Source organism: Phytobacter cepae (assembly GCF_054165735.1).
This window is the reverse complement of sequence record NZ_CM135107.1, coordinates 3,893,277-3,950,001: the sequence shown is the minus strand read 5'-3', so window position 1 is coordinate 3,950,001 and position 56,725 is coordinate 3,893,277. Positions and strand designations below refer to the sequence as shown.

At 54.4% G+C, this 56,725-nt stretch carries 52 protein-coding genes, 1 other RNA gene and 1 other annotated feature (2 of these 54 only partly in view); of the genes, 25 read left to right on the top strand and 28 right to left on the bottom strand.

Annotation, left to right across the window (positions count from 1 at the left end; all coding sequences use genetic code 11):
* Positions 1 to 343, bottom strand: the beginning of a protein-coding gene (gene tesB, locus ACUY4Q_RS18680) for an acyl-CoA thioesterase II (protein ID WP_458044202.1). 521 nt of this gene lie to the left of the window's left edge; the window shows 343 of its 864 coding nt (coding positions 1-343); the start codon lies at positions 341 to 343; the stop codon falls past the left edge of the window.
* Positions 344 to 557: 214 nt separating this feature from the next.
* Between tesB and ACUY4Q_RS18675 the strand changes: the two genes are divergently transcribed.
* Positions 558 to 1,127, top strand: a complete 570-nt coding sequence (locus ACUY4Q_RS18675) for a YbaY family lipoprotein (RefSeq protein ID WP_458044201.1) — start codon at positions 558 to 560, stop codon at positions 1,125 to 1,127.
* Between the two features lie 39 nt (positions 1,128 to 1,166).
* On the opposite strand, the gene ACUY4Q_RS18670 is transcribed toward ACUY4Q_RS18675, so the two are convergent.
* Positions 1,167 to 1,496, bottom strand: a complete 330-nt coding sequence (locus tag ACUY4Q_RS18670; RefSeq protein ID WP_458044200.1) for an MGMT family protein — start codon at positions 1,494 to 1,496, stop codon at positions 1,167 to 1,169.
* Positions 1,497 to 1,642: 146 nt separating this feature from the next.
* Between ACUY4Q_RS18670 and ffs the strand changes: the two genes are divergently transcribed.
* From ffs to ACUY4Q_RS18645, 5 genes are all read left to right on the top strand, one after another.
* Positions 1,643 to 1,739: signal recognition particle sRNA small type (gene ffs, locus ACUY4Q_RS18665), an RNA gene on the top strand.
* A gap of 390 nt (positions 1,740 to 2,129) precedes the next feature.
* Positions 2,130 to 2,381 carry a hypothetical protein gene (locus ACUY4Q_RS18660; RefSeq protein WP_458044199.1) on the top strand — a complete coding sequence of 84 codons (252 nt, stop codon included), beginning with the start codon at positions 2,130 to 2,132 and terminating at the stop codon, positions 2,379 to 2,381.
* Positions 2,378 to 2,596 (top strand): hypothetical protein, encoded by a 219-nt coding sequence (locus tag ACUY4Q_RS18655; RefSeq protein WP_458044198.1) that lies wholly within the window; start codon positions 2,378 to 2,380, stop codon positions 2,594 to 2,596. Before ACUY4Q_RS18660 ends, ACUY4Q_RS18655 begins: the two co-directional genes overlap by 4 nt.
* A gap of 245 nt (positions 2,597 to 2,841) precedes the next feature.
* Entirely contained in the window at positions 2,842 to 3,927 is a 1,086-nt protein-coding gene (locus ACUY4Q_RS18650; RefSeq protein ID WP_458044197.1) for a LacI family DNA-binding transcriptional regulator, read from the top strand.
* 102 nt (positions 3,928 to 4,029) lie between these two features.
* The gene (locus ACUY4Q_RS18645) at positions 4,030 to 7,104 is read left to right on the top strand and encodes a beta-galactosidase (protein ID WP_458044196.1); all 3,075 of its coding nucleotides are present in this window, start codon (positions 4,030 to 4,032) and stop codon (positions 7,102 to 7,104) included.
* Between the two features lie 41 nt (positions 7,105 to 7,145).
* Here ACUY4Q_RS18645 and pdeB read toward each other — a convergent pair whose 3' ends face one another.
* Positions 7,146 to 8,714 carry a cyclic di-3',5'-guanosine monophosphate phosphodiesterase PdeB gene (gene pdeB, locus ACUY4Q_RS18640; RefSeq protein ID WP_458044195.1) on the bottom strand — a complete coding sequence of 523 codons (1,569 nt, stop codon included), beginning with the start codon at positions 8,712 to 8,714 and terminating at the stop codon, positions 7,146 to 7,148.
* Positions 8,715 to 8,812: 98 nt separating this feature from the next.
* On the opposite strand from pdeB, the gene ACUY4Q_RS18635 reads away from it, so the two are divergent.
* The gene (locus ACUY4Q_RS18635) at positions 8,813 to 9,529 is read left to right on the top strand and encodes a GntR family transcriptional regulator (protein WP_458044194.1); all 717 of its coding nucleotides are present in this window, start codon (positions 8,813 to 8,815) and stop codon (positions 9,527 to 9,529) included.
* A gap of 1 nt (position 9,530) precedes the next feature.
* Here the strand turns inward: ACUY4Q_RS18635 and ACUY4Q_RS18630 are convergent, their stop codons facing one another.
* A complete protein-coding gene (locus tag ACUY4Q_RS18630; RefSeq protein ID WP_458044193.1) occupies positions 9,531 to 10,730 on the bottom strand; it encodes an enolase C-terminal domain-like protein in 1,200 nt (399 codons plus the stop codon).
* A gap of 277 nt (positions 10,731 to 11,007) precedes the next feature.
* Between ACUY4Q_RS18630 and ACUY4Q_RS18625 the strand changes: the two genes are divergently transcribed.
* Positions 11,008 to 12,375 carry a PTS transporter subunit EIIC gene (locus ACUY4Q_RS18625; protein WP_458044192.1) on the top strand — a complete coding sequence of 456 codons (1,368 nt, stop codon included), beginning with the start codon at positions 11,008 to 11,010 and terminating at the stop codon, positions 12,373 to 12,375.
* A 1-nt stretch (position 12,376) separates the two neighbouring features.
* On the opposite strand, the gene ACUY4Q_RS18620 is transcribed toward ACUY4Q_RS18625, so the two are convergent.
* From ACUY4Q_RS18620 to ACUY4Q_RS18605, 4 genes are read right to left on the bottom strand one after another with little or no spacing between them, the layout of a single operon-like run.
* Positions 12,377 to 13,036 (bottom strand): methionine ABC transporter permease, encoded by a 660-nt coding sequence (locus ACUY4Q_RS18620; protein WP_458047387.1) that lies wholly within the window; start codon positions 13,034 to 13,036, stop codon positions 12,377 to 12,379.
* Positions 13,033 to 13,824, bottom strand: coding sequence for a methionine ABC transporter ATP-binding protein (locus ACUY4Q_RS18615; RefSeq protein WP_458044191.1), 792 nt, complete (start codon positions 13,822 to 13,824; stop codon positions 13,033 to 13,035). Before ACUY4Q_RS18615 ends, ACUY4Q_RS18620 begins: the two co-directional genes overlap by 4 nt.
* A complete protein-coding gene (locus tag ACUY4Q_RS18610; protein ID WP_458044190.1) occupies positions 13,821 to 14,627 on the bottom strand; it encodes a MetQ/NlpA family ABC transporter substrate-binding protein in 807 nt (268 codons plus the stop codon). Before ACUY4Q_RS18610 ends, ACUY4Q_RS18615 begins: the two co-directional genes overlap by 4 nt.
* Before the next feature lie 26 nt (positions 14,628 to 14,653).
* A complete protein-coding gene (locus ACUY4Q_RS18605; RefSeq protein ID WP_458044189.1) occupies positions 14,654 to 15,682 on the bottom strand; it encodes an isopenicillin N synthase family dioxygenase in 1,029 nt (342 codons plus the stop codon).
* Between the two features lie 267 nt (positions 15,683 to 15,949).
* On the opposite strand from ACUY4Q_RS18605, the gene ACUY4Q_RS18600 reads away from it, so the two are divergent.
* Positions 15,950 to 16,210, top strand: coding sequence for a type B 50S ribosomal protein L31 (locus ACUY4Q_RS18600; RefSeq protein WP_458044188.1), 261 nt, complete (start codon positions 15,950 to 15,952; stop codon positions 16,208 to 16,210).
* Positions 16,211 to 16,213: 3 nt separating this feature from the next.
* Positions 16,214 to 16,354 (top strand): type B 50S ribosomal protein L36, encoded by a 141-nt coding sequence (ykgO, locus tag ACUY4Q_RS18595; protein WP_023478279.1) that lies wholly within the window; start codon positions 16,214 to 16,216, stop codon positions 16,352 to 16,354.
* On the opposite strand, the gene ACUY4Q_RS18590 is transcribed toward ykgO, so the two are convergent.
* A complete protein-coding gene (locus ACUY4Q_RS18590; RefSeq protein ID WP_458044187.1) occupies positions 16,351 to 17,052 on the bottom strand; it encodes a GNAT family N-acetyltransferase in 702 nt (233 codons plus the stop codon). The genes ykgO and ACUY4Q_RS18590 overlap by 4 nt on opposite strands.
* Positions 17,053 to 17,153: 101 nt before the next feature.
* Between ACUY4Q_RS18590 and pdxR the strand changes: the two genes are divergently transcribed.
* A complete protein-coding gene (gene pdxR, locus ACUY4Q_RS18585) occupies positions 17,154 to 18,605 on the top strand; it encodes a MocR-like pyridoxine biosynthesis transcription factor PdxR (protein ID WP_458044186.1) in 1,452 nt (483 codons plus the stop codon).
* On the opposite strand, the gene ACUY4Q_RS18580 is transcribed toward pdxR, so the two are convergent.
* The 6 genes from ACUY4Q_RS18580 to acrA form a co-directional block, all read right to left on the bottom strand.
* Positions 18,574 to 19,044 (bottom strand): YlaC family protein, encoded by a 471-nt coding sequence (locus ACUY4Q_RS18580; RefSeq protein WP_458044185.1) that lies wholly within the window; start codon positions 19,042 to 19,044, stop codon positions 18,574 to 18,576. The two genes, pdxR and ACUY4Q_RS18580, sit on opposite strands and share 32 nt — an antisense overlap.
* A 99-nt stretch (positions 19,045 to 19,143) precedes the next feature.
* The gene (gene maa, locus ACUY4Q_RS18575) at positions 19,144 to 19,710 is read right to left on the bottom strand and encodes a maltose O-acetyltransferase (protein ID WP_458044184.1); all 567 of its coding nucleotides are present in this window, start codon (positions 19,708 to 19,710) and stop codon (positions 19,144 to 19,146) included.
* A gap of 63 nt (positions 19,711 to 19,773) precedes the next feature.
* The gene (gene hha, locus ACUY4Q_RS18570) at positions 19,774 to 19,992 is read right to left on the bottom strand and encodes a hemolysin expression-modulating protein Hha (RefSeq protein WP_458044183.1); all 219 of its coding nucleotides are present in this window, start codon (positions 19,990 to 19,992) and stop codon (positions 19,774 to 19,776) included.
* A 26-nt stretch (positions 19,993 to 20,018) separates the two neighbouring features.
* Positions 20,019 to 20,393 carry an Hha toxicity modulator TomB gene (gene tomB / locus ACUY4Q_RS18565; protein WP_458047386.1) on the bottom strand — a complete coding sequence of 125 codons (375 nt, stop codon included), beginning with the start codon at positions 20,391 to 20,393 and terminating at the stop codon, positions 20,019 to 20,021.
* A 518-nt stretch (positions 20,394 to 20,911) separates the two neighbouring features.
* Complete coding sequence (gene acrB / locus ACUY4Q_RS18560; protein ID WP_458044182.1) at positions 20,912 to 24,061, bottom strand: multidrug efflux RND transporter permease subunit AcrB; 3,150 nt, start codon at positions 24,059 to 24,061, stop codon at positions 20,912 to 20,914.
* Between the two features lie 22 nt (positions 24,062 to 24,083).
* Positions 24,084 to 25,280 (bottom strand): multidrug efflux RND transporter periplasmic adaptor subunit AcrA, encoded by a 1,197-nt coding sequence (acrA, locus tag ACUY4Q_RS18555; protein ID WP_458044181.1) that lies wholly within the window; start codon positions 25,278 to 25,280, stop codon positions 24,084 to 24,086.
* Between the two features lie 141 nt (positions 25,281 to 25,421).
* Here acrA and acrR point away from each other — a divergent pair, with 141 nt between their 5' ends.
* The gene (gene acrR / locus ACUY4Q_RS18550; protein ID WP_458044180.1) at positions 25,422 to 26,075 is read left to right on the top strand and encodes a multidrug efflux transporter transcriptional repressor AcrR; all 654 of its coding nucleotides are present in this window, start codon (positions 25,422 to 25,424) and stop codon (positions 26,073 to 26,075) included.
* A 173-nt stretch (positions 26,076 to 26,248) separates the two neighbouring features.
* Positions 26,249 to 29,554 (top strand): mechanosensitive channel MscK, encoded by a 3,306-nt coding sequence (gene mscK, locus ACUY4Q_RS18545; RefSeq protein WP_458044179.1) that lies wholly within the window; start codon positions 26,249 to 26,251, stop codon positions 29,552 to 29,554.
* A gap of 457 nt (positions 29,555 to 30,011) precedes the next feature.
* Here the strand turns inward: mscK and rsmS are convergent, their stop codons facing one another.
* Positions 30,012 to 30,185, bottom strand: a complete 174-nt coding sequence (rsmS, locus tag ACUY4Q_RS18540) for a pleiotropic regulatory protein RsmS (protein WP_458044178.1) — start codon at positions 30,183 to 30,185, stop codon at positions 30,012 to 30,014.
* Between the two features lie 13 nt (positions 30,186 to 30,198).
* Positions 30,199 to 30,726 (bottom strand): primosomal replication protein N'', encoded by a 528-nt coding sequence (gene priC, locus ACUY4Q_RS18535; RefSeq protein ID WP_458044177.1) that lies wholly within the window; start codon positions 30,724 to 30,726, stop codon positions 30,199 to 30,201.
* Between the two features lie 67 nt (positions 30,727 to 30,793).
* On the opposite strand from priC, the gene ACUY4Q_RS18530 reads away from it, so the two are divergent.
* The 10 genes from ACUY4Q_RS18530 to ACUY4Q_RS18485 all read left to right on the top strand — a co-directional run bounded on the left by ACUY4Q_RS18530 (position 30,794) and on the right by ACUY4Q_RS18485 (position 40,603).
* Entirely contained in the window at positions 30,794 to 31,171 is a 378-nt protein-coding gene (locus ACUY4Q_RS18530; RefSeq protein ID WP_458044176.1) for a DUF454 family protein, read from the top strand.
* 150 nt (positions 31,172 to 31,321) lie between these two features.
* On the top strand, positions 31,322 to 31,873 hold the full coding sequence (gene apt / locus ACUY4Q_RS18525) for an adenine phosphoribosyltransferase (RefSeq protein WP_458044175.1): 552 nt from the start codon (positions 31,322 to 31,324) through the stop codon (positions 31,871 to 31,873).
* A gap of 213 nt (positions 31,874 to 32,086) precedes the next feature.
* On the top strand, positions 32,087 to 34,027 hold the full coding sequence (gene dnaX / locus ACUY4Q_RS18520; RefSeq protein WP_458044174.1) for a DNA polymerase III subunit gamma/tau: 1,941 nt from the start codon (positions 32,087 to 32,089) through the stop codon (positions 34,025 to 34,027).
* Positions 33,360 to 33,424 (top strand) — a sequence feature (DnaX frameshifting element). It overlaps the preceding gene by 65 nt.
* 53 nt (positions 34,028 to 34,080) lie before the next feature.
* On the top strand, positions 34,081 to 34,413 hold the full coding sequence (locus ACUY4Q_RS18515) for a YbaB/EbfC family nucleoid-associated protein (RefSeq protein ID WP_458044173.1): 333 nt from the start codon (positions 34,081 to 34,083) through the stop codon (positions 34,411 to 34,413).
* Complete coding sequence (gene recR / locus ACUY4Q_RS18510) at positions 34,413 to 35,018, top strand: recombination mediator RecR (protein WP_458044172.1); 606 nt, start codon at positions 34,413 to 34,415, stop codon at positions 35,016 to 35,018. Before ACUY4Q_RS18515 ends, recR begins: the two co-directional genes overlap by 1 nt.
* A gap of 165 nt (positions 35,019 to 35,183) precedes the next feature.
* Positions 35,184 to 37,058 (top strand): molecular chaperone HtpG, encoded by a 1,875-nt coding sequence (gene htpG, locus ACUY4Q_RS18505; protein WP_458044171.1) that lies wholly within the window; start codon positions 35,184 to 35,186, stop codon positions 37,056 to 37,058.
* Positions 37,059 to 37,233: 175 nt separating this feature from the next.
* On the top strand, positions 37,234 to 37,878 hold the full coding sequence (gene adk / locus ACUY4Q_RS18500) for an adenylate kinase (RefSeq protein WP_458044170.1): 645 nt from the start codon (positions 37,234 to 37,236) through the stop codon (positions 37,876 to 37,878).
* A 112-nt stretch (positions 37,879 to 37,990) separates the two neighbouring features.
* Positions 37,991 to 38,953, top strand: coding sequence for a ferrochelatase (gene hemH, locus ACUY4Q_RS18495; protein WP_458044169.1), 963 nt, complete (start codon positions 37,991 to 37,993; stop codon positions 38,951 to 38,953).
* Positions 38,954 to 39,016: 63 nt separating this feature from the next.
* Positions 39,017 to 40,321, top strand: a complete 1,305-nt coding sequence (locus tag ACUY4Q_RS18490; RefSeq protein WP_458044168.1) for an inosine/guanosine kinase — start codon at positions 39,017 to 39,019, stop codon at positions 40,319 to 40,321.
* Positions 40,322 to 40,405: 84 nt separating this feature from the next.
* Complete coding sequence (locus tag ACUY4Q_RS18485; RefSeq protein WP_458044167.1) at positions 40,406 to 40,603, top strand: hypothetical protein; 198 nt, start codon at positions 40,406 to 40,408, stop codon at positions 40,601 to 40,603.
* Positions 40,604 to 40,781: 178 nt separating this feature from the next.
* On the opposite strand, the gene ybaL is transcribed toward ACUY4Q_RS18485, so the two are convergent.
* The gene (gene ybaL, locus ACUY4Q_RS18480) at positions 40,782 to 42,458 is read right to left on the bottom strand and encodes a YbaL family putative K(+) efflux transporter (protein WP_458044166.1); all 1,677 of its coding nucleotides are present in this window, start codon (positions 42,456 to 42,458) and stop codon (positions 40,782 to 40,784) included.
* A gap of 232 nt (positions 42,459 to 42,690) precedes the next feature.
* Positions 42,691 to 43,911 (bottom strand): MFS transporter, encoded by a 1,221-nt coding sequence (locus ACUY4Q_RS18475; protein ID WP_458044165.1) that lies wholly within the window; start codon positions 43,909 to 43,911, stop codon positions 42,691 to 42,693.
* Positions 43,912 to 44,079: 168 nt separating this feature from the next.
* Between ACUY4Q_RS18475 and ushA the strand changes: the two genes are divergently transcribed.
* The gene (ushA, locus tag ACUY4Q_RS18470) at positions 44,080 to 45,732 is read left to right on the top strand and encodes a bifunctional UDP-sugar hydrolase/5'-nucleotidase UshA (RefSeq protein WP_458044164.1); all 1,653 of its coding nucleotides are present in this window, start codon (positions 44,080 to 44,082) and stop codon (positions 45,730 to 45,732) included.
* 460 nt (positions 45,733 to 46,192) lie between these two features.
* Here ushA and ybaK read toward each other — a convergent pair whose 3' ends face one another.
* The 3 genes from ybaK to copA all read right to left on the bottom strand — a co-directional run bounded on the left by ybaK (position 46,193) and on the right by copA (position 50,241).
* Positions 46,193 to 46,672 (bottom strand): Cys-tRNA(Pro)/Cys-tRNA(Cys) deacylase YbaK, encoded by a 480-nt coding sequence (gene ybaK, locus ACUY4Q_RS18465; RefSeq protein ID WP_458044163.1) that lies wholly within the window; start codon positions 46,670 to 46,672, stop codon positions 46,193 to 46,195.
* Between the two features lie 184 nt (positions 46,673 to 46,856).
* On the bottom strand, positions 46,857 to 47,657 hold the full coding sequence (locus tag ACUY4Q_RS18460) for a TraB/GumN family protein (RefSeq protein WP_458047385.1): 801 nt from the start codon (positions 47,655 to 47,657) through the stop codon (positions 46,857 to 46,859).
* Positions 47,658 to 47,739: 82 nt separating this feature from the next.
* Complete coding sequence (gene copA / locus ACUY4Q_RS18455) at positions 47,740 to 50,241, bottom strand: copper-exporting P-type ATPase CopA (protein WP_458044162.1); 2,502 nt, start codon at positions 50,239 to 50,241, stop codon at positions 47,740 to 47,742.
* A gap of 108 nt (positions 50,242 to 50,349) precedes the next feature.
* Here copA and cueR point away from each other — a divergent pair, with 108 nt between their 5' ends.
* Entirely contained in the window at positions 50,350 to 50,760 is a 411-nt protein-coding gene (gene cueR, locus ACUY4Q_RS18450) for a Cu(I)-responsive transcriptional regulator (protein WP_458044161.1), read from the top strand.
* Here cueR and ACUY4Q_RS18445 read toward each other — a convergent pair.
* The 6 genes from ACUY4Q_RS18445 to ACUY4Q_RS18420 all read right to left on the bottom strand — a co-directional run.
* Complete coding sequence (locus ACUY4Q_RS18445) at positions 50,750 to 51,460, bottom strand: DUF3142 domain-containing protein (RefSeq protein WP_458044160.1); 711 nt, start codon at positions 51,458 to 51,460, stop codon at positions 50,750 to 50,752. The two genes, cueR and ACUY4Q_RS18445, sit on opposite strands and share 11 nt — an antisense overlap.
* A complete protein-coding gene (locus tag ACUY4Q_RS18440) occupies positions 51,430 to 53,589 on the bottom strand; it encodes a PA5441 family protein (RefSeq protein WP_458044159.1) in 2,160 nt (719 codons plus the stop codon). Before ACUY4Q_RS18440 ends, ACUY4Q_RS18445 begins: the two co-directional genes overlap by 31 nt.
* A 2-nt stretch (positions 53,590 to 53,591) precedes the next feature.
* A complete protein-coding gene (locus ACUY4Q_RS18435; RefSeq protein ID WP_458044158.1) occupies positions 53,592 to 54,056 on the bottom strand; it encodes an NfeD family protein in 465 nt (154 codons plus the stop codon).
* Positions 54,053 to 54,970 carry an SPFH domain-containing protein gene (locus ACUY4Q_RS18430; protein ID WP_458044157.1) on the bottom strand — a complete coding sequence of 306 codons (918 nt, stop codon included), beginning with the start codon at positions 54,968 to 54,970 and terminating at the stop codon, positions 54,053 to 54,055. The genes ACUY4Q_RS18435 and ACUY4Q_RS18430 overlap by 4 nt, the downstream gene beginning before the upstream one ends.
* 85 nt (positions 54,971 to 55,055) lie before the next feature.
* Positions 55,056 to 55,910 (bottom strand): co-chaperone YbbN, encoded by an 855-nt coding sequence (locus ACUY4Q_RS18425; RefSeq protein WP_458044156.1) that lies wholly within the window; start codon positions 55,908 to 55,910, stop codon positions 55,056 to 55,058.
* A 59-nt stretch (positions 55,911 to 55,969) separates the two neighbouring features.
* Positions 55,970 to 56,725, bottom strand: partial view of an SDR family oxidoreductase gene (locus ACUY4Q_RS18420; protein ID WP_458044155.1) — the 3' portion only. It continues 12 nt past the right edge of the window; the window shows 756 of its 768 coding nt (coding positions 13-768); its start codon lies off the right edge, out of view; the stop codon is at positions 55,970 to 55,972.

Genomic DNA, 56,725 nt, shown 5'->3' with positions numbered 1-56,725 from the left:
AACCCGGCTCCGGGGCCTGGAATGAGGCCGTCATATAAAAGATAGGTTTGCCATTCTGAATGGCGGCGACGCGGCGGGCGCTAAAGCTGTTGCCGTCGCGCAGCACCTCTACATCATAAATAATCGGTTTTTGGCTATCGCCGGGGCGCAAAAAATAGCTGTGAAACGAATGGACGAGACGCTCAGCCGGGACGGTCTCTTTGGCGGCATACAAAGCTTGCCCGACGACCTGCCCACCGAAGACCTGACGCAACCCTAAATCTTCGCTTTGCCCACGAAAAAGGCCCTCTTCAATTTTTTCCAGATTCAATAATGACAGCAGATTGTTAAGCGCCTGACTCATAGGTGTCCTCAATAATATAAACGCCGCCGAAGCGAATGCTCTACAGAGTATAACCTGGAAATTCAAGCGGTCCGATGGGTGCAATAATCTGAATAGCCAGCAGTTTGCAGGCAGAAATCAGTGACCTGTGCCACACTTGAAGACGTTACGAGGATTTAACCACACATTCTGGCAGGACAGCGTCCTGTTGGTGCATAGAAGATAAGGAGAACTCATGAAACTTGTGCACATGTTAAGTGGTTTGGCCGTGGCGGTTGCGCTGGCCGGTTGTGCCAAAAAAGGCGCAGACATTCCCACCCCAACACCGAATCCTAATGCCCCGTCGGCGGTGAATCAGGCGGCGATTACGCAGCCTAACGTCTCAGGGACCGTGTGGATTCGTCAAAAAGTGGCACTTCCCCCTGATGCGGTCTTAACCGTGACGGTGTCTGATGCCACCATGGCCGACGCGCCATCAAAAATTATTGCCCAGAAAGCGGTGCGTACCGAGGGTAAACAGTCGCCCTTTAGCTTCGTATTGCCGTTCAATCCGGCAGACGTGCAGCCTAACGCCCGTATTCTCCTGAGTGCCGCTATCTCCATCAACGATAAAGTGGTCTTTATCACCGATTCCGTCAAACCTATCATCAACCAGGGTGGGACGAAGGCAGAGCTGACGCTGGTACCCGTCCAGCAAACGGCGGTTCCGCTCCAGGAGAGTGGTGGCGCGGTGAACACGGTGCCTTCAACGTCACCGACCCAGGTTAATCCTTCGGCAGCCACCCCGGCACCGACCCAGATGTAAAACCTGTTCTGCTCCTCTCCTGAAACGGGAGAGGAGTTGTCAGTAAATCCAGCGGTAGTGCTGGAGATCAATCTGCCCGCTTCCTGAGACAACCACCCCTTCCTGCATGAGTGCCTGGCGCTGACGTTGTAAATCCGGACCGGTAAGTGAAATGCACCCATGGCGATTCACTACGCGATGCCACGGCAGCGTGCTGCCCTCCGGTAAGCGTCTGAGCACACCACCAACCTGCCTTGCTGCGCGTGGGGAACCCGCCAGTCTGGCAACGTCACCGTAGGTGGTAACAAAGCCTTCCGGGACAGAAGCAACAATTTGCCACACCCGTTGCGGGAAAGAATCGTGATTATCCATATGTCTGTCCTGATGCATGAGCCTTTAGAATATCAGGGTGTTAGCGCCAGTGCAGGCGGAATCGTGCAAGAAAACAGCATCTGTTTGCCGGTCGCTTGCAATTAGGGTAACGGACAGGGATAATGCGCCAGCGCGTTGGGTAACAACGCTCTCAATGGAGGCCCTGTTGGTTCTCCCGCAATGCTACTTTGTTTACCAGGTCAGGTCCGGAAGGAAGCAGCCAAGGCAAAGAACGCGTGTGCCGGGATGTAGCTGGCAGGGCCTCCACCCATTTCTGCCCCCCCATTTTTACTTTCTCTGCTCACCTGATTTGTTCATGACCCATTTTTCACTGCGTTGCCGCGTGATTTGGCCGGTGGCCTTACTCTTCGGGGCCTGTGCAAGCGCTGTTTAAAACGGTAACCGTGTTGTTCTGCCCTCGACGTATTTAGGGCACAGTCTGGTAACGCCAATCATACTGAGGAGATATTTATTCCTTTTTATCAGTATTGTCATTCATTTGAAATATTACCTTCATATAACTGTCATATAAAGGCTGCAAAATAAAGTTGGGAAATTTTCAAACTGTCATCACAGTTAAATATATTTCTGGATCAAGGTATTAACTTCGTGTATTAATATTTTATCTTATTCACACGAGAAGGGATAATCATGGTCACTGCGGTTTTAAACGTCAAAATTGATGAGGCGTTGAAAGAGAAACTTCGTCATTATGCAGAAGTGAATAACGAAAACCTGAGTACAGCAACAGAAAAGCTGCTGCTTCTGGCACTTGAGGCAGATGAAGCAGGCGGCGTTTCAGAAGATGATATCGATAATCAGCATCTGGAAGAAGACAACGCATCCCCGCTGAGTTCCAAAGAAATCAAAGCGCTACGCAAACTCCTGAAGAAGAAAAAATGAACCAACAACTGCTATCTATCGCCAGTAACTACGGTGAAGCTTGCGAGCTGTTACGCTCGGGATTTGTTAAGCAGGTTCGCCTGAACTGGAATATTGGAACGGATGAGTTCTTTCGCATCGCGAGTGACTGGTGTGACGCTGGCGCAAAAATTAAAAAAGAAGGAAACAACTTTATCATTTCCCTGAAAGGGTTTCCTATTCCACGTCAGCAGTAATACTTTAATCATGAAACTGTCATATTAATTGCATGAAGTTTTGTGATGCTATACGCAAAATATAATATGTTAACCATCTCAATTCATCATGGATGATGTTTACGGCGAGCCGGTCCTGGCTCGTCGACGTTTATTCTCCTGCGTTTCCTGGTATCTCGCTTCGCCTTCCAGAGTGCAAACTCGCACATAACAGTCCTGAGCGTAATGGGTTACACTCTGCCAACTCTGTTGTCATGATGAACACCATGAAACCTATCACCCTTTATGATGTTGCCCGCCTTGCCGGGGTCTCTTATCAGACCGTTTCCCGAGTGATCAACCAGGGGGCGCACGTCTCTGTGCGCACGCGGGATAAGGTGATGGCGGCGATGGCGGAACTGCATTACATCCCGAATCGCGGTGCACAGCAGCTCGCTGGAAAACGAACCCGCACGCTGGGGCTTCTCACCGCTGATCTGGCACTTCATGCGCCATCGCAAATCGCAGCAGCGGTAAAATCGAGAGCCGGGCAGGTCGGGGTGAGCGTCATTATTTCGATGCTGGAGCAACATGACGACGCCGCCTGTAGAGTCGCGTTGCAGGAACTGCTGGCTCAGCGCGTGGAAGGGCTGGTGGTCAACGTGCCGCTGGACGATGAGCGCGCCATTATGCTCGCCGAACTGGCCCAGCCGGTGCCGGCACTTTTTCTTGACGTCAGCGAAACGGCCCCCGTCAACAGCCTGATTTTTGACGCCGGGCAGGGCGCGCGTCTGGGCGTCAGCCATTTACTCGCCGAAGGGCATCAGCGTATCGCGCTGCTGGGAGGGCCTGCTTCCTCCGTCTCGGCGCGAGCGCGCCTGTCGGGCTGGAAATCTGCCCTTGAGGCTGCGCACCTTGCACCTTACGGATGCGAACACGGAGACTGGAGTGCGGCATCCGGTTATGAAAAAGGGCATCAGCTTCTTGCCGTCAGCCCGCTACCGCAGGCCATTCTGGTTGCCAACGATCAAATGGCGCTCGGCGTGATCCGTGCCTGTACAGAAAAAGGCGTGAGAGTCCCTGGGGATATTTCCGTCGTAGGGTATGACGATACCGCTGACAGCGCCTGGTATTCTCCCCCGTTGACGACGGTCCGTCAGGCCTTCCGCGATGCCGGAGAGCGCAGCGTTGACTGGCTGTTGGCCCAGCAGGCCGACCCTGCGGAATGTCCATTGCAGATGCGATTACCCGTTACTCTGATTGAACGTAATTCAACGTCACCGGCCACCCGCACCGAGGTCTCCGGGGAAAATCTGGCGAGACAATTGCATGAGCTGGCGCAGCTGGCGGCACAACTCGATCGACGTAATTAGTTTTGTGATCCTTTTCGCTTTCTCTCACGACGCGGCTTTACCCGTGCGTTAAAAACGGGCATGTTATCCAAAATTGTGAGCGCTTCGCAAAAAGAGGTCGATATGTCCATCAACGCTGTGAGCACGCTGTTATCCCGCCGGGACTGGGAAAATCCGGTTATCACCCACTGGCACCGCCTTGCCGCCCATGCTCCCCTGCAAAGCTGGCGCAATCTTGATGCTGCGCGCGATGACAGCAGCGCTACCTCCCGGCGTTTACTCAACGGTGAATGGCAGTTCCGCTTCTTTGGGGCGCCCGAACAGGTGCCGGACAGCTGGACAGAACAAGATTGCGTGGATTCAGTGGCGATGCCGGTGCCCTCCAACTGGCAGATGCAGGGTTTTGACATCCCCATTTACACTAATGTGACCTATCCGATTCCGGTGAATCCGCCGTTCGTACCAAAGGAGAATCCCACCGGTTGTTACTCGCTCACATTTGAGGTGGATACTGACTGGCTGACCAGCGGGCAGACGCGAATTATTTTCGATGGGGTGAATTCCGCCTTCTATCTCTGGTGTAACGGTTACTGGGTTGGGTATTCGCAGGACAGCCGCCTGCCTGCTGAATTCGATCTCAGCGCCGTGTTGCGACCGGGCACGAACCGCCTGGCAGTGATGGTGCTGCGCTGGTGCGACGGCAGCTATCTGGAAGATCAGGATATGTGGCGCATGAGCGGAATTTTCCGTGATGTGTCTCTGCTGCATAAGCCCGAAGCGAGAATAGCGGATTTCCACCATGTGACCCATCTGAATGCAGAATTTGACCACGCTCTGTTGCAGGTCGATGCGCAACTTGCCGGTAACTACACCGATTGTGAGGTGGTATTCACCCTCTGGCAGGGCGAGTGCAAAAAGGCTGAGGCCCGACAGGTTCCGGGCAGCGAGATTATTGATGAGCGTGGCGCCTGGGCGGAGCGGCTGAGCGTCGCGATGCCCGTTGAAAATCCGCTGCTGTGGAGTGCGGAAACCCCCCATCTGTATCGCTTAACGGTTGCGCTTTATAGCAGCGCAGGCCAGTTGCTCGAAGTTGAGGCCTGTGACGTCGGCTTTCGTGAAGTGGAAATCAGCAATGGCCTGCTCAAGCTGAATGGCAAGCCGCTATTGATTCGTGGCACTAACCGGCATGAGCACCACCCGGAAAACGGTCAGGTGGTGGATGAAGCGACGATGCGTCGTGACATTGAACTGATGAAGCAGCACAACTTCAATGCCGTGCGCTGTTCGCATTACCCTAATCATCCCTTGTGGTATCGCCTGTGTGACCAGTACGGGCTGTACGTGGTGGACGAGGCCAATATCGAAACGCACGGTATGGTTCCGATGAGCCGTCTTTCTGACGATCCCCAATGGCTGCCGGCGATGAGCGAGCGTGTCACCCGCATGGTGCAACGCGATCGCAACCATCCCTCCATCATCATCTGGTCTCTGGGCAATGAATCGGGCCACGGTGCCAGTCACGATGCGCTTTACCGTTGGATAAAAACCACCGATCCGACGCGTCCGGTGCAGTACGAAGGCGGCGGAGCGAATACGGCGGCAACCGACATTATTTGCCCGATGTATGCCAGGGTCGACCAGGATCAGCCTTTCCCGGCGGTGCCAAAGTGGTCCATTAAAAAATGGGTCAGCATGCCCGACGAAACCCGTCCGCTGATCCTGTGTGAATATGCGCACGCGATGGGTAACAGCTTTGGTGGGTTCGCAAAGTACTGGGAAGCATTCCGCGCCTGGCCCCGTTTGCAGGGCGGTTTCGTCTGGGACTGGGTCGACCAGGCATTGAGCAAAAAGGATGAAAAGGGGGAGTCCTTCTGGGCTTACGGGGGCGATTTTGGCGATACGCCAAACGATCGCCAGTTCTGCATGAACGGACTGGTTTTCCCGGACAGAACACCGCACCCGGCGCTGTACGAAGCCCAGCGTGCGCAGCAATTTTTCCAGTTTGCGCTGATCGGCACCTCGCCATTGGTGATTGAAGTCACCAGCGAATTTCTGTTCCGCGACACCGATAACGAAAGCCTGCGCTGGTCGATTATGCGCGACGGTCAGACGCTTGCCGAAGGTGACGTTGCGCTGGCCATTGCACCGCAGGGTTCTCAACGTATTACGCTCCCGGCGCCAGCGTTGGAAGCCGCTCCCGGCGAAGTCTGGCTGAATGTCGATATTTATCAACGCGACGCCACCCCGTGGTCGCCGCCGCAGCACCTTTGCGCCTGGGATCAGTGGGCGTTGCCTGCACCGTTGTGCGTGGCACCCAGGTCCGCTTCTGCTGAACGTCCGACGCTGATAACGGATGACGAGATGTTTGTGATTGAACTGGCGAACCAGCGGTGGGCATTCTCACGTCAGAGCGGTCATCTGACCCAGTGGTGGCGTAACGGGCAACCCACGCTGCTGTCGGCGGTTATCGACAACTTTACCCGCGCGCCGCTGGATAACGACATTGGCGTGAGTGAGGCGACCCGCATCGATCCGAATGCGTGGGTGGAGCGCTGGAAAGCGGCAGGAATGTATGAACTGACGCCGCACCTGTTGCAGTGTGAGGCGCAGGAAAATGCCAGCGATGTGACGGTGATGACCCGTCATGGCTGGCAGCACCAGGGTAAAACGTTGTTTATCAGCCAGAAATGGTGGCGGGTTGCGGGCGACGGTGTGTTGCAAGGCGAAGTGGATGTGCTTGTTGCCGCTGACGTTCCCCCGCCGGCGCGTATCGGCCTGCACTGTCAGCTTGCTGGGGTGTACCCACGCGCGACCTGGCTGGGACTGGGTCCCCATGAAAACTACCCGGATCGCAAACTGGCCGCTCGCCAGGGACAGTGGACGCAGGAACTGGCGCAGTTACATACGCCCTATATTTTCCCCAGTGAAAACGGATTACGCTGCGACACCCGTATGTTGCGTTATGGCGCACATCAGTGGAATGGACGATTCCATTTCTCATTAAGTCGCTACAGCCAGCAGCAGTTGAAAGAGACCACGCATCACCATTTACTGCGTGAAGAGGACGGCTGCTGGCTACAGCTTGATGCGTTCCATATGGGGTTGGGCGGCGATGACTCCTGGAGCCCCAGCGTGTCGCCGGAGTTCGTGCTGAGCGAAAATACGGTGCGCTACGCCTTCCTCTGGTCTCAGGACTGACGGTTACCTCTCAGATGCGGCGGGGATGCTCCCGCCGTATGTCACGTTGTATGATCTTCCAGATTTCTCTCTGCCCAGGCGATAAAACGCTCTTTTGGCAATGCCTTACTGTATAACCAGCCTTGTCCGTACTGCACGCCATGCTGATACAGCCAGGCCAGCTGTCCTTCTGTCTCAATCCCTTCCGCCACCATCGCCAGCTTCAGGGCTTTGGCCATCTCGACAATATGGGTGGTCATGTTTTTATAGGCCAGCGCATCCACAAAGGATTTGTCGATTTTGATGATATCGACCTCCATATTTTGCAGGTAGCTGAGGCTGGAATAACCGGTACCAAAATCGTCGATATAGATGGCATGCCCAGCAGCGCGAAGGGCGGAAATCGTCGGCATGCTGGTGGCCGGATCGGCAAAGCCCCGCTCGGTCACTTCCAGGGCTATCTGCGAGGCAGCAAGCTGCCACTGGGTCACCAGAGTGTGTATCTGCGTTGGCACCGTTGAGGTCAATAAATCGGATGGCTCAAGATTAATGGAAATATGCTGATCGGGATGGGCGCTAAGCCAGGGCCCCATGTCTTCAAACACCTTCTCGATAATGAGTTTCGTCAGTTGCGGCATCAGGCCGGTTTGCTCTGCCAGCGGGATAAAGGTATCCGGGAAAAGCAGCCCGCCGTCGCGTTGCCGCCAGCGTACCAGCGCCTCCGCGCCTACAATTTTTCCGTTTCCAAGAGCAACAATCGGCTGATAGAACATCTCGATCTCCCGGGCCCGAATAGCATCCAGCAAACGGTAGCGGGGCGACTGCAAACGGCGAAGAATACGAATCAGGAAGAGCGCGATGCCCAGGCTCAGCAATAAACCCACGGGAAGCCAGATTGCCAGCAGTCGCAACCAGCTTGTCTCCAGCGGGGTCAGTGAGGCCCAGGTAATAATAGCAATCCCCATTTCCGGCACGGGGGTGATATTCCATGCGGCATTACTTGCCTGAAGCTGAACCGAATGCTGCGCATTGACCTGACGTAACACGTCGGCGCCCGGCGCTTGACTGTTACTGGCAATCACGCGCTTCGTATTAAGGCCAATCAGCGCAATGTTTATCGGCCAGGATCCGGATGAGAGCACGTCAATAAACGACTGGGGATCGGTCATAATGATGTGGTGTTCGGTGCCGATCGCAACCATATATTGCGTCAACCCCAGATCGTTATGGCTGGTCAGCCAGGCGCGAAACCCGTCGTTGGTGACTTTTTCCGGTGGTGGAAAGGCGGTCGCTTCGCTGCCACTTTCCAGCGATGAGCATTGAGGGATATTGTGATTGAGATAAATCACTTCCTGCACATAGCGAAAGGTATAGGATGCCCGACGCATCATCAGCAGGTGCGCCGGACTACAGGGTTCTCCCTGGAAACTGTCTAAATGGCGAAGAGCCGTTTTACCCTGAGCGGCCACTTTTTCCGCGCGCATCTTCACCAGTCTGGAAAAGGTATCCAGCTCGTTCATAAATGTCTCTTCCGCCTGGCGATGCGAAAGCCACACGCTCAGCGCCACGGGCAAGAGAACGGCGAAAAGTAACACACCTGTAATCAGGCTCACCAATCGTCGGTTTGTCATGACCAAAAATCCCTGTTTGATACTGATAAACATGCGTATTTGAAATCCACAAATGTTATAACACGCGACAATGATTGATTTCTTTCAGGAATGACGGGATGAAGAAAAAAGAATTCGTAACCCAGGATCTCCTTAGCAAAATTTATCAGTTCAGCGATGCGGGTCCGCGAAAACTCCCCCCTGAAAGACAACTTGCCGAAGAGTACGGCGTCTCTCGTTTTACCGTCCGTCAGGCGATTGAGAAACTGGCCAGTATTGGCGTGGTGCGCATCGTGCAAGGATCGGGCGCATGGATTAACGAGCAGGCGCGAAACAACCCCCTGGTCTACAACTCAATTACTGAAAAGCGCTTCGATCAGATTCGCTTTCGGATGATCAGTCTGCATAAAAAGCGCCCGAACAGGGATGAGCAGCAGATCTTCGGTCTGAGCGACGAAAGCTTTATCTGGCAGTTTTGCCGCCTGCGTTTTGTGGATGAAGAGGCGGTGCAGATTGAAGTGTCTCGTATGCCGGCGGTGGATTTTAGCGACCTGAATCAGCAGGTGATTGAGAGTTCATTGCAGCAGTATGTATTGGGAAAAGGGTATCAGATTTCGCATATGTTAACGACCTACCGGGCGGTCACCGTCAGTCGCGAGCAGGCGGCATTGCTGGGCTGCAAAAAGGGCAGCCCGGCTATGCACATCAGCAATCGCGGTATTCTCGAAGGGGGGCGGGTGTATGAAATCAGTGACATCATCGACATCAATTACACCTGCACTTACGTTATCCCCCATAACCGTCAGAACCTGGCCTTCCGCAAAGGCGAGCAGTGAATTAAGGCGTGTGCATCGTTCCATCCGGTAAGCGGCTTTGCGTCCACTCATGTGGGCGATAAAGCACCGGGTAGCGCAATCCCTCTTCTTCGTTAAAGGTGACGCCAATACCCGGCGTTTGCGGCGGATAAACAAACCCTTCTTTAACCACGGGCGCGCCGGGGAAGACGGCGTCGGTCTCACCAGAGCGCGGAATATATTCCTGAATGGCGGCATTATGCAGGTGAATATTCAAATGCGTATTCACCGCCACCCCAATCGGCGTCATGTCGCCAGGGCCATGCCAGGCAAGGCGGACGCCAAAGGCCTGACAGAGTACCGCGAGTTTAAGTGCGGGCGTAATGCCGCCAATTTGCGAAATATGGCAACGAATAAAATCGATGCGGCGGTTCACAATCAGATCGTGCCACTCTGCCGGATTATTGAACAGCTCCCCCATCGCCAGCGGCACGCTGCTGTTATGGCGAATCTGTTCAAACCAACCGCTTTGCTGAGGGGGCAGAATATCTTCAATAAAATAGGGCTGATAGGGTTCGAGCTGTTTGGCCAGCTGCACCGCCTGTTGCGGGAACAGACGTTCATGCACGTCGTGCAGAATCTGCAGGCCGTAGCCATATTTCTCCCGCAGCGCCTTGAACATCGCCACGGTATTGTTCATGTACTCTTGCTGATCGAAATAAGCCCCTGGGGTCGGATTGTCAGGGGTATGCAGCTGTTCGGGTGTGCCGCCGTAAAAGCCCAGTTGACAGCGAATATGGCGATATCCCTGTTCGCGAAGGCGGTCAACGCTTGCAAACAATGCTTCCAGCGTGTCGCCGCTGGCATGGCTGTAGGCAGGAATGGCGTTGCGTGACTGCCCGCCGAGGAGCTGATAGAGCGGCATGCCCGCCAGTTGGCCTTTGATATCCCAAAGTGCCATATCCACGCCGGAAATGGCGTTGTTCATCACCGGACCATTTCGCCAGTAGGCATTCACGTTCATCATCTGCCACAGGTCTTCAATGTGGTTAGCATCACGGCCGATAAGCAGCGGCTTCAGGTACTCATCCACCATTGTTTTGACCGCCAACGGGCGCTGCTGGAAGGTGGCGCAACCATGGCCGGTGATGCCTTTATCGGTCGTGACGCGCACGGTCACCAGATTGTGCCTGTCCGGACGGGTGATAAAACATTCGATATTTTGAATCAGCGTTGGCGTCACTGGGAACTCCTTTACAACGAGGTGATAAGCCAGAATGGTTATTATCTTCTCCTTAAATTTTGCTCAAGGTAAACCCTTTTTTAATATAAATATTTTGGTCAGTTATTTTATTTATTTTTAATTAAAAACCGTACCAATTTGTTGTTGATCTGGCTTTTTGTAGCTGTTCTATGGTTAATTGTGATGTGCCTCATGTTTTATTGGTTTGTTTTGTTGTTTTTCTTTCTTTACTCTTTAGGGAAAGTATTAAAACGACAATATTCCTGCAGGAGCACGTATGGGGACACAAGAGGCCATCAACAATATTATCCGTTTGGTAGGCGGGAAAGAGAATATCAACAACGTCTGGCATTGCATGACGCGCTTACGCTTTGATCTGATTGACGATAATAAAGTCGATCAGGGGGCGATCAAAGCTCTGCCAGGGGTAATGGGGGCGCAGCTGCAGAGCGACCAGTTCCAGATTGTCATTGGCCCAAAAGTAAACAGTTGGTATGAGCAAATGCTGGCGGCGCTGGGGAATAAACCTGCGGCAAGCACTCCGGGCAAAGGGCGAAAAAGCCTGGTATCGATGTTCATGGATACCGTATCCGGCGTTTTTGGGCCGATAGTGCCTGCCATTGCCGGGGCCGGGATGATCAAAGGTCTGCTGGCCGGACTCATTGCCCTGAAACTGGTATCAGCAAAAAGCGATACGGTGGTGATCATTGATTTGATCGCCAGCGGCGTCTTTTACTTCCTGCCGTTTTTTCTTGCGGTCTCGGCGGCAAAAATCTTCAAAACCAATGAATACCTGGCGGCGGCGGTCGCAGCCTGTTTGATGTATCCGTCGTTAATCGATGCGGCGAAAGCGCTGGCGGCACACCAGGAAGGGGCAGTGAGCGCCCTTTGGCTGCTGAATGCAATCCCGGTGTCGGTGTTTAACTATGCCTCCAGCGTCATTCCGGTGATTTTCTCTATCCTGGCACTGAGTTACATCCATCGCTGGGTCGACAGATTTATGCCGGACGTGCTGAAAACGGTCTTTACCCCAACGCTGACGCTGTTCCTCGGCGCGCTGGCGGCGCTGGTCATTATCGGGCCGATTGGTATTTACCTGGGTAAGGCGCTGGCGTTGTTTATTGAAGGGTTGTTTGGTGTGTCCGCCAGCTTCGCCGGACTGGTGGTCGGGGCGATTCGTCCGGTGGCGATCCTCACCGGGATGCATCACGCCATGACGCCTATAGCGTTGCAGAACTTCAGTGACCGCGGATACGACATGCTGATGCCGATGATGTTTATGGCAAATATGGCGATTGCTGGCTCGACCTTTGCTATCTGGCGGCTCAGTAAAAACCGTCAGGACAAGACGGTGACCCTGTCAGCGGCCATTTCCGCACTGCTGGGCATTACTGAACCAGCCCTGTTTGGGGTACTGACGCGCTATAAAAAGGCCTTTATTGCCGCCACGGTGGCAAGCTCCCTGGCCTCGGCGTTTATCGCCTTTTTTGGTGTCCGGCTCTACGGCTACATTCTGTCGAGTATCTTCAGTCTGCCAGCCTATATCGGTCCGTACTTTGTTTATGCCCTCTCCGGGGTGGTGATGGCGCTGGTGCTCTCTTTTGTGCTGACCACCCTGCTGGTGGGCAAAGAGACCAGCGACTGATTTACCGTCGGTGCGCCAGTCGGCGCACCAGATGGTCTCCGGCCATTTGCACGCCCTGAACCATCACCAACAAAATGACGACCGTGCCCAGCATGACCTGATCGTTAAAGCGTTGGTAGCCATAACGAATCGCCAGATCGCCTAAGCCACCCCCGCCGATTACGCCTGCCATGGATGAGAAACCAATCAGCATCACCACGGTCAGCGTGATGCCCGCCAGCAGGGTAGGCAGTGCTTCCGGCAGCAGCGCTTTGGCAATCACATGCCACGGGCTGCCGCCCATCGAGAGAATGGCTTCAATGCGCCCATAGTCGACCTCGTCCAGCGCGCTTTCCGTTAACCGGGCAAAGAAGGGGAAAGCGCCAATGGTAATCGGCACAATGGCGGCGGTGCTGCCGAGCGTCGTGCCAATCAGTAACCGGGTGAACGGAATAAGGGCAATCAGCAAAACGATAAAGGGCAGGGAGCGACCAAAGTTGATTATCGTACCCAACAGGGCGTTGATTCTCGGCATCGGCACCAGGCCATTTTTACGTGAAATAAACAGAAGAACACCGAGCGGTAATCCAATCAGCACGGTAAAGAGTGATGCCAGCGCCACCATATAGAGGGTATCGAGCGTTCCGTCGACCAGCAACGGCCACAAATCTTCCCAACTCATGCTACCACGCATAAAGGCCTCCCGTTAAAGCCGTGGCGGGCAAGGAAATCGCGCTCGGCCTGCGGATCGTGAAGCAATGCCTGACGCAGTTTTGACCAGGGAGCGACCAGCAGATCGGCGATCTTTCCACTTTCAATTACTTCACCGTTCTCCAGAAGGGCGGCGTGATCGCACAGCGTTTTCACCACGTCCAGCTCATGGGTAATCAGCACAATGGTTAGCTTCAGTTTTTGGTTGATATCAGCCAACAATGACAGCACCGACGCGGTGGTTTCCGGGTCGAGCGCGCTGGTCGCCTCATCGCAAAGCAGCACATCGGGACGAGCCGCCAGTGCCCGTGCGATACCGACGCGCTGCTTCTGCCCGCCGGAAAGCTGTGAGGGAAACGCTTTCGCTTTGTCGCTTAGTCCTACCAGCCAGAGCAGCTCTTCCACACGCTCCTGACGCAGGGCTTTCGGCGTGCCGGCAATCTCCAGCGGAACGGCGACGTTATCTGCCACCGTGCGCGCATGGAGCAGGTTGAAGTGCTGGAAAATCATACCGGTGCGCAGGCGATGCTCGCGCAGTCCGGCTTTGTCGAGTTGCGTAATATCACTGCCGTTGATGAGGATGCGGCCCGTGGTGGGCCGCTCCAGCAGGTTCAGACAGCGGATCAGGGTACTTTTCCCCGCGCCGCTGCGCCCGAGGATGCCATAGATGGCCCCTTTCGGTACGCTCAGCGACACGTTGTTCAGTGCCGGTCGGCCCGTTCCGGCATAGGTCTTACTCAGCCCTGCAATTTCAATCATGACTGCGGGGCGACCGGGATCACGGAACCGTTATAGGTTTTACGAATAAATTCGGCCACCTGCGGTGACGTCAGGTCTTTTGCCAGCTCTTTGATACGCGGATCGTTAGCAAGATTCGGGTTAGTCACCAGAATATTGGCGTACGGGTTATGGTCGGCACTCTCCAGACCCAGGGCATCTTTGGCTGGGGACAGACCGGCTTCAAGCGCATAGTTACCGTTAATCACCGCCAGTGCGACATCATCCAGCGAACGTGGTATCTGCGGTGATTCCACTTCCAGAATCTTCAGATGTTTCGGGTTTTCAACGATATCCTTCGGCGTGGCCAGGGTACTGGCCGGATCGGTGAATTTCGCATCCAGCTTAATTAACCCCTGTTTTTGCAGCAGGAACAGCGCACGGCTGAGGTTGGTCACATTGTTCGGCACTGCGACGGTAGCGCCATCCGGCACGGATTTAAAATCTTTGTATTTGTGTGAATAGATGCCGAGCGGTTCAATGTGCACCGTGGCGGCAACGGCAAAGGTTTTACCCAACGCCTTTTCCTGACTTTTCAGATAAGGCACATGCTGGAAGTAGTTGGCGTCCACATCGCCGCTGGCCAGCAGTTCATTGGCGTTCGCGCCGCTGGTGAGTTCAACAATTTTGATATCCAGCTTCGGATCAATTTTTTTGACGTAATTGAGGATCTCGGCGTGCGGAACCGGATCCGCCGCAATACGCAGTGTTTCAGCCTGAGCGGTACCCCATGCCAGAGAAAGAGACAACGCCACCCCTGCCAGTTTAAATGCGGCATATTTCATGATGTTTTTCCTTATATTGTTATGGTTTATACGATCAATTGTTCACTGCGTTCGCGCAGCACGTCGCGGTAGTAACGCTCGGCTACGTCCGGGTGGGAGCGTAAACGGCCCTTCAGGTAGTTCCAGCCTACGTCCCGTAAAAGGGGGTTATGCGGATCGCTTTCCGGCCCCTGCGCATCACGTGCCAGTGCCTCAGGCAGTGCGTAAACCGGGACGACGGCATCCAGTTGTGCGCCGAGGAAGAAGGCAATCGACAGGCGATCCTGTCCCGCCGGTGGTGAGAGAACGCGGTGCACGGTGGCCCGCAAATAGCCGTTGGTTGCCAGCTCCAGCAATTCACCAATATTGACGACAAAACTGCCCGGCAGCGGCGTGGCATCAATCCAGTTATCCGGCGAGACTTCAACCTGTAGGCCTTTCTGCTCATCCTGTAACAGGAAGCTCAAGAAGCCGGAGTCTTTGTGCGCACCCACTCCCTGATTGCTTTGGCTGCTCTCCTGGCCGGGATAGCGAATCAATTTGATATGCTCGTTGGGTTTGTTGCCATAAAGGGCATCGAACGCATCGGCGGGCAATGCCAGCGCTTCGGCGAAAGCACGCAGCAGGACGATGGCCATTTCGGTCATTGATTTCTGCCATTCAAGAAGCGTGGTTTTCAGGGCGGGTTGCTCTTCTGGCCAAAGATTTGGCCCCTGCAGTCGACGCCAGCGCGGGGCGTTTTCGTCCAGTTGCAGTGCCGGACGCTCGGCGCCAATGTCAAATTGCTCACGCCAGTCCGGCTTGCCGCGGGTCAGCTCCGAGGCAGCACGGTTATAGCCGCGAAAATGGGGAGAGTGAATCATCGCCACCTGCTGTTTTTGCGCATCACTCAATGCAAAAAAGCGGCGGGCTTCTTGTTGAACGGCGAGCTGGAGATCGTCATTCACGCCGTGGTTGGTGAGGTAAAAGAAACCGATATCGCGTGCGGCAGTGCGCAGTTGTTCAAGAAAGGCATCCCGTTCAGCGGGATTGAAGTACCGCGCGAGGTTGAGGATCGGTAAGGTGGTGGCGTTCATTGTGTTCTCCGAATAAAGGTTCGCAGGTGTCAGTTCTTGTTAGAGTCCGGGGTTCGGCACAACAGCAGCGCATCATGATGCTTCCTCATATGGGGTTTAAAAGCAGATTGCCTTAAGCTAAAAAATTCAACCAATAACGTTCTTTTCTAATTTATGTCCGTTGGGGGTTCGTTGCTTTTGCGAAAAACAGATAAAGCATGACGGTTGCGATAGCAGAATAAATCCGATAGACTTTTGTTATGTTATAACAATACATTCGAGGGCAAAATGAAACCCGATATTCACCCGCACTACCGCACCGTGGTGTTTCATGACACCAGTGCGAACCAGTACTTCAAAGTAGGTTCAACGATCAAAACCGATCGTGAGATTGAGCTGGAAGGCGAAACCTACCCCTATGTCACTTTAGATGTCTCTTCGGCGTCACATCCGTATTACACGGGCAAGCAAAAAGTGGTGGGAACGGAAGGGAGCGCTGCACGTTTTCAACAGCGTTATGGCCGCTTTATTGGAACCAAACGGGACTAAATCATGCAGGTGCTCAACTCGTTACGCAGTGCAAAACAACGCCACCCTGACTGCCAGATTGTCCGGCGCAAGGGGCGTATTTATGTGATTTGCAAATCTAACCCGCGCTTTAAGGCCGTGCAGGGGAAAAAGAAAAGGCGTTAATCGCGAAAGTGCTCAAGGGGTTGCCGTTGTTTGCCGTCGGCCGTGAAATTGTCGGCGGCAAGCCACTGGCGAAACGCCCGATCCAGACGCGGCCATTCGCTATCAATCACCGAAAACCAGTCCGTATCCCGGTTGCGGCCCTTGCTCACCAGTGCCTGGCGAAACCGACCTTCATACTGAAAACCCAAGCGCTGTGCGGCTCGTCTTGAGGGCGCGTTCAGGCTGTTACACTTCCACTCATAACGGCGATAACCGAGCGTCTCCATGGCATAGCGCATCAACAGCCACTGCGCCTCTGTTGCGGCGGCGGTGCGAACCAATAGCGGTGAGAAATGCACACTGCCCACTTCCACGACCCCATTACTGGCATCAATCCTCATCAGTGAGAGCGAGCCGACGGGTAACTGCGTGAGCTTATCGATAACCGCAAAATGCAGCGGATCTTTTAACTCGCAGACGCTGGCGACCCATGCCGTAAAGGCGTCGGCGTGCGGATCTGCTTCACGCAGCATCCAGGTCCAACTGCGGGTGTCCCCGGCGAGGCTGTGTGCCGCAAAGAGGGCCGGGGCGTGCTCGGCCCGAAGCGGTTCCAGACGGCAATACTGGCCTTCAAGCGTGACGCGCTGGGGTAAAGGACGAGGCTGCCAGTCAGGCAGGGGCTCCCCCACGGGTTGTCCGTAGTGATTCAGTTGACTCATGATGGCTCCTTTGTACAGTTGCGTTCATCCTGACCGTTATGTGGTTCCCTAAGAAGTACCATCAGGCTATATTTTCATAGGACCACCTATGGAGCATGAAGATGAATATTCCCGATGAAGCGCTTGAGGCTCTTCTGCGCGCGGCGCTGAATAGGCGGGGCAGGCTAACCCGCCAGCGCGCGCTTTACCTGACGCTTCGGGAGGCCATTCTCAGCGGCAGGCTCAAAGCAGATAGCCTGCTCCCGGGGTCGCGAGCACTGGCGAAAGCGTTGACGGTTTCACGTAACACCATCAATGCGGCGCTGGAACAGCTCACTATCGAAGGGTTTGTGGCACGCGAACGCCAGGGGACACGCGTACTGATGCTGGCAAGCAATGCGGAGGAGGTCCAGGCACCCACTGTCGCACTTGCTCAGCGGGTAAACGCCCTGCCGCGGGGGGCAACGCGACATTCGCCCGTTTTCACGTTTACGCCAGGGTTACCTGCGGTGAATTATTTCCCCATGGCGACCTGGCGAAGGCTGACTGAACGCGTCTGGCGTGAAGAAGGAAGTCGGCTGCTGGGCTATGGCGATTCTGCGGGAGAACTGCGACTACGGCGAGCGATTGCCCGCCATCTGGCGCTGGCGCGGGGCATTCATTGTGAAGCCGAACAAATCGTCATTACTGAAGGGGCCCAGGAAGCATTGCTGCTTTGCGTGCATCTGCTTTGCGACCCAGGGGACAGCGCGTGGGTTGAAGAGCCGGGATACAACGGCGCGAAAAGCGCCTTTCTGGCGGCCGGACTGCGCGTGAGTGGTATACCCCTGGATGACGAAGGAATGCTGCTCCCCCCCGATCTCCCCTTACCACGCATCATGTACACCTCACCTTCTCATCAATATCCGTTAGGGTATGTCATGAGTGCGGCCAGGCGGCTACAGCTGCTGGAGGCCGCGAGAAAATCAGGAAGCTGGATTATCGAAGATGATTATGACAGTGAATTTCGCTATCACGGCGATCCGGTTCCTGCCATGCTTGGCATGTTGCCTCATCCTCCGGTGGTCTATCTTGGAACCTTCAGTAAAACGCTCTTTCCGTCGTTGCGCATCGGTTTTATGGTGATGCCGCCTGCCCTGGTACAGGCTGCCGCGCCGGTTATTGGTAGCCTGCTGCGTGGGGGGCATCGCAGCGAACAACTGGCATTAGCGCAGTTTATCGAAGAAGGATATTACGCGCGTCATCTGGCGGCTATGCGCCGTTTATACCGTACACGGCAGGAGATATTGCGTGAGACGCTCATGAATGAGCTGACTGTGCCGTACCATCTGCTGGGGGGCGAAGGGGGTTTACACGTCACGCTGTCTGTAACGGGGATTAACGATCGTGAACTGGTCCGTGAGGCGCAGAAATATCATCTTGCCCCTCACGCCCTCAGTCGATTTTACTTGTCGCCGTCACGGGAATCTCAGGGGCTGGTACTGGGGTTTGGAAATACTTCAGCCAGCCTGTTTCCTTCAGCGGTACGGACACTGAACAACCTTATTGAACGGCACCTGGACGGGAAAGGGTGAAAACATCGTAGAAGGAGAGTTCGCCTTTCCGTGCGATCATTTTCTGCAACTGTGATTTGCTGTCTACGTCCACCGCCGGGGAGCTGAGGATGGCGTTGATCAACTCCGGCGGAACAAAACGGGTGTTGTACCATTCACCGTTGTAGCACACGCGGAAATCGAGCACATCGATATCATCATAGCGATAACGTGGCGAGACATCGAAGAAGAAGAACGCGTTCAGCAGTGCAAAGAGCACCACCAGCAACCAGACCGATCCTTCCAGAGTTTCCGATTGCAACATAACGGCAAGGGTCGCGAAGAAAGCGACGTACATGCCAACAAACAGCCCGGGGTGTTTGCGAATAAAGCTGATGCTAAAGCGCGGACGATTGTCACGTTTTTCGCGATGATTAATGTCGTCAATGGTTTCGTTGAGCAGCCGCTGGATCTCTGTCATCTGACGCCTTCGTATTGAGTTTTATGCAGGGAATAAGATATTTTAGGTTGCCGCATTGTGTGAAAAAAGTAACAGTTTTGCGGCAAAAAAGGATAACAGTTACTCTTTTCCTTCCGGCAACGTTTTTATGATCCGCGCAGGATTACCACCGACGACGGTATTGGCTGCCACATCCTTAACGACCACCGCACCCGATGCGATAACGGCATTGTCGCCGATGGTGACGCCAGGGTTTATCACCGCACGCCCGCCAATCCAGACATTGTTGCCAATTCGAACCGGTTTACCAAATTCAACCCCGCTGTTACGCTCTGCCGCATCTAAGGGATGCGTCGCGGTGTAGATATGCACACCGGGCGCCAACACGCAGTTGTCACCAATGTGGATAGGGCACACATCCAGCATGACACAATCAAAATTGGCGTAGAATTCTTTGCCTAAATAAATATTGTAACCGTAGTCACAACGAAAGCTCGGTTCAATATATGCGTCAGCACCCTGGCCCAATAATTCTGAAAGAATGGCTTTACGCTCGGCTTTGTCATATGGGCTGGAGTGGTTATAACGATGAAGTAACTCTCTGGCATGCATCCGATCGGCGCGCAGCGTTTCATCAGCTGGCTGATAGGGGAGTCCCGAAATCATCTTTTGTTTTTCTTCATTCATGAAGATATCGCACACCTGCTAAAGCATGATAAAAACTGAAGTCATATTTAACGTCGCGGAGGATTAGCGTACAAATTTCCACACGGAAGAAGGGATTTTGTCGTAAAGCTTATTCATGGTGAGTTCAGCCAGACGATGGTCCGCTGCTGAATAAAACACCGTTAGTTCATCGTCAGGAAGTTCGTATTTATTTTTTTCAATAACACGTTCCAGAGTGTCAATTGATTGACAGCGTCTTAAACGCATCAAATAATCAACTTTGGTTAATGGTTTGTCGGACATAAATTTACCTTTACTGGTTGTAATATTTAACAGGAATGGCTAACGGGGTTAGCCTTGCTCACATTCACGAAAGAACGAAACAGGCGATTGCCTGATTTACGCCATTTCTGCAAGTCTAGTGTGTTGATACCATAGCTACTGAACAGCATAAACGTATCATCAAGGTATTCGTCTATCTGTTCAATCAGCTTATTATCTTCATTATACTTAATTTTATAATTAAGTGCGAAGGTTGCGATATGCTCGATCAACTCATTTAACTGCAAATTGATTGCTGACGTAGGGTCGTTAACCCAACCATGATGACTTTCTTCGAGATTGACGAGGCAATCATGGTACAACGTTTCGCAGAGAAATTTAAGCTGTGCAATATCATGCCTTTTTGGCGAGTATTCGTCCATCACGCATCCCCTTCTGAGTCGCTTTTTTTTTACTAATCAAACACTGCTCGGGATGGAAACTTCTGATCTGACCAGCAGCCTGTGCTGCTTTCTGCATTGATTTAACTATAAGCTAGTCTTAAAGAGATTTCATGGCGCTATTACGAAAAATTACAATTATTCCATTTATCTTGCCTTAGTAAGCCAGAGCCTCTCACAAAGGCGGATCATATCGTCTGGCTAGCCACAGCAGAAGGCAAAGAACATTCCTTTAACTTCATCGTGTTAGCGGCGAAAATGGTCATTGAAGGTAATATAAATACCGCACGTTAAGAATAACCAGGAATATTCTTACTTAAAGAGATTGTACCAGTTAATTAAGAATAATACCTGGATATATAAGCCATACCGTAAATGCCATATTAATTCTAAGCCTTATTTATCATTCATAAAATAAACAATCAGACAATAAGTGTATTTAATGTTTTTTCCCCACGCGAAAAAAAAGGCCGCTTGCGCGGCCTTTTCATTTAGCTAACTCAGTGTTGCTCAACCTTATGGCTGTGCTCCACATCTTCGTTTTTGCGACTAAAGCGGCGGCGTACCACCACGAAGAACACAGGGACAAAGAAGATAGCCAGTACGGTTGCGGTGATCATACCGCCCATAACACCGGTACCAACGGCGTTCTGCGCGCCACTACCCGCGCCTGAGCTGATAACCAGCGGCAGAACCCCGAGGATGAACGCCAGTGACGTCATCAGGATCGGACGCAGACGCATACGAACCGCTTCCAGGGTGGATTCAATCAACCCTTTGCCTTCTTTATCCATCAGATCTTTGGCGAATTCCACAATCAGTATTGCGTTCTTCGCCGACAAACCAATGGTTGTCAGCAGGCCCACCTGGAAGTACACGTCGTTCGTCAGCCCGCGGAAGGTTGCCGCCAACAGTGCACCAATAACCCCAAGCGGAACGACCAGCATGACCGAGAAGGGAATTGACCAGCTCTCGTACAGGGCGGCCAGACACAGGAACACGACGATCAGTGAGATGGCATACAGGGCCGGCGCCTGGTTACCGGACAGGCGCTCCTGATAGGACATCCCCGTCCAGTCATAACCGATACCTGTCGGCAATTTACCTGCCAGCTCTTCCATCATCGCCATTGCTTCACCGGTACTTTTACCCGGTGCTGCCTGGCCGAGGATTTCCATCGACGGTAAGCCGTTGTAACGTTCCAGACGCGGTGAACCATACTCCCAATGCGAGGTGGCAAAGGCAGAGAAGGGCACCATTTGTCCGTTAGTTCCGCGTACAAACCAGTTTCCAATATCGTCTGGCAGCATACGGTATTTCGCCTCAGCCATCAGATACACTTTTTTCACGCGACCACGGTCGATAAAGTCATTCACATAGCTACCACCCCATGCTGAACCCAGCGTGGTATTGATGTCGCTAAGAGAAACGCCCAGTGCCTGCGCTTTTTCCTGATCGATATTGATTTTGAACTGCGGGGTATCCTCCAGACCGTTTGGACGAACGCCCACCAGCAGGTCAGGGTGCTTGGCAATTTCACCAAACAATTGGTTACGCGCCTGCATCAGTTTGTCATGACCGAGGTTAGCCTGGTCAATCAACTGGAAGTCAAAGCCGGTCGCCGTACCCAGTTCCACAATCGCGGGCAGGTTAAAGGCGAAGACCATCGCATCTTTAATCTGCGAGAAGTGCGCACTTGCACGGCCTGCAATGGCCGGAACCTTGTTATCTTCGCCCGGACGCTCATCCCAACCTTTCAACGAAACGAACGCAAGACCCGTGTTCTGCCCACGACCCGAGAAGCCGAAGCCGTTAACGGTAAACACTGAGTTTACGTTGGCTTTTTCGTTATCGAGGTAGTATTTGGACACTTCATCCAGCACCTTCTGCGTACGCTCTTGCGTCGCACCCGCCGGAAGCTGTGCCATGGTCAGGAACACGCCCTGGTCTTCATCTGGCAGGAACGAACTTGGCAGACGCACAAACAGCACCGCCATGCCCACCACGATAATGATGTACAGCACCAGGTAACGACCGGTACTGCGCAGGATATTGCCCACGCTGTCGGTGTAGTGGTGCGTACTCTTATCAAATACGCGGTTGAACCAGCCAAAGAAGCCTTTCTTGCCTTCGCCATGATCGCCTTTGGCAATCGGTTTGAGCATGGTCGCACACAGCGCAGGCGTCAGAATCAATGCTACCAACACTGACAGGGCCATTGCCGAAACGATGGTGATAGAGAACTGACGGTAAATTGCACCGGTTGAACCCCCGAAGAAGGCCATCGGGATAAATACTGCCGACAGCACCATCGCAATACCGACCAGTGCGCCCTGAATCTGGCCCATGGATTTACGCGTGGCTTCTTTCGGCGGTAATCCTTCTTCGGACATTACACGCTCGACGTTTTCGACCACTACGATGGCGTCATCCACCAGCAGACCGATCGCCAGCACCATACCAAACATGGTAAGGGTGTTTATCGAGTAACCAAAGATCGAGAGGATAGCAAAAGTCCCCAACAACACGACCGGCACCGCGATGGTAGGAATCAGCGTGGCGCGGAAGTTCTGCAGGAACAGGTACATGACCAGGAATACCAGCACGATCGCTTCAACCAGCGTTTTCACTACTTCGTTAATAGAGATCTTAACGAACGGCGTAGTGTCGTACGGATAAACCACTTTCAGCCCGTGTGGGAAGAACGGTTCAAGTTTGGCAATGGTTGCACGTACCGCATTTGCGGTGTCGAGGGCGTTAGCCCCGGTGGCCAGCTTAATGCCGAGACCGGATGCGGGTTGACCGTTGTAGCGTGCGATAACGTCATAGTTTTCACCGCCCAACTCAATCTTCGCAACATCACGCAGACGAACCTGTGAACCATCCTGATTCACTTTCAGCATAATTTTGCCGAACTCTTCGGTGGATGTCAGACGGGTCTGCGCAATGATGGAGGCGTTCAACTGCTGGCCTTTCACCGGCGGTGTACCGCCCAACTGACCTGCGGCGACCTGGGCGTTCTGCGCTTTGATAGCCGTAATCACATCCACTGGCGTCAGCTGGAAGTTGTTCAGTTTGGTCGGGTCCATCCAGATACGCATGGCGTACTGCGCACCAAACAGCTGTACGTCACCCACGCCGGTCGTACGGCTGACCGGGTCTTTTACCGTCGCGCCGACATAGTCCGCGATATCTTCCTGCGTCATGGAACCATCGGTACTGATCATACCGAGAACCATCAGGAAGCTACTGGAGGACTTCTCAACGCTCACGCCTTGTTGCTGTACTTCCTGCGGTAACAACGGCATGGCCAGTTGCAGTTTGTTCTGCACCTGGACCTGCGCGATGTCTGCGTCAGTACCGGAATCAAAGGTGATTGTTATCTGTACCGTACCAGAGGAATCACTGGTGGAGGACATATAAAGCAGGCCATCGATACCGTTCATATTCTGTTCGATAACCTGCGTCACGGTGTCCTGCACCGTTTTGGCATCAGCACCTGGGTAGGACGCGCTAATCTGAATTGCCGGTGGCGCAATCGTTGGATATTGCGCAACAGGCAGCTTCAGGATCGCAAGACCCCCGGCCAGCATGATGATGATCGCGATCACCCACGCAAATATGGGGCGATCAATAAAGAAATTTGGCATGTCTTAACGGCTCCTGTTTAAGTTAAGACTTAGACGGCTGGGATTGCTCACCTGCCTGGGCTTGCTCTTTGTTATCTGCCGTCACTTCCTGAGCTTTTACCTGCGCACCCGGTCTCACTTTCTGCAAACCGGTGATAATGACGCGATCGCCCGCTTTCAGACCATCCGTTACCAGCCACTTGTCACCAATCGCCTGAGAGGCAGTAAGATTGCGAATTTCAACCTTATCGCCTTCACCCACGACCATCGCTGTCGCTTCGCCACGTGGTGTACGGGTGACACCCTGTTGCGGAACCAACAGGGCATTAGGATTAGTGCCTTCTTCCAGTTTGGCGCGAACAAACAGCCCTGGCAGCAGCGTCATATCCTTGTTAGGAAAAATGGCGCGTAACGTAATTGAGCCGGTTGTTTGATCCACGGTGACGTCAGAAAACTCCAGCGTACCGGTTTGCGGATATTTCACACCGTCGTTCGTGACCAGTTCAACTTTCGCTTTGCCGTTTTCCTGTTTCAGCGTGCCGTTCGCCAGTTCCTGCTTCAAACGCAGGTAATCATTACTGGATTGGGTAACGTCAACATAGATAGGGTCGAGCTGCTGAACGGTCGCCATCGCCGTTGTCTGACCGGTTTGCACCAGCGCGCCTTCGGTAACCGAAGATTTGCCAATACGGCCACTGATTGGCGATGTGACTTTGGTGTAAGCAAGGTTGATACGTGCCGTTTCAACGGCGGCTTTCGCTGCGACGACAGCAGCAGACGCTTGTTGTGCATCAGCACGGGCAGTATCGAAGTCCTGTTGACTGATGTACTTGGTGCCGATCAGCTTCTGATAACGGTTGAGGGTCATTTGCGCGATATTGGCAGCGGCCTGCGCTTTCGCTAAATCACCTTTTGCGCTTTCATAAGAGGCCTGATAGGTCGCCGGATCAATCTGATAAAGTGAGACACCCGCCTCAACGTCACTCCCTTCAGTGAAGTTGCGCTTTAAAATAATACCACTCACCTGCGGACGGACTTCTGCAATACGGAATGCACTGGTCCTGCCCGGAAGCTCTGTTGTGACCTGCAGAGGTTCAGTTTTGAGTGTGACTACACCCACTTCTGGCATCTGCCCCGCACCCTGCTGTTGAGCGGGTTTTTCGTCACATCCTGTAAGCGCTAAGCTGCCTGAAAGCATCAGAACGACCGCCAGAGGCGTGAACCCTCTGTTTTTGTTCATATGTAAACCTCGAGTTTCCGATTTCAAATTGATCAATGGATCACGTATCCCAAACCCATTGCTGCGTTTATATTATCGTCATGCTATGGTACAAACATTCATAAATGTATGTAAATCTGACTCCTGTCAATTCACCAACATATGGCACGAAAAACCAAACAGCAGGCTCTGGAAACGCGTCAACACATCCTTGATGTGGCTATGCGCCTTTTTTCCCAGCAGGGCGTCTCGTCAACCTCCCTTGCAGATATTGCGCAGGCGGCGGGGGTAACACGTGGTGCAATTTATTGGCACTTCAAAAACAAGTCGGAATTATTCAGTGAAATCTGGGAATTGTCAGAGTCCAGCATTAGCGATCTTGAAACTGAGTATCGGGCAAAATTCCCCGGCGATCCACTCTCAGTTTTAAGGGAAATTTTGGTCTATGTCCTTGAAGCTACCGTTATTGAAGAGCGCCGCCGTCTGATGATGGAGATCATTTTTCACAAATGTGAATTTGTCGGCGAAATGGCCATTGTTCAACAGGCACAGCGAAATTTATGCCTCGAAAGTTACGACCGTATTGAGCAAACGCTCAAAGACTGCATGGAAGCAAAATTACTGCCGGCAAATTTGCTAACAAGGCGGGCGGCAATTCTGATGCGAGGCTATATTTCCGGCATCATGGAAAACTGGCTTTTTGCCCCTCAATCCTTTGACTTGAAAACAGAAGCCAGGGACTTTGTGGCAATTCTACTCGAAATGTGCAGCTTTTGCCCAACGCTTCATAATAGCGCGGAAAATCAGACAGCTTAAGTCCATTCGATGCGGAAATTTTGGCGCTGAATCTCAAGGACTAGGTTGTCTTTTCGCGGCGTGGTATTCTTCGGCGGTGGCTAGTTCCGGCCATCTTTCCTGTATACAGATTAATCACGCAAATGATGCTGCATTTCACACGCTCGCGCCGCCCGCTCACAGCTTTAGCTGTCATGCTATTTATTCTCTTTGCCTTCTTCACCGGTAACGCCGTTGGGGCAGTGACAGGCACGGATTTACCGTCCCGCAACGACGTTCAGAGCCAACTTGACGCGCTGAACAAGCAAAAAGATCACACTGCGGTCGACAAACTGGTCATTGAAGATCTGACAGCCACGCTGGATACCCTCGATAAAATCGATCGGGTGAAGCAGGAAACAGCCCTGCTCAAACAAAAAGTGACCCAGGCGCCGGATAAGCTTCGCCAGGCCACGGATGCGCTCAGCAGTTTGAGCGATAAAGATAACGATGATGAGACGCGTAAAACACTTGCGACGTTATCCTTGCGTCAGCTTGAGTCACGCCTCGCCCAGTTGCTTGACGATCTTCAGACATCGCAAAATGATTTATCCAATTACAACAGCCAGTTAGTCTCGTTACAGACGCAGCCGGAACGGGTACAGAATCAAATGTATACTGCCTCGCAGCAGTTGCAGCAGATTCGCAACCGTCTGAATGGCACCGCCGCCGGAGAAGGGGCATTACGTCCGACACAGCAAACCTTGCTGCTGGCCGAGCAGGCGCTGCTGAATGCGCAAATCGAGCAGCAGCGTAAGAGCCTGGAAGGCAACACGACGCTCCAGGATACGCTGCAGAAACAGCGTGATTATGTCACCGCCAACAGTAATCGCCTGGAGCACCAGCTACAGCTTCTCCAGGAAGCAGTAAACAATAAGCGACTCACGCTAACCGAAAAAACGGCGCAGGAAGCGGTCACCCCGGACGAAACTGCGCGTATTCAGTCTGTCCCCCTGGTCAAACAGGAACTGGACGTCAATCATCAGCTTAGCCAGAAGCTCATCACCGCCACTCAAAACGGCAATGCGCTGGTACAGCAGAATATCAAAGTGAAAAACTGGCTCGATCGTGCACTCCAGTCTGAGCGCACGATTAAAGAGCAGATTTCTGTCCTGAAAGGCAGCCTGCTGCTGTCGCGTATTCTTTATCAGCAGCAGCAAACGTTGCCTTCGGCGGACGAGCTTGAGGATATGACCAACCGCATCGCGGACTTGCGCCTTGAGCAGTTTGAAGTGAACCAGCAGCGTGATGCGCTGTTCCAGAGCGATACTTTCGTCGCCAAACTGGAAGAGGGCCATCAGAGTGATGTCAACGATGAGGTCCACGATGCCCTTCTGCAAGTCGTGGACATGCGCCGTGAGCTGCTCGATCAGTTAAACAAGCAGTTGGGTAACCAACTGATGATGGCAATCAATCTGCAGGTCAATCAGCAGCAGCTGATGAGCGTATCCAAAAGCTTACAAGAAATTCTGACCCAGCAAATTTTCTGGGTTAACAGCAACAAACCGATGGACTGGGACTGGATTAAGTCCTTCCCGCAGGCGCTGAAAGACCAGATCAGCAAGATGAAAATCACGGTGAACTGGGAGAAAGCCTGGCCTGCGGTGGCGATCGCCTTTTTGACCGGTTTGCCGTTACTGCTGATTGCCGGGCTTATCCGCTGGCGCCTGAGCTGGCTGCGAAGCTACCAGGCTAAGCTCGCCTTACAGGTGGGGCAGTTGCGTAACGACAGCCAACTGCATACGCCAAAGGCGATCTTTATCGATCTTATTCGCGCGCTGCCGGTGTGCCTGATTATTCTGGCGGCCGGGCTCATTCTCCTGACCATGCAACTGAGCATCAGTGAATTGTTGTGGGCATTCAGTAAAAAACTGGCGGTCTTCTGGCTGGTATTTGGCTTGTGCTGGAAAGTGCTGGAGAGAGACGGGGTGGCGGTGAACCACTTCAATATGCCGGAGCAGCTCACCAGCCACTGGCGTCGGCAAATTGTCCGCATTAGCCTCGCGCTGTTACCTCTGCATTTCTGGTCGGTGGTCTCTGAACTCTCTCCGCTGCATCTGATGGACGATGTGCTCGGGCAGACGGTGATTCTGCTGAACTTACTGGTTATCTCCGGGCTGGTCTGGCCGATGTTCCGCGAAAGCTGGCGCGATAAAGAGTCCCACAGCATTCGTCTGGTGACCATCACCGTTCTGGCTTTTGTACCGGTGGCGTTGATGGTGCTGACGGCAACGGGCTACTTCTACACTACGCTGCGTTTGTCAGGCCGCTGGATCGAAACGGTTTATCTGGTGATTGTCTGGAATCTGCTCTATCAGACAGTGTTACGTGGCTTGAGCGTGGCGGCCAGACGTATTGCTTACCGCCGTGCCCTGGCGCGTCGCCAGAACATGGTCAAAGAGGGCGCTGAAGGGGCTGAGCCGCAGGAAGAGCCCACCATCGCCCTTGAGCAGGTCAACCAGCAGACGCTGCGTATTACCATGCTGGTGATGATCTCTCTGTTCGCCGTAATGTTCTGGGCAATTTGGTCCGATCTGATCACCGTATTCGCCTATCTGGACAGCGTGGTGCTCTGGCATTACAACGGTACCGAAGCCGGCGCTGCGGTGATGAAGAGTGTCACCATGGGCAGTCTGCTCTTTGCGGTTATCGCGTTTGTTATCGCCTGGGCGCTGATTCGAAACCTCCCCGGTTTGCTTGAAGTGCTGGTGCTCTCCCGGCTGAACATGCGCCAGGGGGCGTCGTATGCCATCACCACGATTCTCAATTACGTCATTATTGGGGCCGGGGCGATGACGGTGTTCGGCTCGCTGGGGGTCTCCTGGGATAAACTGCAATGGCTGGCTGCAGCATTGTCAGTCGGCCTCGGTTTTGGCTTGCAGGAAATTTTCGGTAACTTTGTCTCCGGTCTTATTATCCTGTTTGAACGTCCGGTGCGCATTGGTGATACGGTCACTATCGGCACCTTCTCCGGATCGGTCAGTAAGATCCGTATTCGTGCCACGACGATCACCGATTTTGACCGCAAAGAGGTCATTATTCCCAACAAGGCATTTGTGACCGAACGTCTGATTAACTGGTCACTGTCCGACACCATTACCCGTGTGGTCATTCGTCTTGGCGTCGCCTACGGTTCGGATCTGGATAAGGTGAAAGCAATTTTACTGCAGGCGGCGATGGAGCATCCGAAAGTGATGCACGATCCTGAACCGTCGGTCTTCTTCACCACCTTTGGCCCGAGTACGCTGGATCATGAACTGCGTCTGTATGTGCGCGAACTGCGCGACCGCAGTTACACCGTGGATGAGCTAAACCGCACCATCGACAGATTGTGCCGTGAAAACGGCATCAATATCGCCTTCAATCAGCTTGAAGTGCATCTGCGCAATGAAAAGGGTGAAGAGCACCGGGAAGTGAAGCGTGAGATCAAAGGCGATGATCCCACGCCTGCCATTGATTGAGTGACTAACTGACCCCTCTCTCGTCAGGGCTGAGGAATCCCCAGTAATATTCCATTGCAGCGATAACACTGCACAATGAGAATAAAACTGTCACCGCGATGACAGGGTCCGGCTGAAAATCGACGAAGCGTATCCGCAAGGCCGGGGCGACGCGCAGGGATGCGCGGCGAGGGCGACTTTACACGGACGTTTCCTTCGCCCGTCCCCGATAAGCCTGAAGGCATACGCTGAGTGGACCGCCCCAGCGGCGATTTTCCTGGCCGGGAGCCCGGGTCGCCAGGGTGGTGGCGGTGAACCACCCTGGCACGTTCACGGGTTCTGGAGCGATAGAAAAGCAAGGAACATAAGGTGAACGGAATGACCCTCAGAGCCGCATGTTTCCCCTCACCCTAACCCTCTCCCTCAAGGGAGAGGGGACCACTCGTGCACGCATTTTTTCTGGGGATCCCTCAGCTCGTCAGGGAGAGGGGGCGGGCATTGCAGCTGATCGTTGTTCGATTTTTTTCTCAAAATCTCTGCGGACCATCTCCAGCGCCTTCAGTACCGTATCCGGTGCAACCTCATGCTCTTCCAGTAGCATAATCAAATCGACCGCCAGCTTGACCTCGTCCGGGGCGTTTTCCAGTGACATAATTTTTCCTCGTTTAACGTGTCAGGTGGGCCAATACGCGTTCTATTTTATCCAGTGCATGGCGGCAGCGGCGTAACCTTTCATCAAAGGCGATAATTTCTTTATGTAGCTGCTGTTGTTCGGCAAAGGTGGCAACCTGAATGACTTTCTCTTCACGTTCGCGTTTCATATTCATCAATCGTTGTTCAAACGCCTGATGCTGAAGTCGCTTACGTTGCCATTTTGCGATGCCCGGCTTCGCCGCGTCCCATCCTCGCAAAGACCAGGCCGTACTTTCCCGTAACAGGGCCGCAACCTGGGAGGTTAACTGCTCCGCCAGCCAGGCAACCTGGGGTAACTGTTTTGCTTCAACGGCATGGCGCAAAGCGCGTAAATTCTCCCACGCTTCGTCGAGACAGGCGCGTAGCAGGGTACTACGCGTCCGAAAAAGCTGCCGGTCAAAACGTGGGCTCACGGTAGCATGCGTCGACAAGGGGGTAATCACCCGGGTCAGCTCTGCTAATTTTTGTTCCAGCGTCTGTAACAGCAAGGTGCTTTTCACTTCGGACTCCCCTGAAAAACCTGCGACTATGCTACATTAGCCGCTCATCTTGATAACGATTCGCATTATGAAACGAACTATTTTAATCATCATTGGCTGGCTTGCGGTAGTGCTGGGCACGCTGGGTGTGGTTTTGCCGCTGTTGCCGACGACGCCGTTTATCCTGCTCGCGGCATGGTGTTTCGCGCGATCTTCCCCACGTTTTCATAACTGGCTGCTTTACCGTTCCTGGTTTGGTGGGTATTTACGCCACTGGCAACAGTATCGGGCGATGCCGCCTGGCGCTAAGCCGAGGGCGATTGCGGTGATTCTGGTGACGTTCGCCATCTCATTATGGTTCGTTAAGATGATGTGGGTACGGATCCTGCTTCTGGTTATCCTCACCTGCCTGCTTATTTTTATGTGGCGACTGCCGGTGGTTGATGCAAAGCAACAAAAACCGTAAAGGGCAGTAATCGCTGTTGCAATTGTCGCGCTCAGCCAGTAAATTCTGGCGTTTTCGAGCACAGGTACGACTGGTTAAATGTTAACCGTCGGTTACAGCGAAACGTAACCTGTACCGTGAGTAATACCGTTTCTATCAGGCAAAAAATCCATGACAGCGACTGCGCAGCAGCTTGAATTTCTCAAAAACAGCATCAAAAGCATTCAGGATTACCCAAAACCGGGGATTCTGTTCCGTGATGTCACCAGTTTGCTGGAAGACCCGAAAGCATACGCTCTCAGCATTGAACTGCTGGTTGAGCGTTTTAAAGACGCCGGGATCACCAAAGTAGTCGGCACCGAAGCGCGTGGCTTCCTGTTCGGCGCACCTGTTGCGTTGGGACTGGGGGTGGGTTTTGTACCCGTACGCAAACCACGTAAACTGCCGCGCGAAACCATCGCAGAAAGCTATGAGCTGGAGTACGGTACCGACCAGTTAGAGATCCACATTGATGCGATTCAGACTGGCGACAAAGTGCTGGTGGTTGACGATCTGCTGGCGACCGGTGGCACCATCGAAGCCACGGTAAAACTGATCCGCCGTCTGGGTGGCGAAGTGACCGACGCGGCCTTCATCATCAACTTGTTCGATCTCGGCGGTGAACAACGCCTGGAAAAACAGGGCATCACCAGCTATTGCTTAGTGCCTTTCCCGGGTCACTAATCTTCAGACTCTCTTATTTGCCCTTTTGATTCCGGGCAGTGCTCGTCGTCTTCACGTACAGCGTGTACGCGCCGGCGACTGCGCGCTGTCCGCAAGCCAACTGGCTGCAACGATAATCTGATCTTTACCGAAAGACACGACCTCGCTGATTTTGTGAGGTTGTGATAGCATTCCCCTCAATCAATTCACCTTCCAGCGTTTCAGAGCCTGCCAATGAGTTATCAGGTCTTAGCCCGAAAATGGCGACCCCAAACTTTCGCGAGCGTAGTCGGCCAGGAGCATGTACTTACTGCACTGGCGAACGGCTTAACCTCCGGACGCATCCATCATGCCTACCTGTTTTCCGGTACGCGTGGTGTGGGTAAAACCTCTATCGCCCGACTGCTGGCGAAAGGACTGAACTGCGAAACGGGGATTACGGCCACGCCGTGTGGCGTGTGCGACAGCTGCCGTGAAATCGAACAGGGGCGTTTTGTCGATCTGATTGAAATCGACGCCGCCTCGCGAACCAAAGTCGAAGATACCCGCGATCTGCTGGATAACGTACAGTACGCACCGGCCCGTGGTCGATTCAAAGTCTATCTCATCGATGAAGTCCACATGCTGTCGCGTCACAGCTTCAACGCGCTGTTAAAAACGCTTGAAGAGCCGCCTGAGCACGTCAAATTTTTACTGGCAACGACCGATCCGCAAAAGCTGCCGGTAACGATTCTCTCCCGCTGCCTGCAGTTTCATCTTAAGGCGCTGGATGTCGATCAGATTCGCCAGCAGCTTGAGCACATTCTGGATGAAGAGAAGATCGGTCATGAGACTCGCGCCCTGCAGCTTATCGCCCGTGCGGCGGATGGCAGTCTGCGTGATGCATTGAGTCTGACCGATCAGGCCATCGCCAGCGGTGACGGCAACCTGACCGCGCAGGTGGTAAGCACCATGCTTGGCACCCTGAATGACGATCAGGCACTGGCGCTGATTGAAGCCATTGCGGCGGCCGACGGTGAAAGGGCGATGGCGCTGGTCAATGACGCCGCGTCTCGTGGCGTTGAGTGGGAAGCCCTGCTGGTCGAGATGCAAATGCTCATCCACCGCATTGCGATGGTGCAGTTAACGCCCGCCGCACTGGGCAGTGACATGGCGGCTATTGAGCAGCGCATGCGCGAACTGGCGCGGATTATCCCGCCCACCGACGTACAACTTTATTACCAGACCTTGCTGATTGGCCGTAAAGAGCTGCCCTATGCTCCGGACAGGCGCATGGGTATGGAGATGACTCTGCTGCGCGCGCTGGCATTTCACCCGCGTGAGCCGCTGACCGTACCCGATGCCCCGCAGCACGCTTTCGCTCCTGTCGCCCCGAAGGCGGTGTTAAGTACGTCGCAGTTGGCCCCCCAGGCTGAAGCCGCAGCACCCGCGCCGCAACCTCAGCAGGATGCGGCCCTGCCGGAAGCGACCAACCAGGTGTTGGCCGCGCGTCGTCAGTTGCAACGCGCTCAGGGAGCCGACAAAGCAAAAAAGAGTGAACCGGCAGCCGCAACCCGCGTGCGGCCGGTGAATAACAACGCCCTCGAAAGACTGGCGTCAATGACTGAGCGGGTGCAATCCCGCCCGTCAGGTGCAGCAAAGGCCGAGGCGCCGGTTAAGAAAGAGGCCTATCGCTGGAAGGCCACGACGGTGGTTGACGAGGTCAAAGAGACTGTCGCCACTCCCAAGGCGTTAAAAAAGGCGCTGGAACATGAAAAAACACCTGAGCTTGCGAAAAAGCTGGCGGAAGAGTCGCTGGTGCGTGATGCCTGGGCGGCAGAAGTAAGTCAGCTCAGTTTGCCGAAGCTGGTTGAGCAGGTGGCGCTTAATGCCTGGAAAGAGCAGGATGACAACCGCATTACCTTGCATTTGCGTTCGACTCAACGCCATCTGAATTCACCGTCGGCACAGAAAACGCTGGCGGATGCGCTGAGCGGGCTTCACGGCGTGACGGTTGAATTGACTATCATTGAAGATGATAATCCGGCAGTACGCACGCCGCTGGAATGGCGACAGGCCATCTATGAAGAAAAACTCGCGCAGGCGCGTGAGGCGATTATTGCGGATAACAATATCCAGACCCTGCGTCGGTTCTTCGACGCCGATCTGGATGAAGAGAGTATTCGCCCCCTTTGATCGTGAGTCTGACTTACGGTTGTAATCCTTAAACGTGAAAGAGAGATAAGCCTATGTTCGGTGGAAAAGGCGGTCTGGGTGGTCTGATGAAGCAGGCCCAGCAGATGCAAGAAAAAATGCAGCAGATGCAGGAAGAGATCGCGAAGCTGGAAGTGACCGGTGAATCCGGTGCAGGCCTGGTGAAAGTGACCATCAATGGCGCGCACAACTGCCGTCGCGTTGAAATCGACCCCAGCCTGCTGGAAGACGACAAAGAGATGCTCGAAGATCTGGTCGCTGCTGCATTCAACGATGCCGCTCGCCGCATTGAAGAAACTCAGAAAGAAAAAATGGCCTCTGTTTCCTCCGGAATGCAGCTGCCGCCAGGCTTTAAGATGCCGTTCTGATGCAAACCAGTCCGCTGTTAACGCAGCTAATGGAAGCGCTGCGCTGCCTGCCGGGTGTTGGCCCGAAGTCGGCGCAACGTATGGCGTTTACGCTTTTGCAGCGCGATCGCAGCGGCGGAATGCGCCTCGCGCAGGCTTTGACCCGCGCGATGTCAGAAATTGGCCACTGTGCGGATTGCCGTACCTTTACCGAGCAGGAGGTCTGCAATATCTGCAGTAATCCTCGTCGGCAGGAAAACGGTCAAATCTGTATCGTGGAAAGCCCGGCAGACATCTACGCCATTGAGCAGACCGGGCAGTTTTCCGGTCGCTACTTTGTGCTGATGGGCCACCTTTCACCGCTGGATGGCATCGGGCCTGACGACATTGGTCTGGACCGGCTGGAGCAACGTCTGGAGGCGGAAACGCTGTCAGAAGTTATCCTTGCGACCAATCCCACGGTAGAAGGTGAGGCCACTGCCAACTATATTGCCGAGCTTTGCGGGCAGTATGGCGTAGAGGCCAGCCGTATCGCCCATGGCGTGCCGGTTGGCGGCGAACTGGAAATGGTCGATGGCACCACGCTGTCCCACTCTCTGGCAGGTCGCCACAAGATTAAATTCTGACCAAACGGAGGCTGCTCTTTTGGCCTCCGCTTGAAAAATCCCTTCCATATCCCCATCTCCCCTTCATCATTTCAATAGCCTGGCGCATTGTGTGGTAGACCACGTGTCTGCGGCATGAAGAAGCATGGCTTAATCCATTAAATGGCATTGTTGAGGTCGAGATAGATGAAAGGACAAGAAACCCGCGGTTTCCAGTCAGAAGTGAAACAACTTCTGCACCTGATGATCCATTCCCTGTATTCCAATAAAGAAATTTTCCTGCGCGAGCTGATTTCTAACGCGTCGGATGCGGCGGATAAACTGCGTTTTCGCGCACTGTCAAAACCGGATCTGTATGAAGGTGATGGCGACCTGCGTGTCCGCGTCTCATTCAATAAAGAGAACCGCACCCTGACCATCGCCGATAACGGTATCGGGATGAGCCGCGATGAAGTCATCGAAAACCTCGGCACCATTGCGAAGTCCGGCACCAAATCTTTCCTTGAATCTATGGGTTCCGACCAGGCAAAAGACAGTCAGTTGATTGGTCAGTTTGGTGTTGGTTTTTACTCCGCATTTATCGTTGCTGATAAAGTGTCCGTGCGCGCCCGTGCTGCCGGTGAGAGCGCGGAAAATGGCGTGTTCTGGGAGTCTCAGGGCGAAGGCGAATACACCGTTGCCGACATCACTAAAGAAGACCGCGGTACCGAAATTACGCTGCACCTGCGTGAAGGCGAAGATGATTTCCTCGACGACTGGCGTGTGCGTTCGGTGATCGGCAAATATTCCGACCACATTGCGCTGCCGGTAGAAATTGAAAAGCAGGAAGAGGTCGACGGCGAGACCGTGGTCTCCTGGGAAAAAATCAACAAAGCGCAGGCGCTGTGGACCCGTAACAAGGCGGAAATTAAAGAGGACGAGTACAAAGCGTTCTACAAACACATCGCCCACGACTTTACCGACCCACTGGCATGGAGCCACAACCGCGTGGAAGGTAAGCAGGAGTACACCAGCCTGCTGTTTATCCCGTCCCAGGCGCCGTGGGACATGTGGAACCGTGACCATAAACATGGGCTGAAACTCTATGTCCAGCGCGTGTTTATCATGGATGAAGCTGAGCAGTTCATGCCGAACTATCTGCGCTTCGTACGCGGTCTGATAGATTCCAACGACCTGCCGCTGAACGTCTCCCGTGAAATTCTGCAGGACAGCACCGTGACCCGCAATCTGCGTAATGCGCTGACCAAGCGCGCGCTGCAGATGCTGGAAAAACTGGCAAAAGATGATGCGGAAAAATACCTGGGCTTCTGGAAACAGTTTGGCCTGGCGCTGAAAGAAGGTCCGGCTGAAGATAATGCCAACCAGCAGGCCATTGCCAAACTGTTGCGTTTTGCCTCCACGCACAACGACTCTTCTGAGCAGACCGTATCGCTGGATGAATACGTCTCCCGCATGAAAGAAGGCCAGGAGAAAATCTATTTCATCACCGCCGACAGCTATGCCGCAGCGAAAAGCAGCCCGCACCTGGAACTGCTGCGCAAAAAAGGCATTGAGGTTCTGCTGCTTTCCGATCGTATCGACGAATGGATGATGAGCTACCTGACCGAGTTTGACGGTAAAGCCTTCCAGTCTGTGTCCAAAGCGGATGAGTCACTGGATAAACTGGCTGATGAAGTGGACGATACCGTGAAAGAGGCGGAAAAAGCCCTTGAGCCGTTCGTTGAGCGTGTGAAAAACCTGCTGGGCGATCGTGTGAAAGAGGTACGTCTGACTCACCGTCTGACCGACACGCCGGCTATCGTCACGACCGATAACGACGAGATGAGCACCCAGATGGCGAAATTGTTTGCCGCTGCGGGCCAGAGCGTGCCGGAAGTGAAATATCTCTTTGAGCTGAACCCGGATCACCCGTTAGTAAAACGCACGGCAGACACGCAAGATGAAGCGCAGTTTGCGCAATGGGTTGAACTGCTGATGGATCAGGCGCTGCTCGCCGAGCGCGGTACGCTGGAAGATCCGAACCAGTTCATCAAGCGCGTGAATGCGCTGCTGCTGAGCTAAGTTCTTCAAACGCCTCATCACACCCTCTCCTCTATGGGAGAGGGTGTGCACCCCCTAATAAAATCCCCTCATTAACCGTTTCAGCCCTTTCGCCTTCCTTGAGCCATACTCATTCTGGTGGTATCGTTTAGCGCTTTTTTGAAAATTTGAATCGACATTTGAGGGGATTTCCGCAATGCGTATTATTCTGCTTGGCGCTCCAGGCGCGGGTAAAGGAACTCAGGCACAGTTCATTATGGAGAAATACGGTATTCCGCAAATCTCCACGGGCGATATGCTCCGTGCTGCTGTTAAATCTGGCAGTGAGCTGGGCAAGCAAGCAAAAGACATCATGGATGCCGGTAAGCTGGTCACCGATGAACTGGTTATTGCGCTGGTAAAAGAGCGAATCACCCAGGAAGATTGCCGTAACGGTTTCCTGCTCGACGGCTTCCCGCGTACTATCCCGCAGGCTGATGCCATGAAAGAAGCTGGTATCAATGTTGATTTCGTTCTGGAATTCGACGTACCGGACGAACTGATCGTTGACCGTATTATCGGTCGTCGCGTCCATGCGGCTTCTGGCCGCGTTTACCACATCAAATTCAATCCGCCGAAGGTGGAAGGTAAAGACGACGTGACCGGCGAAGAGCTGACCACCCGTAAAGACGATCAGGAAGAGACCGTGCGTAAGCGTCTGGTGGAATACCATCAGTTGACTGCACCGCTGATTGGTTACTACCAGAACGAAGCCAAAGCAGGCAACACCCAGTACGCTAAAGTTGACGGCACCAAAGCCGTGAGCGACGTGCGTGCCGAACTGGAAAAAATCCTCGGCTAAGTCTGCTCATCCCCGACGCCCGTCGGGGATGCTTTAACAATCGCTGCAATTGGTTTCGTTTACGCGCTTTTCAGTTACAATCATTAACCAGTTCAATGGTTAAGAGGCGCGAATGAGTCAGGCGAAAACAGGTATTCTGCTGGCCAATCTTGGTACCCCCGAAGCACCCACTCCCGATGCGGTAAAACGTTACCTGCGGCAATTTTTAAGTGACCGTCGCGTCGTTGATACCTCTCGTTTGCTATGGTGGCCGCTGCTGCGTGGCGTCATTTTGCCCATTCGTTCTCCGCGCGTTGCTAAACTCTACCAGTCCGTCTGGATGGAAGAGGGCTCGCCGTTGATGGTCTTCAGCCGCAGGCAACAACGGGCGCTGGCCGCACGTCTTGCAGATGTGCCCGTCGCCCTCGGTATGAGCTACGGTTCACCGTCGCTGGAGAGCGCTGTAGAAGAGTTAATGGCGCAGGATGTCGAGCACATCGTTGTACTGCCGCTCTACCCGCAGTACTCCTGCTCAACCGTCGGTGCCGTATGGGACGAACTGGGGCGCATTCTGGCAAAGAAACGCCAGATACCCGGTATCACTTTCATTCGCGACTATGCTGACGAGCAGGCTTATATCACCGCGCTGGCTAACAGCGTGCGTGCCTCCTTTGCCCTTCACGGGGAGCCCGATCTGCTGCTGCTCTCTTATCACGGCATCCCGCAGCGTTATGCAGATGAAGGTGACAGTTACCCGCAGCGCTGCCGTGATACCACGCGTGAACTGGTCTCTGCGCTGGAGCTGCCGCCGGAAAAGGTGATGATGACCTTCCAGTCGCGTTTTGGGCGTGAACCCTGGCTGACCCCCTACACTGACGAAACCATGAAAATGTTGGGTGAGAAGGGCGTGAAGCATATTCAGGTCATGAGTCCAGGTTTTGCCGCCGATTGCCTGGAGACACTGGAAGAGATAGCCGTGCAGAACCGGGAATTCTTCCTCGAAGCGGGTGGTGAGAAATATGAATATATTCCTGCACTTAATGATTCACCCGATCATATCGAGATGATGGTGAGTCTCACTGAGAAATATCGCTAATCGCGCGCCGGGCGGGGAGTGTGCTAACATTCCCGGCCCACTCCTCACGCCGTAACAACGACCATGAAATTTCCCGGTAAACGCAAATCCAAACACTATTTCCCTGTAAACGCCCGCGATCCGCTGCTGCAACAAATTCAGCCTGAAAATGAGACCAGTGCGACCTGGGTAGTGGGAATCGATCAGACGCTGGTGGATATTGAAGCCAAAGTCGATGATGCGTTTATTACCCGTTATGGATTAAGCGCCGGTCATTCACTGGTGATCGCCGATGATGTCGCCGAAGCGCTCTATCAGGAGCTGGTGCGAGACAATCTCATTACCCATCAGTTTGCCGGTGGCACTATCGGTAACACCATGCACAATTATTCGGTGCTGGCGGACGATCGTTCTGTCCTCCTGGGAGTGATGTGTAACAACATCGAGATTGGCAGCTACGCCTATCGTTACCTGTGTAACACCTCCAGCCGTACCGATCTTAACTACCTGCAGGGTGTTGATGGCGCCATTGGACGCTGCTTTACCCTGATCAACGATTCCGGTGAGCGCACCTTTGCTATCAGCCCAGGGCAAATGAATCAGCTTCGTGCCGACAGCATTCCTGAAGCGGTGATTGCCGGCGCTTCAGCCCTGGTGCTGACGTCTTATCTGGTGCGCTGTAACCCCGGTGAGCCAATGCCGGCCGCCACCATGCAGGCCGTTGCCTACGCTAAAAAACATAACGTGCCGGTGGTGCTGACGCTGGGCACGAAATACGTCATCGCCGATAACCCGCAGTGGTGGCGCGATTTTCTCAAAGAACACGTGTCGATTCTGGCGATGAACGAAGAAGAGGCCCATGCGCTGACCGGCGAGAGCGATCCGCTGGTCGCAGCCGATAAGGCGCTGGACTGGGTTGACCTGGTGCTGTGTACCGCGGGTCCCATTGGACTGTATATGGCCGGTTTCACCGAAGATGAAGCCAAACGTAAAACCCAGCATCCCTTGTTGCCCGGTGCCATTGCCGAATTTAATCAGTTCGAATTCAGCCGTGCGATGCGCCATAAAGATTGTGTGAACCCGCTGCGTATCTTCTCGCACATCGCTCCTTATATGGGCGGCCCGGAAAAGATCATGAATACCAACGGGGCAGGGGATGGCGCACTGGCGGCGTTGCTGCATGACATCACGGCAAATAACTACCACCGCCTTAATGTGCCGAACTCCAGCAAACACAGCTTCACCTGGCTGACCTACTCCTCGCTGGCGCAGGTATGCAAATATGCGAATCGCGTGAGCTATCAGGTGCTGAACCAGCATGCCCCACGCTTATCACGCGGTTTGCCCGAGCGTGAAGACAGTCTGGAAGAGTCCTACTGGGAGAGGTAACAGCCCGGAGGGATCCCCACAAAAAAATGCGAGCACGATTGGTCCCCTCGCCCCACTGGGGAGAGGGTTAGGGTGAGGGGGAAAATGCAGCTCTGGTGGTCATTCCGTTCACCTTATGTTCCTTGCTTTTCTGTCACGCCAGAACCCGTGAACGTGCCAGTGTGGTTCACCGCCACCACCCTGGCGACCCGGGCTCCCGGCCAGGAAAATCGCCGCTGGCGCGGTTCACTCAGCGCATTCCTTCAGGCTTATCGGGGACGGGCGAAGGTAACGTCCCTGTAAAGTCGCCCTCGCCGCGCATCCCTGCGCGTCGCCCCGGCCTTACGGATACGCTTCGTCGATTTTCAGCCGGACCCAGTCATCGCGGTGACTGTTGTGTTCTCATGGCGAAATGTTATCGCTGTAAGATGTAATATTCCGCCCCCTCAGCTTCGTGGGTGAGGGGCAAAGACAGCACCGACTACCCCGTTACCGCCTCTTCAATCGGGGGCTTCTCCAGCAGCGTCAGCATGGTATTGGCAATCTCACGCTCACCCATTACCACCTGATTAGCCCCGCGCTCCATGATGTAATCCACCTCATCGTCGTAATGGGCACGGGCGATGATCTCAATGTTCGGGCACTTCTCACGCGCGGTAGTGACAATTTCACCCGCTTCATAGCCGTTCGGAATGGTCAGCAGCAGCCAGCGAGCACAGTCGAGATGCGCCAGATTCATGATCTCTTCATTAGCAGCGTTACCCAGCACCGCGCGGATACCGCGTTCACGAAGCTCATCCACCCGCGTGCGCGAGGTCTCGATCACCACCAGCGGAATCCCCTGCGCCATCAGCTTCTCGCCAAGCAGGCTGCCGACGCGGCCAAAGCCTACCAGCAGCGCATGGTTGCAGATGTCCACCGGGATCTGTTTCTCTTCTTCAATCGCCTCTTCCAGCGTCTGCTCTTCCAGGGTTTCGGTTTTATCGAGGTATTTTTCCAGCACCGCGAACAGAATCGGATTCAGCATGATGGAAAGAATCGCCCCGGCCAGGACCAGGTTTTGACCTGCCTGAGGCAACAGATCCAGCGCCATGCCCAGACCGGCCAGGATAAAGGCGAACTCACCAATTTGTGCAAGACTGGCCGCAATGGTTAGCGCTGTGCGCTGTGAGTGGCCAAACATACGCACCAGCAAGAAGGCGGCGACGGATTTACCAAAGATGATGATGGCCAGCGTCGCCAGTACCGCCAGCGGCTGCTTAATTAGCACCAGCGGGTCGAACAACATGCCGACGGAGACGAAGAACAGCACCGCAAAGGCGTCCCGCAGCGGCAACGTATCATGGGCGGCACGATGGCTCAGTTCTGATTCGTTTAACACCATCCCGGCGAAGAACGCACCCAGCGCAAAGGAGACATCAAAGAGCTCAACAGCCCCAAAGGCGATACCGAGGGCCAGCGCCAGAACCGAAAGGGTAAAAAGCTCCCGGGAGCCGGTGGCGGCGCTTCGTGCCATGATCCACGGCACCAGACGGCGTCCCACCAGCATCATAATGGCGATAAAGGCGACCACTTTGCCGATGGTAATGCCCATATCCACCGCCAGCGTTGCCAGGCCAACGTTTCCTTTTTCAACCATTCCAGCGACGGCGGGCAGCAGGACGAGCGTCAGTACCATCACCAGATCTTCAACAATCAACCAGCCGATGGCGATTTGCCCGCGCTGGCTGTCGATAAGCTGTCGTTCTTCAAGCGCTCGCAACAGCACCACGGTACTGGCAGTTGAAAGACAGAGTCCAAACACGATGCCCGTCATTAATGACCAGCCCAGTGCTGCGGAAAGCGCCATACCCAGGAGCGTGGCGACGGCAATCTGCGCTATCGCTCCGGGGATGGCGATGGCCTTTACCGCCATCAAATCCTTTAACGAAAAATGAAGACCCACGCCAAACATCAGCAATATAACGCCTAACTCCGCCAGCTCAGGTGCAAGCTTGGTGTCCGCCACAAATCCAGGGGTGAACGGCCCGGCCAGTACGCCAGCAAGCAGATAACCCACAAGAGGGGAAATACGCAGTTTGTTGGCAAGCATACCGAGGATAAAAGCGAGAACAAGCCCGCCCACAATGGTGGTGATTAGCGGTGTGGCGTGATGCATTCCGTCTCCTTTCGTTGATGCGTGGATCCATTTTGGTCGATTAACCAAAACCCGAGTTACAGTTTATGACAATTTTAACCATTGTGTTTGTGAATAATTGTTGAATTCAGAAGAAAATGGCACGTTGGGCGAAAAAAAAGGGGATGAGGGGCATCAAACGTAGTGATCGGGTTGTAAGTGCTTATCTACAAGAGAAGTTGAGGGCCAAAGTCTGGCTTTGACCCTACGGAAATTACCCTTTATGACGGTTATCGGGCAGGAATATGGTCAGAATCCCCAGTAAAGGCAGGTAAGCACAGATTTTATAGACCAAATCGATACTGGTATGGTCCGCAATGACGCCGAGAACCGCGGCGCCCAAGCCACCCATGCCGAAAGCAAAACCGAAAAACAGCCCTGAAACCATACCGATACGCCCCGGTAACAGCTCCTGCGCATAGACCAGAATGGCGGAAAACGCCGATGCCAGCACAAAACCAATGATCACCGTTAAAATGCCGGTCCAGAACAAGGTTGCATAGGGTAAAAGGAGGGTAAAAGGTGCAACCCCGAGGATAGAGCCCCAAATCACATATTTGCGTCCAATCCGGTCACCGACAGGCCCGCCAATCACCGTACCGGCAGCGACGGCGAATAAGAAGACAAACAGATGAAGCTGGGCGCTTTGCACCGACAGGTCGAACTTATTCATCAGATAAAAGGTGAAATAGCTGCTGATGCTCGCCATATAGAAGTATTTCGAAAAAATCAGAATCAGCAGCACGCACACGGCGAGAATGACTTTATTCCGCGGCAGGGGATTTATCACTGGCGTGGATTTTTGCCCGGCGTTGACCCGGTGTTGCGCCGCATACCAGCGGCTGACCTGAGCCAGTACCACAATCGCCAGCAGCGCCGCCAGTACAAACCAGGCCACGTTACCTTTGCCGTAAGGGGCAATGACGACCGCGGCCAACAGCGGGCCTAACGAGCTGCCAAAATTGCCGCCCACCTGGAAGATGGACTGCGCAAGGCCGTGGCGGCCACCGGAAGCCATACGGGCGACACGGGAGGATTCCGGATGGAAGACCGAAGAGCCGGTGCCGACCAGCGCCGCTGCAATCAATACGCTGCCGAAGCTACCGGCCAGCGCCAGCAGTACCAGACCGCAGAGGGTAAAGCACATGCCAATCGGCAGTGACCAGGGCATCGGATGTTTATCCGTCCAGTAACCCACCACCGGTTGTAGCAATGATGAAGAGAGCTGGAAGGTGAGGGTAATCATCCCTATCTGCATAAAGGAGAGAGAAAACTCGCCCTGCAGGATGGGGTAAATCGCCAGAATCAGCGACTGAATCATATCATTTAACAGATGCGACACGCTGATGGCACCAAGAATGCCGAAGGAGGTGCGCGTTTTTGCAGCCGACCCGGACGGAGCGGTCAGCGGTTGAGGGTTTTCACTGATTGCCATAAATACTCTGTCTTAGTGTGCGATGTAAAAAGTTTCGGAACTGTAATAATTATCTGGCTAACATACCTGCGCTTAAGGTTTGAAGGAAGTCGCAATTCTGAAAACTTATTTGTCTATTCTCGCAATGCACAGTACTTTTGCGTTTGTTAATGAATCAGGGAGAGAAGCATGAAATTGTTAAAAAAGAGCGGGGTGCTGGCAATTCTGGCGGCACTGAGTCTGGTAAGCACCCAGGTCCAGGCATATGAGCAGGATAAAACCTATAAGGTCACCATTCTGCATACCAACGATCACCATGGTCACTTCTGGCGTAGCGACTACGGCGAGTACGGCTTGTCGGCGCAAAAAACGCTGGTGGATGGCATTCGTAAAGAGGTCGCGGCTGACGGCGGCAGCGTACTGCTGTTATCCGGTGGCGATATCAACACCGGCGTGCCGGAGTCTGATTTGCAGGACGCCGAGCCTGATTTCCGTGGCATGAATCTGATTGGTTACGATGCGATGGCCGTGGGTAATCATGAATTTGATAATCCGATGAGCGTGCTGCGCCAGCAGGAGAAATGGGCCAAATTCCCGTTCCTGTCGGCCAATATCTATCAAAAAAGTACGAACGAACGGCTGTTTAAGCCGTGGATGATATTCGACAGGCAGGGACTGAAAATCGCGGTTATCGGTTTGACCACCGACGACACGGCAAAGATTGGCAATCCGGAGTTTTTCACCGACATCGAGTTCCGTAAACCTGCCGAGGAAGCGAAGCTGGTGATTGATGAACTCAATCAGAATCAGAAACCGGATGTCATTATTGCGACAACCCATATGGGCCACTATGACAACGGCGAGCATGGTTCAAATGCGCCGGGCGACGTGGAGATGGCACGCAGCCTGCCGAAAGGTGCGCTGGCGATGATTGTGGGTGGTCACTCTCAGGATCCGGTCTGCATGGCCTCTGAAAATAAAAAACAGGTGGATTATGTGCCCGGTACGCCGTGTGCGCCCGACCAGCAGAACGGCATCTGGATCGTTCAGGCCCACGAGTGGGGCAAATATGTGGGACGTGCTGACTTCGAGTTTCGCAACGGTGAAATGAAGATGGTGCGCTACCAGCTCATTCCGGTGAACCTGAAGAAGAAAGTGACCTACGACAACGGTAAGAGTGAACGTGTGCTGTTCACCCCTGAAATTCAGGAGAGTCCGCAAATGCTCTCTCTGTTGACGCCATTCCAGAATAAAGGCAAAGCGCAGCTTGGCGTGAAAGTCGGCAGTGTTAACGGGCATCTGGAGGGCGATCGCAGCAAGGTACGCTTCGTGCAAACCAATCTGTCACGGGTATTGCTGGCCGCACAAATGGCCCGCACCAGTGCCGATCTTGCGGTGATGAGCGGTGGCGGAGTGCGTGACTCCATTGAGGCGGGTGACATTACCTATAAAGATGTGCTGAAAGTGCAGCCGTTTGGTAACACCGTGGTGTATGCGGACATGAACGGTAAAGAGCTGACCGATTACCTGACCGCCGTGGCGAAGATGAAACCGGACTCTGGTGCCTATCCGCAGTTTGCGAACGTCAGTTTTGTCGCAAAAGACGGTGTGCTCAACGATCTCAAAATCAAAGGCGAAGCCATTGACCCGGCAAAAAACTACCGCCTGGCAACGTTAAGCTTTAACGCCACCGGCGGTGACGGCTACCCGCATATCGACGATAAACCGGGCTATGTGAATACCGGCTTTATTGATGCTGAAGTGCTCAAACAGTTTATTGAACAAAACTCGCCGCTGGATGTGGGGGCTTACGAGCCGAAAGGCGAGGTAAGCTGGCAGTAACGGGGATATGTGAGGCATCCCCGCGGGCATGGACGGTTCCCTCGCCCCACCGGGGAGAGGGTTAGGGTGAGGGGGAAATGCAGCTCTGATGGTCATTCCGTTCACCTTATGTTCCATGCTTTTTTGTAGCAACAGAACCCGTGAACGTGCCAGGGTGGTTCACCGCCACCACCCTGGCGACCCGGGCTCCCGGCCAGGAAAATCGCCGCTGGCGCGGTCCACTCAGCGTATTCCTTCAGGCTTCTCGGGGACGGGCGAAGGTAACGTCCATGTAAAGTCGCCCTCGCCGCGCATCCCTGCGCGTCGCCCCGGCCCTGCGGATACGCTTCGTCGATTTTCAGCCGGATCCTGTCATCGCGGTGACTGTTTTATTCTCATGACGCAGTGTTATCGCTGCAAAACGTAATATTACTGAGAATCCCACATCCCTCGGATGAGGGAATAAACCTGCACGAAACCCTCACTCCCGGCGGGCAATATCGGCAAATTTCGCATCAAGAATGTTCGCCAGATCGCTTGCCGCCAGTTCAATATCTAACCCGCGTTTGCCACCGGACACATACACGGTGGCAAATTGCTGTGCAGGCGCATCAATCACCGTCGGCAGGCGTTTCTTTTGCCCTAACGGACTGATCCCGCCTACCAGGTAGCCTGTCACACGCTGCGCGACCATCGGATCGGCCATATCGACTTTCTTGGCGCCCAGCGCTTTCGCCACCTTTTTAAGATCAAGCAGCCCGGCAACCGGGGTGACGGCAACGGCAAGCTGTTTCATGTCGCCGTTCAGCGCGACTAACAGCGTTTTATACACCTGGTCTGGATTCAGCCCCAGCTTACGCACCACTTCGTCACCAAAGTTGGTCTCATTGGGATCATGATCGTAGGTATGAATCTGGAAAGGGATTTTGTTTTTCTCGAGTAACTTAACGGCGGGAGTCATAGCAGTCCTTTAAACCACAGTTATTTCACGCGTTCAGCATACGCCCGTCCAGGGACGCAAAAATAGTACTATCTTGCGCAAGAGTATTGGCAGTGGCAAAAGATTGAGCGACAATCTTGCCACCCGAAGCGCGAGTTTCGGCATAATAATAAAACTGAAATTCCTCTTTGACGGGCCAATATCATTATTGGCCATTTTTTTGCCGCAACAGCGTCGGTAAATTTCCCTCGCCATAGAGATGCAGCGCGCCTGCCGCCACCACATAATGGCCCGGCGGTAACGCCCACAATCGTTCACACCAGGCCCGATTGCGCTGATGCATCAACACATCATGCAACGAGGCGCTGAACGTTGTCGGCAACGTTAACGGCTCCTCGGGCGGCGGCGACTCCAGCCACCAGCTCAACATCACCTGTAACAGGCGCGCATTTTCATGCCAGTGGGTGAGCGTGTCATTTAGCAACTCATTACCGCCATCGGGAAGCCGGAGCAGAATCTCTACCTGGTTTTCTGTCCCTTCCAGCTCTATCACCGGCGTCGAAAATTGTTGTGCAGATTGCAGTAACTGATAATCGATACCAAAGTCCGGGCGTAAACCGAGACGCTGAGCCTGAGTAGCCTGCAACACCAGCGCAATATGCCAGGCCGGACGAGTATCAAACTCCTCTCGCGACAGACCTAAGGTGCGCAGAGTTTCGTCGAGCGCGGCAAGTTGTTCGGTGGAAAGTCGCTCGACCAGCGGCGGGCAGACAGGAAGATTTGAGAAAGGGGAGCCACTGCTGGCAACATCGGCCTCAACAAGCAGGGCATCGGCTTTGCGCAATTTTTGCAATAAGCCATCGGGGAGAGGAGACATGCCCTGGGTGCCCATATGAATACTGCCCACCAGGTGAAGGTGGCGCTGGCCAGGCAGGGTGACGTCAATGGCAGGCCAGGCATAGTGGCGCGCATGAAAGAAATTTTTTATTCGCTGAAACAGCCCCATACGCGCTTCCCGAAGTGAAAAAGCCATGCTAGCGCGTAGAGGGGAAAGGTGCAAATCCCCCACCATTACGGCGGGGGAAGGTTCACTCCTTCGGCGTAAAGCGCAGCAGCCGGTTAGCATTACTCACCACCGTAATGGACGACAGCGCCATCGCCGCGCCCGCCACCACCGGGTCAAGCAGGGTGCCGGTCAGCGGCCAGAGAATACCGGCGGCAATCGGAATGCCAAGTGAGTTATAGACAAACGCGCCCAACAGGTTCTGCTTCATATTGCGCAAGGTCGCTTTGGAAATTGCCAGCGCATCGGCCACACCCGTCAGACTATGGCGCATCAGGGTAATGGCGGCGGTTTCAATAGCGACATCGCTGCCGCCGCCCATCGCAATTCCGACTTCCGCCTGGGCCAGCGCGGGCGCATCGTTAATACCGTCACCCACCATGGCGACCCGGCGGCCCTCCGCCTGCAATTTTTTTATCGCATCGGCTTTGCCATCCGGCAGCACACCTGCGATGACCTCATCAATGCCTGCCTCTCTGGCAATAGCATTGGCGGTGACAGGATTATCACCGGTGAGCATAACCAGACGGTAACCCGCCCGGTGCAGGCGCTGCAAAGCGCTGACGCTGTCATCACGCAAGGGGTCACGAATAGCAAAGAGCGCGGCCGCCTTACCGTCCACCGCCAGCAGCACCGGTGTGGCACCTTGCGACGCCTGGGCGTTAACCTCATCGGTCAGGCTATCCAGTGCGATGCTCTGCCCGCTAAGCAGCGCCTGATTACCCAGCAGCAGCGTACTCCCCTCGACGTCTCCGCTCACACCAAGCCCACGCAGGGTGCGGAAGCTCTGAACCTCAGGCAGCACGCCGTCACCCGCTTTTTCGAGTAGGGCTTTTGCCAGCGGATGACTGGAGCCTTGTTCCAGTGCCGCGGCAAAGATGATGGCCTGCGCTTCGCTATAGCCGTTAACAGTTTTAACCGCGACCACCTGCGGCATACCGCGCGTCAGGGTGCCGGTTTTATCAAACACCAGCGTATCGAGGGTGCTGGCGCGTTGCAGGGCATCAGCATCACGCACCAGTACGCCAAACTCTGCCGCACGACCGACACCCGAAATGATCGACATTGGCGTGGCAAGCCCGAGCGCGCAGGGGCAGGCAATGATCAGCACCGTGGTGGTAATCACCAGCGTGTAGACGATTTGCGGCGCCGGGCCGAACAGATACCAGATAGCCCCACTTAGCAGCGCAATGGCGACCACCACCGGGACAAAAATGGCTGAGATCTTATCCGCCAACTGACCGATTTCCGGTTTGCTGCTCTGTGCCTGGCGCACCATGCGAATAATGCGCGACAAGGTGGTGTGACTGCCGACGGCGCTGGCAGTAAATAACACGCTACCGTCCTGCACGACCGTCCCGGCGTGGATACCGTCACCGGTGTTTTTTTCCTGCGGTACCGGCTCCCCGGTGAGCATCGCTTCGTCGAACCAGGCTTCGCCCTGGGTAATGTTGCCATCGACCGGCACACGATCCCCGGTGGTTAAGCGCAGCGTCATTCCCGGCTGAACTTCGGCCAGAGGCACGCTTTTCTCGCCCTGTTCTGTCACTACGCGCGCGGTGGGGGGCGTTAAATCGAGCAGTTTTTCCAGCGCCTTTGATGAGCGCTGGCGGGCGCGGGCTTCGAGCATGTGGCCAAGGTTAATCAGGCCGATGATCATCGCGCTCGCTTCGTAATAGAGATGGCGCGCTTCCATCGGGAACCACTGCGGCCAGAGGTTGACGCTCATGGAGTAAAGCCAGGCCGCCCCGGTGCCCAGTGCCACCAGGGTGTCCATGGTGGCGGTGCCGTTGGTCAGGCTTTTCCAGGCGCTGCGGTAGAAATGGCCGCCTGCCACTATCATCACACCCAGCGTCAGAACACCAATACACAGCCACAGGGTGCGGTTGTCGGCGGTGACCATCATATTGTCACCCCACATTCCCCACACCATCACCGGCACGCCGAGCAGTAAGGCGATGACGGCCTGCCAACGGAATCGAGTCATGGTCGCGACCGCCGTTTCCTGCTGGCGCGCCCGACGTTTCATATCATCTTCAATGGCTTCCGCGCCGTAACCGGCATGTTCGACGGCGAGGACTAAATCTGTGGCGGAGGCGCTCCCCATGATTAATGCAGAGCGCTCCGCAAGGTTGACCCGTGCCTGGGTGACGCCCGGTACCGCCTGTAAGGCTTTTTGCACCCGGGAGACACAGCTGGCGCAGCTCATGCCGTTAATTAACAGCTGTTGGCTGTCATCAAGGTCATCGGCTGCCGGAAGCTCGGAAGTGGCCGCTGTCAGTGCTTCCGACGGGAGTGATGACTCTGCCAGCGGTTTAGCCTTTGGGTGGCTGACGCTCGCGTCATACCCGGCTTGTTTGATGGTGTCGATCAGCGCAGACGCCTCTGCACTGCCGGTGATTTGCGCGTGCGTAATGGTGACTTCAGCCTGCTCGACATCGTCACGTTGCTCCAGGCTCTCTTTCACCCGTTTAACGCAGTGCCCGCAGGAGAGTCCGTCCAGATCCAGCTCTATAATGTGAGACATAATTAATTTCCTGTATGATTGGTCGTATAAACATTGACCTGATTAATCACGTGTACTGATTGTTGAACAGGTTAAACCTTCCATCAAGGGGAAGGTCAAGGGGGAAGTATGAATATCAGCATCGTGGCCAAAAAAACCGGGCTGACCAGCAAAGCCATCCGCTTTTATGAAGATAAAGGGCTGGTGACGCCGCCGCTGCGTGGAGACAACGGTTATCGCAGCTACACGCAGCAGCACATCAACGAGCTGACGCTGTTACGTCAGGCGCGTCAGGTGGGGTTCAACCTCGAAGAGTGCGGTGAGCTGGTGAATCTGTTTAACGATCCGGCACGCCACAGCGCGGATGTGAAAGCGCGCACCCTGCAAAAAGTGTCTGAAATTGAACGTCATATTGTTGAACTGGAAGCGATGCGCAAACAGCTCCTGTCGCTGGCGGCATCCTGTCCTGGCGATGACAGCGCGAACTGCCCCATCATTGATAATCTCTCGGGCTGCTGCCATCACAAGGTTAATGCCTGACGGGGTTGAGCATAAAGACTACCGTACCACGATACCACGCCGGGAAGCGGGGCAACTGCGCGGCGTCCCACTCACCGTCCTGCACCAGCCCCAGCTTAAACGGAATCCGCAGCCCGGCGAGGGCTGGCAAGTATTGAGCATACTCCGGTACGGTTTTACGCCCCTGGTAGCTTTGAATCACCAGTTCATCAACGGGTAGGGTGTTCAGTACCGCAATATTGCCGGTTTTCGCCCAGTCGAGAAGCCCGGTCACCCCCAGCGCGTAACCTGCGGGTAGAATCGCCCGAACCCGTTTCAGGAACAGGCCATAGTTATCGAGCCGCCGGGTGGCGGCATCGAAATCAATTTGTAATCCCACCACCTCGTTCCCGGCCTTCTTCCAGCTTTCCAGAAGCTGGTTGATGCGTTGCAAGTCAGCGTCCGGCACATCCAGCGTTTCGAGGCGCACCGTTAACCAGATGTGAGGGAAGGTGAGTTTGCTGACCGGCAGGCCGACTTTCTGAAAGACCGCGCCAGAGGGGCGCAGCAGAATCTCCGCCTGGTGCAGATAAACGGTCTGCGCATCCTTCAGTGCCGGGGTTGGCTTAACGCCAGACCATAGCCAGAATGCGCGGTGCTGATCAGCCTTGACTGCCGCCAGGGTGGGGGGCGGCAGTAGCAAGGCGGCAATTACCAGTAATATTTGAGCTGTTGTGCCCACACACTGCCCGGATATTGCTGTTTGAGCTGCGTGAACCAGGCTTTGCGCTGCGCCTTATCGACCTCTTCGCCACCGCAGTCGTTATAGCCGGACGGTGAATAACACATCACCGCACGGTAAAGGGCAAAGCTCTTATCTTCCGGCTCCGCTTTCTTATCCGCGATAACCTGCTGGTAGTAGCGCTGGCGATCCGACTGGCCGCTGTCCAGCGCTTTTGCGACTGCGCTATCGAGCATGCCGTTGCCTTGTGACTCTTTCCAGACGCCGACGCTGGCTTGCGTGGTGCGGAAGAACTCCCCGAGGCAGTTCAGTGCATGAGCGTCCTGCGGTTTTTGTGCCAGTACGCCGACGGTTTTTTCCAGCGATGCACAGTGGTACTCGCCGTCCGCCTGGCTCCCGTCCCAGCCAAAGACATTCAGATCCACATCGTCGAACGCTTTATCAATGACCGGGGGAGTGATATGGCTGCTGAGCTTTTTATCGTCCAGCCAGGTCTTATATTCCCCATGGATCAGGTCTTTAATCAGCAGCGTATGCAGGGCGATAGTGCGCTCTTCGTTATTCGGGCCGTTGGCAACCTGTTCACGCAGACGCGCCGGCGTTGCGACGGTTTTCAGCACCAGTGAACGGTAACGCAGATTTTTCACCGCACTGTCGGCGGCAAAAATAGCATCGACATTCCCGCTGAACGCGTCCGTCGCCGCCACTTTGGCCTGCAAATACTGCTGCTGTTCAACGTCTTTGCTCAGCGTAAGCAGATGCAGCCAGTGCGCGCGCGCTTGCGGCCACTGCTTTTGTGCCATTAACGCTTCGCCATACAGCGACTGTTCGCTGAACAACAGAATGTTATTGGCAGGCAGGGCTTCTGCCGGTTTGATGCTCTGCACAATCTGCGGATATTTTTCCTGCGCATAATCGAGCGTAAGCGTCAGATAGCGCCACAGATCGAGCGCATTGCTCTTTTCGAAAATGGGCTTGATGTTCTGCAGGAACGCATCGTCCACGCAGGGTGCGCGATCGTTGCATTTTACTTCGCGCATCAGGCGCAGCGCCTGGGTAAAGGTGATAAGCGGAGCATCCGGCGCGCTGACGAAATAGCTGTCGTACTGCGTCAGGTCTTTGCTTTGCATTTTGCTGTCGTTCTCAGCGATCAGCGCCACCAGTGCGTCACCGTTCTCTGCCTGCAACAACGCTTTTTCATACAGCGCGGCCAGCGCGTCCCAGTCCTCAAGATACCAGTTGATGCGCCGCAGCAGCCCCTGAGTGGAGGCCGCATACTCTCCCTTTGGCCACTGGTCGAGATAGGCTTTTGCTGTGTCCCGCGCCTGACCGACCGCGGCCTTGTCGACTTTTTTTACATCAAAATCGCCGTACTCGCCGTTGGCATTCACCGTGCTCTGGTTGAGTGCGGTGCGCATCAACATATAGGTCGCGGTTTCAGCAAGCCACGGTTGTTGAAGGGCTTTCAGCCGGGTAAAGGTTTGAGCCGCTTCGGTATAATTGCCCAGATAGAAATCATTGGCCGCCAGCAGGTAATCACGAAAATGGGCAGCCGCAGAATCTGGGTCAGCAGCCAGTGCCGTGAGATCGTTGAGATCGGCAGCATCACCTGGGATCTGAAGTCTGGCTTTCGCCAGCGCGGCCCGCTGATCGGCGGTCAGCGACGGTTCCGCCAGCAGGGCGGCATAAAATTGCGACACCGAATCGCGGTTATTGGAGACAAAACGACCCGCAGAGTCATCCCCTTTCAGGGTCGTCTCTTTGATAAGCTCCGGCGGCAGGGCGAGTTGTTTCAGTTGTTCAGCCAGTGTCGTATCTTCGACGGGGGGCGTCTCGGCTGACCCCGGCGCGGCATACCACTCTTCGATATGTTCGCCGAAATAGTAGTTACGGTTGCGGGTGAGATCTTCCGGCACCGGCTGGCGGAGCGGCGTCAGTGCATGTTTTTCACCCACCAGACGCAGCAGGTTATCGCGGGTATCGTTGCCAGTGCCCAACACCGGAGGGCTTGAAAGATAACAGCTTTCAACGCCCCAGGGGCAACTTCCCATGTCTGATGATGCAAAAGCATTTGCGCTGGCAAAGGCCGTCGCGAGGAAAACCCATTTCCCTGTTTTTATTTTGTGCATGTTTAACTGTTTTCTGAATGGAGTTTGATGCGAAGCGTGATGCCTTCTACGGCAACCACTTCAACCTTCGAGCCTGCGGGTAATTCTTCATCTGCGCTCACGGGCCAGGAGCTGTCACCCACGCGCATGTGCCCACGCCCGTTGACCAGCGCCGTGTCCAGCGTAAAGCGGCGGCCAACCAGTTGTTGCCCACGCTGATTAAGTGCAGCGTCAGCCGGTTTCTGTTCACGCACGCGTTTTGACAGCCACAGCCACCAGAGCCAGGCGGCGATAAGGGTCAGCACGGCAAAGAGCACGCCCTGCCACTCCCAGCCAAAGGGCACAATCCAGACCAGCAAACCGGTAATGACTGCCGCCACGCCGCTCCAGAGCAGATAGCCGTTGCCGCCGAGCATTTCGGCGGCCAGCAGCAGGCCACCGAGACTTAGCCAGAAGATATACGCATGTTCAAACAGCAGGGCGATCATGGTTTTTTCCGTTCGCTGGCGCTGTCTTTCACCAGCTCAGCAATACCTGCAATCGACCCCATCAGGCTGCTGGCATCCAGCGGCATCATCACGACTTTGCTGTTATTCGCGGAACCAATTTGTTGCAGCGCTTCGGTATATTTCTGCGCCACGAAGTAGTTAATCGCCTGTACATCACCTGCGGCAATCGCCTCGGAAACCATTTTCGTTGCGCGGGCTTCCGCTTCTGCGGAACGCTCACGGGCTTCCGCCTGCAAAAATGCCGACTGACGTTCGCCTTCGGCTTTCAGGATTTTTGATTGCTTCTCACCCTCGGCTTTGACGATTTCCGCCTGGCGAATCCCTTCGGCTTCGAGGATATACGCACGCTTGGTACGTTCAGCTTTCATCTGCGCGTTCATGGAGGACACCAGCTCGGCCGGTGGGCGAACATCGCGAATCTCAATACGGGTCACTTTGATGCCCCACGGATTCGTGGCCTCATCGACAATATGCAGCAGGCGGGTATTGATGCTGTCACGCTGTGACAGCATTTCGTCCAGCTCCATGGAACCGAGCACGGTACGGATGTTAGTCATGGTGAGATTGATGATCGCCAGCTCCAGATTACTCACCTCATAGGCGGCTTTCGGGGCATCGATAACCTGAATAAAACAGACGGCATCAATGGTAACGTTGGCGTTATCTTTCGAGATGACTTCCTGAGAAGGAATATCGAGGACTTGTTCCATCATGTTGATCTTACGACCAATCCGATCCATAAATGGCACCACCAGGCTCAGGCCTGGCTGGAGAGAACGGGTATAACGACCGAAGCGTTCCACCGTCCACTGATATCCCTGTGGCACGATTTTGACACCCGCACCGACGATGACCAGCGCGACGAAGATAAGAATAGGGATGACGATGAGCATCAAATAAACCTCCTGTTTAATTTGATGTCATTCTAAACAAATTTGGGGATCATAACAGCGCGATCCCCAAATTTAGCAGGCGGGATCAGTAAAGCAGAGAGTAGAGCTGGCGACGGTACTTCGATGCCAGCGCATCACCGGTGCCCAGGGCTGCCAGAATCTCCTGCAACATTTTGCGCGCCTGGCCGTCAGCAGCACCCAAATCTTTGCGCAAATGGCTGAACAACAGCTCCAGCGCTTCCTCATTACGTCCTACCTGATGCAGCTGCAAGGCCAGTTGACTCGCCAGCTGCGCATCCGCCGGATTTTGCTCAACCTGCTGCTGAAGCAGCTGGATTTCGGGTGTATCCGCGGCCTGTTTCAACAGTTCGATTTGCGCGACCAGCCCCTGGTAGCGGGTATCCTGGTCCTGCAACGGAATGGTTTTCAACACCGTTTCGGCATCTTCAGAACGGTTAAGGGCAATTTGCGTCTCTGCCAGCAGCAGACCGATTTCACTGTTTTGATTCGAGAGCTGCCAGGCGTCTTTCAGCAGCGGCAGTGCATCGGCGTGGTTGCCTTCCTCAATCAGCTGCATTGCCTGCTGGGCTTTCAACTCTTCTTCCCGTGGCAGGACTTTGTCCAGCAGGGCGCGAATCGCTTCTTCCGGCTGTGGCCCCTGGAAACCGTCGACAGGCTGACCGTTCTGGAACAGGTAAACCGTCGGGATCGCGCGCAGACCAAACTGCGACGCGAGCATCTGTTCCGCATCACAGTCCACTTTCGCGAGGATAAACTGCCCGTTGTATTGCGCGGCGAGGCTTTCCAGCACCGGCGTCAGTTGCAGACAGTGCTGGCTGCGTTCGGACCAGAAATAGAACAGCACCGGGACAGTGGCGGACTGTTCGAGCGTCTGGTGCAGGTTTGCTTCATTAATGTTGACGATGTTCTGTACAGACATGGGCATTTCTCTGTTTAAGTGTTTACTCATACATGGGGTACAGGCTAAGCGCCTTCAACTCACCCGTGTAAAATTTTATCCATTGCGCGTGCCGGGAGCAGGCGCTTAAGCAGGCTCACCACGTGAGTCACCACGGTCACCGGGTAGCGTAGTTTCGGCTTCGGACTCTCAAAAGCATGGCGCACTTTGGCTACAACGGCTTCCGGGCCGAGGGTGAAACGTGCGGCAATGCCTGGGTTTTCCACGGCTTTATCGCTGGTCTGATTGACGTTTTCCGTGAAACGGGTGCGAATCGGGCCGGGTTCAATCAGGCTCACCTTGATCCCGGAATGGCGCAGTTCCATACGCAGGGCATCGGACCAGGCTTCCAGCGCATATTTGCTGGCCGCATAGGCCCCGCGCCCAGGGGTGGAAATCAGCCCCATCACCGAAGAGGTCATCACAATACGCCCTTCGCCGTGGGGGATCATCGCGGGCAGCAGACGCATCGTGAGCTGATGCGCGCCAAAAACGTTGGCCGAAAACTGCTGTTCCATCTGGGCACGGCTGATGGTGTTAAGCGGGCCATAGACGCCGTAGCCTGCGTTATTAAAGATACCGTACAGACGGTTTTCCGTCAGAGCGATGACCTCATCGGCGGCGCGTTCTACGCTCTCAGGGGAGTCGAGATCCAGCAACACGCCGGTAAATCCTGCCTGATTCATCCGCGCCACGTCGTCGCTTTTACGGCAGGCTGCCAGCACGCGAAAGCCCTGGCGCTTGAGTTCATGGGCGCTTTCCAGACCAATTCCGCTGGAACATCCTGTTATTAAGAC

Excerpts from the sequence above, each read along its gene's own strand:
- ACUY4Q_RS18655 (WP_458044198.1), top strand. The coding sequence starts at position 2,378 with ATGAACCAACAACTGCTATCTATCGCCAGTAACTACGGTGAAGCTTGC.
- mscK (WP_458044179.1), top strand. The coding sequence starts at position 26,249 with ATGCTATTTATTCTCTTTGCCTTCTTCACCGGTAACGCCGTTGGGGCA.
- copA (WP_458044162.1), bottom strand. The coding sequence starts at position 50,241 with ATGTCTCACATTATAGAGCTGGATCTGGACGGACTCTCCTGCGGGCAC.
- ACUY4Q_RS18490 (WP_458044168.1), top strand. The coding sequence starts at position 39,017 with ATGAAATTTCCCGGTAAACGCAAATCCAAACACTATTTCCCTGTAAAC.
- ACUY4Q_RS18460 (WP_458047385.1), bottom strand. The coding sequence starts at position 47,657 with ATGGGGCTGTTTCAGCGAATAAAAAATTTCTTTCATGCGCGCCACTAT.
- ykgO (WP_023478279.1), top strand. The coding sequence starts at position 16,214 with ATGCAGGTGCTCAACTCGTTACGCAGTGCAAAACAACGCCACCCTGAC.
- ybaK (WP_458044163.1), bottom strand. The coding sequence starts at position 46,672 with ATGACTCCCGCCGTTAAGTTACTCGAGAAAAACAAAATCCCTTTCCAG.
- ACUY4Q_RS18645 (WP_458044196.1), top strand. The coding sequence starts at position 4,030 with ATGTCCATCAACGCTGTGAGCACGCTGTTATCCCGCCGGGACTGGGAA.
- ACUY4Q_RS18670 (WP_458044200.1), bottom strand. The coding sequence starts at position 1,496 with ATGCATCAGGACAGACATATGGATAATCACGATTCTTTCCCGCAACGG.
- tomB (WP_458047386.1), bottom strand. The coding sequence starts at position 20,393 with ATGGACGAATACTCGCCAAAAAGGCATGATATTGCACAGCTTAAATTT.
- ACUY4Q_RS18430 (WP_458044157.1), bottom strand. The coding sequence starts at position 54,970 with ATGCTCATCGTCATCCCTATTCTTATCTTCGTCGCGCTGGTCATCGTC.
- rsmS (WP_458044178.1), bottom strand. The coding sequence starts at position 30,185 with ATGTCACTGGAAAACGCCCCGGACGAGGTCAAGCTGGCGGTCGATTTG.
- ACUY4Q_RS18625 (WP_458044192.1), top strand. The coding sequence starts at position 11,008 with ATGGGGACACAAGAGGCCATCAACAATATTATCCGTTTGGTAGGCGGG.
- ACUY4Q_RS18435 (WP_458044158.1), bottom strand. The coding sequence starts at position 54,056 with ATGATCGCCCTGCTGTTTGAACATGCGTATATCTTCTGGCTAAGTCTC.
- ACUY4Q_RS18440 (WP_458044159.1), bottom strand. The coding sequence starts at position 53,589 with ATGCACAAAATAAAAACAGGGAAATGGGTTTTCCTCGCGACGGCCTTT.
- acrA (WP_458044181.1), bottom strand. The coding sequence starts at position 25,280 with ATGAACAAAAACAGAGGGTTCACGCCTCTGGCGGTCGTTCTGATGCTT.
- acrB (WP_458044182.1), bottom strand. The coding sequence starts at position 24,061 with ATGCCAAATTTCTTTATTGATCGCCCCATATTTGCGTGGGTGATCGCG.
- ACUY4Q_RS18475 (WP_458044165.1), bottom strand. The coding sequence starts at position 43,911 with ATGGCAATCAGTGAAAACCCTCAACCGCTGACCGCTCCGTCCGGGTCG.
- ACUY4Q_RS18600 (WP_458044188.1), top strand. The coding sequence starts at position 15,950 with ATGAAACCCGATATTCACCCGCACTACCGCACCGTGGTGTTTCATGAC.
- htpG (WP_458044171.1), top strand. The coding sequence starts at position 35,184 with ATGAAAGGACAAGAAACCCGCGGTTTCCAGTCAGAAGTGAAACAACTT.
- ACUY4Q_RS18635 (WP_458044194.1), top strand. The coding sequence starts at position 8,813 with ATGAAGAAAAAAGAATTCGTAACCCAGGATCTCCTTAGCAAAATTTAT.
- pdxR (WP_458044186.1), top strand. The coding sequence starts at position 17,154 with ATGAATATTCCCGATGAAGCGCTTGAGGCTCTTCTGCGCGCGGCGCTG.
- hha (WP_458044183.1), bottom strand. The coding sequence starts at position 19,992 with ATGTCCGACAAACCATTAACCAAAGTTGATTATTTGATGCGTTTAAGA.
- ACUY4Q_RS18615 (WP_458044191.1), bottom strand. The coding sequence starts at position 13,824 with ATGATTGAAATTGCAGGGCTGAGTAAGACCTATGCCGGAACGGGCCGA.
- ACUY4Q_RS18660 (WP_458044199.1), top strand. The coding sequence starts at position 2,130 with ATGGTCACTGCGGTTTTAAACGTCAAAATTGATGAGGCGTTGAAAGAG.
- adk (WP_458044170.1), top strand. The coding sequence starts at position 37,234 with ATGCGTATTATTCTGCTTGGCGCTCCAGGCGCGGGTAAAGGAACTCAG.
- cueR (WP_458044161.1), top strand. The coding sequence starts at position 50,350 with ATGAATATCAGCATCGTGGCCAAAAAAACCGGGCTGACCAGCAAAGCC.
- ushA (WP_458044164.1), top strand. The coding sequence starts at position 44,080 with ATGAAATTGTTAAAAAAGAGCGGGGTGCTGGCAATTCTGGCGGCACTG.
- ACUY4Q_RS18675 (WP_458044201.1), top strand. The coding sequence starts at position 558 with ATGAAACTTGTGCACATGTTAAGTGGTTTGGCCGTGGCGGTTGCGCTG.
- ACUY4Q_RS18590 (WP_458044187.1), bottom strand. The coding sequence starts at position 17,052 with ATGAGTCAACTGAATCACTACGGACAACCCGTGGGGGAGCCCCTGCCT.
- acrR (WP_458044180.1), top strand. The coding sequence starts at position 25,422 with ATGGCACGAAAAACCAAACAGCAGGCTCTGGAAACGCGTCAACACATC.
- ybaL (WP_458044166.1), bottom strand. The coding sequence starts at position 42,458 with ATGCATCACGCCACACCGCTAATCACCACCATTGTGGGCGGGCTTGTT.
- hemH (WP_458044169.1), top strand. The coding sequence starts at position 37,991 with ATGAGTCAGGCGAAAACAGGTATTCTGCTGGCCAATCTTGGTACCCCC.
- ACUY4Q_RS18425 (WP_458044156.1), bottom strand. The coding sequence starts at position 55,910 with ATGTCTGTACAGAACATCGTCAACATTAATGAAGCAAACCTGCACCAG.
- dnaX (WP_458044174.1), top strand. The coding sequence starts at position 32,087 with ATGAGTTATCAGGTCTTAGCCCGAAAATGGCGACCCCAAACTTTCGCG.
- maa (WP_458044184.1), bottom strand. The coding sequence starts at position 19,710 with ATGAATGAAGAAAAACAAAAGATGATTTCGGGACTCCCCTATCAGCCA.
- ACUY4Q_RS18580 (WP_458044185.1), bottom strand. The coding sequence starts at position 19,044 with ATGACAGAGATCCAGCGGCTGCTCAACGAAACCATTGACGACATTAAT.
- ACUY4Q_RS18605 (WP_458044189.1), bottom strand. The coding sequence starts at position 15,682 with ATGAACGCCACCACCTTACCGATCCTCAACCTCGCGCGGTACTTCAAT.
- ACUY4Q_RS18515 (WP_458044173.1), top strand. The coding sequence starts at position 34,081 with ATGTTCGGTGGAAAAGGCGGTCTGGGTGGTCTGATGAAGCAGGCCCAG.
- pdeB (WP_458044195.1), bottom strand. The coding sequence starts at position 8,714 with ATGACAAACCGACGATTGGTGAGCCTGATTACAGGTGTGTTACTTTTC.
- recR (WP_458044172.1), top strand. The coding sequence starts at position 34,413 with ATGCAAACCAGTCCGCTGTTAACGCAGCTAATGGAAGCGCTGCGCTGC.
- ACUY4Q_RS18620 (WP_458047387.1), bottom strand. The coding sequence starts at position 13,036 with ATGAGTTGGGAAGATTTGTGGCCGTTGCTGGTCGACGGAACGCTCGAT.
- ACUY4Q_RS18530 (WP_458044176.1), top strand. The coding sequence starts at position 30,794 with ATGAAACGAACTATTTTAATCATCATTGGCTGGCTTGCGGTAGTGCTG.
- apt (WP_458044175.1), top strand. The coding sequence starts at position 31,322 with ATGACAGCGACTGCGCAGCAGCTTGAATTTCTCAAAAACAGCATCAAA.
- ACUY4Q_RS18610 (WP_458044190.1), bottom strand. The coding sequence starts at position 14,627 with ATGAAATATGCCGCATTTAAACTGGCAGGGGTGGCGTTGTCTCTTTCT.
- ACUY4Q_RS18485 (WP_458044167.1), top strand. The coding sequence starts at position 40,406 with ATGCAGCTCTGGTGGTCATTCCGTTCACCTTATGTTCCTTGCTTTTCT.
- ACUY4Q_RS18650 (WP_458044197.1), top strand. The coding sequence starts at position 2,842 with ATGAAACCTATCACCCTTTATGATGTTGCCCGCCTTGCCGGGGTCTCT.